Here is a 47,150-nt window from a genome sequence, read left to right on the forward strand (position 1 = left end):
GTCGATCTCCAGCTGGATCTGTCGAGGGTCGCGAGGCACGGGCGACAGCCTGCCAGACGGCGCCCAGGGCGGCGCGCCAGTCGACCGGGAGCCACCCGCACGGGGGCGTCCCCATACGCTGGGACCACGCGGGAGTGGTGTAACGGCAGCCACGCCAGACTTAGGATCTGGTGCCTCCGGGCGTGCGGGTTCGACTCCCGCCTCCCGCACACGTGGGTCTCCCCCGGTGGCGAGCCCGAACGGCTCGCCGGGGCGCCGTGCACACCGCTGCGGTCCAACGCTTCGGGCCGACGAGGGCGCTCGCCCCGCGGGAAGGGGGCGGCCCCGCTGCCCTCGGTTTCGAGCAGCGGGGCCTGGCCGCAGCGATCCCCCGGGAGATCACCGCGGCTGCTCATCGGGCGCCGGTCACCACGTCAGTGCGGGTCAGCGCTTCGGCGCTCGGAGCTCGCCGGTGTGGACCAGGTGGTCGGCGACGTCGCGGACCTTGGTGTTCGTGGTCATGGACGCGTGCGCCAGCAGCTGGAACGCCTGGTCAGCAGTGATCTTGTGGCGCTCCATGAGGATGCCCTTGGCCTGGTCGATCACGGCGCGGGAGTCCAGGGCGGCCTGCAGGTTCCCGACCATCTTCTGGGCGCCCTCGTACTCCTGCATGTTGCCGATCGCCACGGCGGCGTACGGCGCGAAGCCCGTCGCGGTGGAGCGGCTCTCGTCGTCGAAGGCGCGCGCCTCGCGGGCGTAGATGTTGAGCGCCCCGGTGGTGCCGTCGTCGATGACCAGCGGCACCGACAGCGAACTGAGGTTGCCTCTCCCGGCGGCTCGACGCGCGTAGTCCGCCCACCGGTCCTCGATCCTGGTGTCCAGGATCTCGGTCAGCTCGCCGCTCGCGGCCGCGTGCAGGCACGGCCCCTGCCCTTGGCCGTACTGGACCTCGTCGAGGTCTGTCGCGAGCTGCCCGGTCGAGACGACGGTGACCGATCGTCGCGAGGTCATGATCAAGATGGACGCCTCCGGGTTCCCGGGCATCACCGACTTGGCCGTGTCGGCCACCGCCTGCAGCAACGACTGCATCGACATCTCGCGCAGCGTCAGGCGGCCCAGGCGCTCCAGCGCCTCTCCAGCTCCACCAGCGGACGACTGGTCGTCACTCGACATGGGCGCACACTCCGGTCGGTAGTCGAACCGGGGCTCCCACCTCGGCGGCGTGGCCTCACGCTGGGGCCTCCGCGCTGCCCGCGCCGTCTCACCGGCGCGGCGTGGACGCGGCTTCTGCGCGTCTCGGTCGGACCCTACGCCTCGTGCGGCCGGACTGCTCCCTGTTCCGGCCCCTAGGCAGCGCGGGCCCCGGCCCAGGCGGATCCACCGACCTGGCCCGGGGGACGAGGGCCGCCACGGTCGGGCCGGCGGCTTCGGGACCGTCCTCCCTCTGTGACCCGGTCGGGTGCCCCGGCCGGGTCAGCCGAGCCCGACGCGCAGCTCCAGGGCGGTCGATGGGCGCGTGGGGTCGTCGTCGTCCACCACGGCCAGCAGGTGCACCTCGCCGTCCCGCGCCGCGCGCAGCGCCAGCCCCTCCACCTTGGGCACGTGCGCATCGACCTCGGGGACGGCGGCGACGTCGAGCACCGTGTCGCCGTCGAGGAGCACCAGCGCGGCGGCCACCACGGGACCGTCGTCCACGGCGTTGGGCGTGTCCTCCGCGGCGGCGCTCACCAGCAGCCGGCCGTCGGGCAGCGCGATCGCGTCGGTGACCGCGAGCCCCACGCCCGCCACCTCACCGAGGTCGTAGACCCGCGGCTGCTCGACCGGCACCGCCCCGGCGGACCCGCGGCCCCCGCGGCCGAGGACGGCGTCGACCAGCCCGGCCAGGGGGACGTCGACGCTGCCCGGGCGGACGCCGGCGGCCAGGTTGCCGCGGTTGAACCACCGCACGGTGCCGCCGTGCCGGCTGGCGCCCTCGAGGTTGAGCTGGCCCTCCGGGACGCCGAGCCGCTCGGCCACGAGCCCGTACAGCGGGGCCAGCTCGCCGGCCTGGACGACGGGGTGGCCGTCGACCAGCCGCACCAGCACGCCACGCGTACGCCGGTCCGTCGACCCCGAGCCGAGCAGCAGGACGGCCGGCTCGCCGTCCACCTCGGCCGGGCAGGCCACCTCGAGGTCGGGCTTGAGGCGCTTGGTCCCGGCCGCCTCGCTGAACCGGTCCAGACCCTCGACCGGGGGCAAGACGCGCACGGGGGTCACCGAGCCGTCCCGGAGCCAGGCGGCGGACGTCGCGTCGTCCTGCGCGACGAGCCAGCCCTCGCCCAGGGGCGCGATCGCCGAGGCCGCGGTGACCGGGGTCCCGTCGTCGAACCGGAGCGGACGCACGTCGCCCAGCGAGATCCGCACGGACCAACTCTGCCTGCACGCGCGGCGACCCGCGACCGGACTCGTCTTCGCTGGTCAGCGGCCGGAAACTGTCGTACCCCCGGCCTAGGTTGGGGGCATGTTCTTCGGCGGGGGGTTCGGGGTCGGGCTGACGGTGGCCGACCTGGCGCCGGCTGCCGTCGGTCCGCCGGTGGTCGGGTCGCCGGTGCTGGCCGAGGTGCTGCCGGTGTACGCCCGCACGGCGGCGGAGAAGGCCGCGGAGCTGGAGCGGGTGCAGCGGGTCAAGGCCGAGCTGGCCGCCTACGAGGTCGAGTTGGTCGCCGCGTTCGCCGCCGACCGCCCCGACACCCTCGACCGCCAACCCGGCCAGCGGGGTGCGGCCGCCGGCGCGGGGGACGGCTCGGTGCCCGGCCCCGGTGCGCCCGCCGGGGTGAGTGAGTTCTTCGCCGACGAGCTGGCGCTGGTACTCAACTGCTCCCGGACGGCGGCCAGCGTGCTGGCCGAGCACGCCTCCACCCTCACCGGCACGCTGCGCGCCACGCTGGCCGCGCTCGCGCAGGGCCGGCTGGACTGGTCCCGCGCCCGCACCATCGCCGAGGAACTCGGCGACAAGGTGCGCGGCACCCACCCGCAGGTGCTCGCCGCAGTCGAGGCCGCGGTGCTGCCCGAGGCGATGTCGCTGTCGGTGCGCCGGCTGCGGGACCGGCTGCGCGCCGAGCTGGCCGCCCGCGACGCCGCCGCGGTCGACCGGGCCCGGGCGCGCGCCCAACGCGCGGTCGACGTGCGCCGCCGCCCGGCCGCCGACGGGGTCAGCGAGCTGGTCGCCGGGATGACCGACGAGCTCGCCGCCGCCTGCCAGACGGTGATCGACGACCTCGCGCGGCGGGCCAAGACCGCCGGTGACGCCCGCCCGATCGGGATGCTGCGCTCCGGCGTGCTGGCCGACCTGATCCTGCGCCCCTGGGCCGCACCGGACCCGGTGGCCGCGCACCTGGAGGTGCAGGTGCCCCTCGGCGCCCTCACGCCCGACCGGTTCCTGGCCGCCGGCTCGCCCGTGCTCCCGGCCCTTGCGCGGCCCGGCGCGGTCGCGCAGCCCACCGGGGCGGTGGCCGGGGTGCCGATCACCGCCGCCCACGTCCGCGACCTGCTCGCCCAGCTCGACGCGATCGGCCTGCAGGCCCCGCCCGGCGGGACGCTGCAGTTCTCGTTCACCGACGACCGCGGCGCGCTGACCGCGGTGGCCACCCTGCGCGAGCTGCGCGCCGCCGCCCGCCGCGGCTGCCCCACCCACCCCGAAGCCGGCTGCGGCTGCCCGGTCATCGGCCGGCCACCGCCGACCGGCGCCTACCCCCCCACCCCCGCCCAGCAGCGGTTCCTCCGCACCCGGGACCGCACCTGCCGCCACCCCGGCTGCACCAACAAAGCGGTGTGGGCCGACGCCGACCACGTCATCCCCCACGCCCAGGGCGGCGCGACCGACTGCGCCAACCTGTGCTGCCTGTGCCGCCGCCACCACCGGCTCAAGACCTTCGCCCCCGGCTGGACCCACACCATCACCCCCGACGGGCTCCTCACCGTCACCACCCCGAGCGGGGTCACCCGCACCAGCCGGCCACCCGGCCTGCACCTCACCGGCCCCCGCGTGCTCACCCGCCCACCCGACCAGCCACCCGACCCCACCGACGACCCACCACCCTTCTAGGGCTCGCGACGCGAGGAGAATCACAGCACCGCGTCGTCGCTGTTCAGCGGCTTGCTGAGCGTGAGCAGGGCCGGACGCCCGCGACAGGACCCGTAGCCTGGGAGAGCAGGCCTGCCGCGCACCGCTGCCCCGGCCGGGCCGCCCCTTCCCCTGCACGTCATCGACCCCGCCGGAGCTCATGACCTCGCCACGCCCCGAGACGACCGATCGACCCGAACAGCCCGAGGAGAAGCCGCAGGGCGCCCAGCTGAGCGCCACCCAGGTGGCGGCCGGTGCCCTGGCCGCGGTGTCCTCCGCGGTGGTGGCCTCCTTCTTCGGCCTCGCCGGCACGCTCATCGGCGCCGCGCTGGCCAGCGTGATCAGCACCGTCAGCGCTGCCCTCTACAGCAACTCCCTGCAGAAGACCAACGAGCGATTGCGCCAGGCTCGCAGCCAGCTGACCGGGAAGCAGGCCAGGGTCGAGGAGACCCGGGTCCAGGAGGCCCCGGCCGCGACCCCGGTGACCCAGGTCCTGCCGGCCCACCTCGACCCGCGCCGCGCGCCGGCGCGGAAGGCCCGGCCGCGGTGGACCAGGGTGGCCGTCTACGCCGCCGCCGTCTTCGTCCTCGCCATGGGGATCGTGACCGGCATCGAGCTGATCGGGCAGCGGCCGGTGTCGGCACTCGTCGGCGACACCGAGACCGCCCGGACGACGACCATCGGCGCGATCACCAACACCTCGTCGTCCACCGAGGAGCAGGACGAGGGTGACCCCTCGACCCCGACGTCCCCCACCACCACCGCGCCGGCCACCGCGACCGACGCCCCGGCGCCCGAGGACGGGTCGACGTCGGAGGACGAGGACGCCGAGGAGACCGGCTCGGCGACGCCGACGCGGACCTCCGAGGCCGAGCCCACGACCGGGAGCGAGCCCACCGAGGCCCCGGACGAGTCGTCCGAGGAGGCGGTGGAGGACGAGCCGGCGCCCGCGGCCGAACCGACCGGCTGACCCCACCACGACGACGCCCGCGGCCCCGGTGAGAACCGGGGCCGCGGGCGTCGTGGCACGTGCCGGCTCAGATCCGGACGGCGACCCTCGCGTCGAACCAGGCCTCCAGCTGCTCGGCCGCCATCGGCCGGCCGATGTGGTGGCCCTGCGCCACGTCGCAGCCCATCTCACCGAGGCGCTGGCAGGTGGCCTCGTCCTCGACGCCCTCCGCCACGGTCGTCAGCCCGAGGTTGTGCCCCAGCTCGAGCACCGACCGCACGATCAGCGCGTCGCTCGGGTCCGCCGCCATCGACGCGACCAGGGAGCGGTCGATCTTCACCCGGTGCACCGGCAGGTCCTTGAGCTGGGCCAGCGAGGTGTAGCCGGCGCCGAAGTCGTCGATCGACAGCGTCACGCCGCGCTCGGCGAGCTCGCCGAGGATCCGCCGGGCCCGGTCCGGGTCGGCCGTGATCGCGCTCTCGGTGACCTCCAGCTCCAGGCAGGACGCGGGCAGCCGCCAGTGCGCGAGCAGTTCGGCCACCTCGGCGACGAAGTGCTCGTCGTGCAGGTTGCGGGCCGAGACGTTGACCGCCACACCGAGCAGCCGGCCGGCGTCCCGCCACCGGGCGCACTGCTCCAGCGCCGCGTCGATGACGTAACGGGTCAGCGGCTCGATGAGCGGCGTGCGCTCGGCGAGCGGGATGAACTCCCCCGGCGGGATCAGGCCGCGCTCCGGGTGTTGCCAGCGCACCAGCGCCTCCACACCGCACACGCGCGCGCCGGGCAGTGTGATTTTCGGCTGGAAGTGGAGGACCAGCTCACGGTTGTCGATCGCCCGGCGCAGCTGGCCGAGCAGACCCAGCCGCTCGGGGCTGTGGTCGTTGAGCGAGGGGTTGTAGACGCACACGCCCAGCCCCCGGTCCTTGGCCGAGTACATGGCGATGTCGGCGTTCTGCAGGAGCGACTCGAGGTCGTCCCCGTGCCTGCCCGACAGCGCGATGCCGATGCTCGCGTCGACGTCCAGGGAGATGCCCTCGACCGCGATGGGCGCCTCCATGGCGGCCAGCGCCCGGACCGCCAGCTGCTGGGCGGATTCCTCGTCGACCACGTGCGGCAGCAGGACGGCGAACTCGTCGCCGCCGAGCCGGGCCACCGTGTCGCTGCCGCGGACCGTGGCGCGCAGGCGGTCGGACACCGCCTGCAGGACGACGTCGCCGTAGGCGTGACCCAGGGTGTCGTTGATCTCCTTGAACCGGTCCAGGTCGATGAGCATCAGGGCCACCGTCCCGGTGCCGGCGTCCGCCAGTGCCGCCTCGCCCTGCTGGTGCAGCAGCGTGCGGTTGGGCAGGCCGGTCAGCGCGTCGTGCAGGGCCTGCTGCCGGTTGCGCTCGGCCTGTGCCACGGTCTCGCGGCGGCTGCGGCTGAGCACCGAGGTGAACCAGGCGACGAGGGCGAGTCCGGCCCCGAAGGCCACCGGCGTCGCCACGAGCAGGACCCGCTGGACCTCCTCCACGAAGGCCAGCGCCTCGCCGACCCGCTCCCAGTGCTGGGTGGCCTCGCCCCGGACCAACGTCGCGAGCGCGTCGTAGTGGGGATCGACGTACACCTCCTCGAACCGCTCGGCGGTCCGGGGGCTCTGCCCGGTGGCGACCACCAGCTGGTCGACGGCGAACTCGTACCGGGCGTGCAGCCGCAGCCACTCGCCGGTCCGGTCGGTGTGACCGGCCCCCGCGACGGTGCCCATCTCCTCGATCGCGTCGCGGGTGGCCGCGCCGGCCGCGTCGAACGCGGTGCGCGACCAGTTCTCCGGTTCGACCGTCAGCTGGTCGACGAGGGTCTCCTGGAGCAGCAGCGAACGCTCCACCTGCTCCGACCACTTCGACACCGCGGCGCTCTGCTGGGCCTCCGCCGAGGCCCGTGCGTTCGTCACCGCGGCGGTCACCGAGAAGGCCGTGAGCACGAGCAGGACCGCGACCAGACCGGCGCTCGCGGCGTGCGTGGACAGCCGGACGGGGGCGCCCCGCCGCACGCGGGTCACCGGCTCACGTGGTGAGCCGGGCGTGAGGAGCCAACGGCTGCGCTGCATCGTCCCTCGTCGTGGCCGCACCCGCACGACGCGGGTGACAGCAGGGGGATCGGGTGCCCGGGCACGTCGGTGCAGCCCGGAGCCGCGCCTGCCCCTCCAAGGGGTGAGGGAGGGCGGTCAGGACCGGCCGACGAGCTCCGCGACCAGCGGGACGAGCGCGGCGAAGGCCTGCCCGCGGTGGCTGCGGGCGTCCTTCTCCTCGGCGGTGAGCTCGGCCGCCGTGCGGTCCAGCCCGTCGGGCAGGAACACCGGGTCGTAGCCGAAGCCGTTGCCGCCCCGCGCCTCGCGGACCACCTGTCCCCGCCAGGACCGCTCGATCACCCGCTCGGCGCCGTCGGGCGTCACGACCGCGGCCGCGCAGACGAACGCGCCACCACGCCGCTCGTCGGGCACGTCGGCCAGCTGGCCGAGCAGCAGGGCCGTGTTCGCCGCGTCGTCCCCGTGCCGGCCCGACCACCGCGCGGACAGGACGCCGGGCATCCCGTTGAGCGCGTCGACGGTCAGTCCGGAGTCGTCGGCGACCGCGGGCAGCCCGGTGTGGCGGACCGCCTCACGCGCCTTGAGCAGCGCGTTCTCGGCGAACGTCGCCCCGGTCTCCGGTGCCTCCGGGTACTCCGGCACGTCGCGGAGGCCGACCACGGCGACCCCGGGGACGGCGCTGCGCAGCAGCCGCTGCAGCTCGGCCAGCTTGCCGGGGTTGCGGGTGGCCAGCAGCAGCCGCCGGTCGCTCATCGGGCGCCGGCCCGCTGCAGCGCCTCGGCCTGGATCCGGGTCAGCTCGGCGCAGCCGCCGACGGCGAGGTCGAGCAGCGCGTCGAGCGTGCCGCGGTCGAAGACGCCGTTCTCGGCGGTGCCCTGCACCTCGACGAAGCTGCCGTCGCCGGTGCAGACGACGTTCATGTCGGTGCCGGCGCGCACGTCCTCCTCGTAAGCCAGGTCCAGCCGCGGCTGTCCGTCGACCACGCCCACGCTGACCGCGGCCACCGACTGCAGCACCGCGCCGGGCCGGACCAGCTTCTTCCGCTCCCCCAGCCAGGAGACGGCGTCGGCCAGGGCCACGTAGGCGCCGGTGATCGCCGCGGTCCGGGTGCCGCCGTCGGCCTGCAGCACGTCGCAGTCGATGGCCACGCTGTTCTCCCCCAGCGCCGCGAGGTCGATCGACGCGCGCAGCGAGCGGCCGATGAGCCGGCTGATCTCGTGCGTGCGCCCGCCGATGCGGCCCTTGACCGACTCGCGGTCACCGCGGGTGTGCGTGGCGCGCGGCAGCATCGCGTACTCCGCGGTGACCCAACCCAGGCCCGAGCCCTTGCGCCACCGCGGGACCCCCTCGGTGACGCTGGCCGCGCACAGCACCCGGGTGCGGCCGAACTCGACCAGCACCGAGCCCTCGGCGTGGTCCAGCCAGTTGCGGGTGATCGTCACGGGACGGAGCTGGTCGGCCGCCCGGCCGTCGGGGCGCGGGCTCGCGGCTGCTGCGGTCACGTGCGCCGACAGTAGTGCGCGCTCCGAGTGCCGTCCGGTCCGCCTGGGCAGGACCCCGCCGTGCGATCGGAGCTGCGAGAGATCCGGACCGGCGGCGCGCCCACGGTGGTCGACCTGACCGACGAGTGCGCCGAGTTCGTGCGAGGCGAGGCCGACGGCCTGCTGCACGTCTTCGTGCCGCACGCGACGGCGGGCGTGGCGGTCATCGAGACCGGCGCGGGCAGCGACGAGGACCTGCTGGCCCAGCTCGACGTGCTGCTCCCCCGGGACGAGCGCTGGCGGCACCGGCACGGCAGCCCGGGCCACGGCCGCGACCACGTGCTGCCGGCGTTCGTGCCACCGCACGCCAGCATCCCGGTGGTCGAGGGCCGCCTGCAGCTGGGCACCTGGCAGCGGGTCTGCCTGGTCGACACCAACACCGACAACCCGGAGCGGCAGGTCCGGCTGTCGTTCCTGGCGGGGTGAACCGCCCGGCGCGCCGACCGCGCCCGCCGGCTGACCCGCCGGGGGGACCGCACGTGGAAGTGGACGGGTCGCGCACGGCAGGATGCCGGTCATGACCGACACCGACAGCGGCCTCGACACGGCCCCCGTCCGCCTGTCCCCGGGCGATCTCGCGCCGGAGTTCACGCTGCCCGACGCCGACGGCAACCCGGTGTCGCTCAGCGCGTACCGCGGCCGCCGGGTGATCGTCTACTGCTACCCCGCGGCGATGACCCCCGGGTGCACGACGCAGGCCGTCGACTTCACCTCCTCCGCCGGCGACCTGGCCGAGGCGGGGCTGGACATCATCGGCATCTCCCCCGACCCGCCGGAGAAGCTGCTGCGGTTCCGCGAGAAGGAGGGCCTGCGGATCACCCTGCTCTCCGACCCCGAGAAGCGGGTGCTCGCCGCCTACGGCGCGTACGGGACCAAGAAGCTGTACGGCAAGGAGGTCGTCGGCGTCATCCGGTCGACCTTCGTCGTCGACGCCGAGGGCCGCATCGAGAAGGCCGGCTACAACGTCAAGGCCACCGGGCACGTCGCGAAGCTGCGCCGCGACCTCGGCCTGGACTGAAAGAGGACCCCTGCAGGACGGCAGTTCCAGTACGTGACCGGTCACGCCCGCCAGGTGCCCGGCCGCGGCTGGCACCCCGGACCGCAGGACCAGCCCGGTTCCCAGGGGAAGGCGCCGTCCTCGTGCGTCCAGGTCAGCTGGAACGCCGGTACGGAGTGCTCCGGCGGCCGCCGGTAGAAGCGGTTGGCGCCGAGCAGAACCTCACCGGGGTTGGGTGAGGGCTCGACGAAGAGCTGCCCGGGGCGGCCGCCGTCCCAGCGGACGAGCTCGCCGGGCACCAGGTCCCGCCCGGCCGCGACGTCCTCGGCCACCCGCTGCAGCAGCGCGTGCGCGGTGTCCACCCCCAGGCCCACGACGACCAGCTCCGGGTGGCCGAGCCCGAACAGCCCGATGGTGTAGCCGAACGGGGGCTCCTCGTCGTCCTCGCAGCCGACGTACTGCACCGCCCAGCGGTGCCGGCGGATCACCCGGGCGAGGTGGGCGTCCTCCTGGTCGAGCCAGGCGGTGGTCTGCGGGTCGAGCGACATGGCCGGGAGCGTGCCCGGGTGGGACGACGGCGGGCCGGCAGCCTGTGGACGGCGCCGTGCCTGTGGAGACAGCCGCGGATCGTCACTCCCCCGCCTCCGCGCGGCGGGCGCGGGCGCGCCGGCGGCCCTCGTGCATCGCCTGCACCCGGGCGACGGGGATGGTGTGGCCCTCGGCGACCAGGTCCGCCGGCAGCTCCTGCGGCCCGGGCAGCAGCGCCGTCCACGGGTCGCCGTCCCCCAGCCGCTCCGGCGCAGTCCGCACGGTGACGTCCCCGGGGCGCACCGACGGCAGGTCCGCCCACGACACCGGCGCCGACACCGGCAGCTCGGGACGGATCCGCGGGCTGTACGCGGCCACGATCGTCGAGGAGCCCGAGCGGGTGGAGTCGAGGAACACCCGCCCGTGCCGGTCCTCCCGGATGTAGGCGGTCGTGGCCAGGTCCGGGTCCAGGGCGGCGGCGCGGGCGGCCAGCGCGCGCGTCGCGGCGGCGGCGTCCTCGAAGTCCGCGCCCCGCACCGGGACGACGACGTGCACGCCCTTGGACCCGCTCGTCTTCACCGCCCCGGCGAGCCCGGCGTCGGCCAGCGCGCGCCGCACCAGCTCCGCCGCCTGCACGACCACGCCGAACTCCGCCCCCTCCGGCGGGTCGAGGTCGAGCACGATCCCGGTCGGCTGCTCCTCACCGGCGCGGGAGAAGGGCACGTGGAACTCCACCGCCCGCTGGTTGGCCAGCCACAGCAGCGTGCGCCGGTCGTCGCACAGCACCTGGTGCACCTCGCGGTGCGCGCCGTAGGACCACACCGGGACGGTGCGCACCCACTCCGGCGCACCCTTGGCCACGTTGCGCTGCATGAACGGCTCCTGGCCGGGCCGCACCCGCTTCACGGAGAGCGGACGGCCGGCCAGCTGCGGCACCAGCCGGTCGGCGAACGCGTCCAGGTGGTCGACCAGCTCGCCCTTGGTGACCTCGAGCCCGTCGCCCAGCGGGGCGTCGAGGCTGGTCAGCCGGACGCCGTCCCGTTCGTCGTCGACCACCGGCCCACCGTGCCCGGCCGCGCCCGGCCGGGCAACCGCTCAGACGTCGTAGGTGGCGAGCGGGGCGACGAGCTCGGCCGCCGCGAAGACGGCCCGCGCGTCCGCCTGCTGCGCGGCGGCGTCGATCCAGGCCGGGACGTGGGTGAGCAGCAGCCGGCCGACGCCGGCCTCGGCAGCGTGCTCGCCGGCCTCTCGGCCGGTCAGGTGCAGGTCCGGCGGCAGGCCGGGGACGTCGGGGTGCGCGGCCTCGGCCAGCAGGACGTCGGCGCCGCGGGCCAGCTCGACGACGGCGGCGCTGGCCCCGGTGTCGCCGGTGTAGACCAGCGACCGGCCGCCCGCGGTCAGCCGTACCGCGTGGCACTCGACCGGGTGCGCGGTCCGCGCCGTCCGCACCGCGAAGGGCCCGAGCTCGAACGGTGCCCCGGTGAGGACGGTGAAGTCGAAGACGTCCTCCAGGGGGGCGCTGTCCCCGTAGTAGGCCGACGCCAGTCGCCGGTGGGCGCCCGGCGGGGCGTAGAGCGGCACCGGCCGACCGCGGGAGCGCCCCGAGTAGCGGTGCCACACGACGAACGGGGCGACGTCGAGGCAGTGGTCGGCGTGCAGGTGCGACAGGTACAGCGCGTCGACGCTCGCCGGGTCGGCGAGGGACTGCAGCGTCCCGAAGGCGCCGTTGCCCAGGTCGAGCAGCACCCGGAAGCCGTCGTGCTCCACCAGGTAGCACGACGCGGGGGACGCCGGTCCCGGGCCGCTGCCGGAACAGCCGACCACCGTCAGCCTCACGCGCTGCTCCCCCGCTCGCTTCCTCCTGGCGCCGGTCAGGCTAACGGCCGCGGTGCAGGTGCCCGCGCCGAGCCTGCGAGGCGTGGGGGGCAGCGAGGTCCTCCATCACGCCCAGAGCTGGCCCTCCAGCGCAGAGGTCGCCTCCTCCAGCGTCCCGGCGTAGGCACCGGTCGACAGGTACTTCCAGCCGCCGTCGCAGACGATGAAGACGATGTCGGCCCGGCGGCCGGCGGCGACCTCCTTGTCCGCGATGCCCAGCGCCGCGTGCAGGATCGCGCCGGTCGAGATGCCGGCGAAGATGCCCTCCTGCTCGACCAGCTGCCGCGTGCGGCGGACGGCGTCCTGCGGGCCGACGCTGAACCGGGAGTCCAGCAGCGTGGGGTCGTACAGCTCGGGCACGAAGCCCTCGTCGATGTTGCGCAACCCGTAGACGAGCTCGCCGTAGCGCGGCTCGGCGGCGATGACCCGGACCTCGGGCTTCTTCTCCCGCAGGAAGCGGGAGACGCCCATCAGCGTGCCCGTCGTCCCCAGCCCGGCGACGAAGTGGGTGATCGAGGGCAGGTCGGCCAGGATCTCCGGGCCGGTGCCGGTGTAGTGCGCCTCGGCGTTGGCCGGGTTGCCGTACTGGTAGAGCATCACCCAGTCGTCGTGCTCGGCGGCCAGCCCCTTGGCGACGGCGACGGCCTGGTTGGAGCCGCCGGCCGCCGGGGAGCTGATGATCTGCGCGCCGTACATCTCCAGCAGCTGCCGCCGCTCGATCGAGGTGTTCTCCGGCATCACGCAGATCAGCCGGTAGCCGCGCTGCCGGGCGACCATCGCCAGCGAGATCCCGGTGTTGCCGCTGGTCGGCTCCAGGATGGTGTCGCCCACCTTGAGCCGCCCCTCCTTCTCCGCCGCCTCGATCATCGAGATGGCGGCCCGGTCCTTGATCGACCCGGTGGGGTTGTGGTCCTCCAGCTTGGCCCACAGCCGGACGTCGGGGGTCGGCGACAGGCTCGGCAGCCCCACCAGCGGGGTGTTGCCGAGGGAGTCGACGAGGGAGGCGAAGCGGGCCATCAGGGTTCTTCCGTGTCGGGGAGGGCCGGGACGGCGGTCAGCCGCCGGCGACCGCCGGGAGGATCGTCACCGAGTCGCCGTCCTTGACCTGGGTGTCGAGCGCACCGGTGAAGCGCACGTCCTCGTCGTTGACGTAGACGTTGACGAAGCGGTGCAGCTTGCCCTCCTCGGTGACGAGGCGGTTCTTCAGGCCCGGGTGCTTGGCGTCGAGGTCGTCGACGAGCGCGGCCAGGGTGTCCCCGCTGCCCTCGACGGTCTTGTTGCCGCCGGTGTGGGTGCGCAGGATGGTCGGGATCCGGACCTCGATGGCCATGGCGGGTGCGTTCTCCTCGGGTGTCGGGGGCTGCTGGCGCGCTGCCGCGCAGCGGACGTGCGTCTGGTCGGGCAACGCCCGCCCGCCGCCGGCCATTCCGGCGGCCCCGTCCAGGGCCCCGCCCCGAGCGTGCGAGGGGTGGGGAGGACGGGGTCCTCCTACTTCTTCAGTCGTAGACGACGGTGGTCGGCGTGTGGCCGAACAGGTAGGAGTCGACGACCTCGACGTCCTCCTCGGTGACGACACCGTCGAGGATGCGGAAGCTGCGGAACTCGACCTCGTCGCCGGCCAGCCCGGTCTGCTCCCCGTGGAGCCGGGTGGAGACCAGCACGTAGTGCGCGTTGGGCTCCGACGCGTAGCTGATGTCGGTCCGGGAGGGGTAGGCCTCGGTCGCGGTGTGCGAGTGGTACACCACCACCGGCTCCTCGTCCCGGTCGTCCATCTCCCGGTAGAGCTTCAGCAGGTCACCGGAGTCGAACTCGTAGAACGTGGGCGACCGCGCGGCGTTGAGCATCGGGATGAAGCGCTCCGGGCGGTCGCTGCCCTCCGGGCCGGCGACGACGCCACAGGCCTCGTCCGGGTGGTCCTCCCGGGCGTGGGCCACGATGGCGTCGTAGGTCGCGCGGTCGATGCGCAGCACGCGCCCAGTCTAGGAGGCCCCTGCCACGGCCCCCTGCAGGGGCCCGCCGCGAGCCTGCGAGCGGTGGGGGCAGGGGGTCCTTGCTCCGCTACGGTGCCCGGTCGTGGTCCTCGAGCTGGTCATGGTCGCCGGTGTGCTGGCGCTGGCCGTGCCCGCGCTGGTGCTCGGGGTGCGCGGGCTGACCCGCCGTACCGGCCACTACAGCAGCGACGTGACCGCCGACCGGGTCTCGCTGGTCCTGCTGGTCACCGTGCGGCTGCTGGCCCTGCTGCTGCTGACCCTGCTCTCCCTCGTCGTGCTGGTCAGCGCGGTCGGCGCGGTCGTGCGGGACCTGGACATGCCCGGCCTGGTCTCGGTGTTCTTCGTCCTCGACCTGCTGTGCGCGGCGCTGGTGCTGCTCACCTTCGGCCGGCGCGACCCGTGGCGAGTGCGTCGACGAGCGACCCCTGCAGGCCGGTGAGCCAGTAGTAGACGGCCAGCTGCTGCCCCTCCTCGCTGCCGAGGTCCTCGGGCGGCTCGGTGTCCTCCCGGATGTCCAGCCGGGTGCCCAGCGCCAGCCGCAGGTCGTTGCTGGTGCGCAGCCACGCGGCCGCCTCCTCGGGGTCCAGCCGGACCGTCCCACCGTCCGGCGGCAGGCCCGCGCGGACCGTGGCCAGGTCGTCGGCCTTGCCCGAGCGCAGGGTGGACTCGGTCATCTCCCGGTAGTCGGCGGCGATCTCCGGGTCGCTGCGGTGGCCGGCGGGCAGCAGCCGGGCGATCACCGGGTCGCCGGTGACGTCGTCGACCTCGGCGGACAGCAGCTGCTCGAGCTGGTCGAGGAGCAGCGCGACGATGCGGGCCTCGGCCGGTTCCAGCCGGGCCACCAGCTCGTCCCCCCTGCGGCGGAACGGTCTCATGCGTCGCGCTGGTAGCTGGCCCACAGCCCGTAGGCGTGCAGCCGGCTGGTGTCGTGCTCCATCTTCTCCCGCGGACCCGAGCTCACGATCGCCTTGCCCTCCTCGTGCACCTGCAGCATCAGCGTGGTCGCCGTCGGCTCGTCGTAGCCGAAGAGCTCCTGCAGCACGTAGGTCACGTAGGTCATGAGGTTCACCGGGTCGTTCCAGACGATGGTGACCCAGGGCCGGTCGAGGTCGCCGTGCTCCTCGACGGTCTCCTCCGGCGTCCGTGTCGGCGCGAGTGGTCCGGCCACGGCTCCACTGTAGGAGACCCGCTCGGGGGGGTGGCCCTCCCCGGCCCCGCCTAGGCTCCGGGGCCATGCCGACGGGTCCCGCCCTGCTCACCGACCGGTACGAGCTCACCATGGTCGCCGCAGCCCTGGCCGACGGCACCGCCGACCGCGACTGCGTGTTCGAGGTCTTCGCCCGGCGGCTCCCCCACGGCCGCCGCTACGGCGTGGTCGCCGGCACCGGCCGGCTGCTGGAGGCGCTGCCGTCGTTCCGGTTCACCGACGAGGACCTCGCCGCGCTGCGCGAGCAGGGGCTCACCGACCCCCGGCTGCTGGACTGGCTGGCCGGGTTCCACTTCAGCGGGGACGTCGACGGGTACGCCGAGGGCGAGCTCTTCTTCCCCGGCTCCCCCGTGCTCACCGTCCGCGCGCCGTTCGCCGAGGCGGTGCTGCTGGAGACGCTGGTGCTCTCGGTGCTCAACCACGACAGCGCGATCGCCTCCGCCGCGGCCCGGATGGTGTCGGCCGCCTGCGAACGACCGTGCATCGAGATGGGGTCGCGGCGCACGCACGAGGAGGCTGCGGTCGCCGCCGCCCGCGCCGCGCACCTGGTCGGCTTCGCCGCCACCTCCAACCTCGAGGCCGGCCGCCGCTACGGGGTGCCGACGACCGGCACCAGCGCGCACGCCTTCACCTTGCTGCACGACGACGAGGCCGCCGCCTTCCGCGCCCAGGTCGCCGCCCTGGGCGTGGGGACCACGCTGCTGGTCGACACCTACGACGTCGACCAGGGCATCCGGACGGCGGTCGAGGTCGCCGGCCCCGAGCTCGGCGCGATCCGGCTGGACTCCGGCGACCTGCCCACGCTGGCCACGCACGCCCGCGAACTGCTGGACTCCCTCGGCGCCACGCGGACCCGGATCATCGTCACCAGCGACCTCGACGAGTTCGCGATCGCCGGGCTGATGGCCGCCCCCGTCGACGGCTACGGCGTCGGGACGGCTCTGGTCACCGGCTCCGGCGCACCGACCATGGGCATGGTCTACAAGCTGGTGGAGCGCGACGGCGTCCCGGTGGCCAAGCGGTCCCTGGGCAAGCCGTCCGTGGGCGGCCGGAAGTCCGCCGTCCGCCGGCACGACGCCGCCGGGACGGCGACCGCCGAGGTGGTGACCAGCGAGGCGGTCCTGCCCCGGGACGGCGACCGGTCGCTCGTCGTCGAGCTCGTCCGCGGCGGCGAGCCCTGCGTCGTCACCGCACCGCGCGAGGCGCTGGCGACCGCGCGCGCCCACCACGAGCGGGTCCGCGGGGCGATGCCCACCGAGGCGTTCGCGCTCTCCCGCGGGGACTGCGCGATCGAGACCCTGACGGCCTGAGGAGGAGACCGATGACCCGCGCCCTGGTGGTCGTGGACGTGCAGAACGACTTCTGCGAGGGCGGCAGCCTGGCCGTCGCCGGCGGGGCGGACGTCGCCGGTGCGATCAGCGCCCACGTCCGCGCGCACGCCGCCGACTACGCCCACGTGGTGGCCACCCGCGACCACCACGTCGACCCCGGCGGCCACTTCGCCGAGCAGCCGGACTACCTGGAGACCTGGCCGCCGCACTGCGTGGTCGGCACCGACGGCGTCGAGCTGCACCCCCGGCTGGAGCGGGAGCCGATCGAGGCGGTGTTCGACAAGGGCGAGCACGCCGCGGCCTACTCCGGCTTCGAGGGGCGCGCGGACGGCGTGCCGCTGGCCGACTGGCTGCGCGAGCACGGGGTGGACGCCGTGGACGTCGTCGGCATCGCGACCGACCACTGCGTGCGGGCCACCGCGCTGGACGCCGTCGGCGAGGGGTTCGCGACCCGGGTGCTGCTGCCGCTCACCGCCGGGGTCAGCGAGGCGACCACCGAGGCCGCCCTCGACCAGCTGCGCACCGCCGGCGTCCAGCTGCAGGGGGAGGTCCACCGGGCCTGACCCGCGGGCACCGAGTGCGGGGAAGTCGGGCTCCGATCTGGCCTGCAGACCCCGACTTCCCGGCAGTCGGGGGACGACGGTCAGCTCAGGTCACACGGCGTCGAGGACCTCGTCGCGGGTGAAGCCGAGCACCTGGAGCACGGCGTCCAGGTAGGGCTGGTTGAGCGCGGTGTGCGCCTGTTCCCTGACGTAGGGCTTGGCGTTGAAGGCGATGCCCAGCCCGGCGACGCCCAGCATGTCGAGGTCGTTGGCGCCGTCGCCCACGGCCACGGTCTGGTCCAGCGGGATGCCGTACTCGTCGGCGAAGCGGGCGAGCGCGCGGGCCTTGCCGGGACGGTCGACGATCTCACCGACCAGGCCGCCGGTGAGCCGGCCGTCGGCGACCTCGAGGGTGTTGGCGGCGGCGAAGTCGAGCCCGAGCTGCTCGGCGAGCGGGTCGGTGATCTGGGTGAAGCCACCGCTGACGATCCCGCAGCGGAAGCCGAGCCGCTTGAGGGTGCGGATGAGCGTGCGCGCGCCCGGGGTCAGCACCAGCGCCTCGCGGACCTCGTCGAGCACCTCGACGGGCAGCCCCTCGAGCGCGGCGACGCGGGCCCGGAGGGACTGGGCGAAGTCGAGCTCCCCGTTCATCGCTGCGGCGGTGATGCGGGCGACCTCGGCGGCGCGGCCGGCGCGGGCGGCGAGCTCGTCGATCACCTCGCCCCGCACCAGGGTGGAGTCGACGTCCAGCACGATGAGCCGCTTGCTCCGGCGGGCCAGGCCGACCTGCTCGACGGCGATGTCGGCACCGGTCCTCGAGGCGACCGACGCCAGCGCCGTGCGCAGCTCGGTGGCTTCCGCGCCGGAGACGGTGAGCTCGAAGCTGGTGACCGGGTAGTCCGACAGCCGCCGGATCGCCTCGATGTTGCCGCCGAGCCCGGCGACGGCCGACGCCGCGCCGGCGACGGCGTCGGGCGGGACCGGTCGGCCCAGCAGGATGACGTGGTGCGGGCGCCCCTCGGGAGCGGCGTCCAGTCCCGCGTCGGCCGCCGACTCGACCTCGACCCGCATGCCGGTCGCCGCGGCGACGTCCGCCGCCAGCCGACCGAGCGCGGCGAGGAACTGCTCCTCGTCGGTCACCGGCCCCTCCGCGGGCAGCGCGCCGACGACGACGCCGAGCACCAGCTGACCGTGGACGACGACCTGCTCGACGTCGACCACCTCGACCGGCGGGTGCGCCGCGGTGGGTGCCGCCAGAGCGGAGAACAGCCGCGCGGTCACCCCCGGCCGGTCGGCCCCGGAGACGGTGATCAGCGCCCGGGGCGGGCCGGCGGGCGCGGTCGGCGTCGTGCGGGGGGCGGGGTCCAGCGGCACGGCGCCATCGTGCCGCACCGCCGTCCCCATCCGGCTCACCGGGCCAGCACGCGACGGCGCCCCGTCGGCCGGGGCCGACGGGGCGTCGCGGGAGAGCATCCCCCTGCGGGGTCGCTCCTCAGGTGGGGTCGGGGTCGTTCGGGCCCTGCCGGCGACCGGCGGTGCCACCCAGCTCGCTCACGCCGCCGTAGGGCTCGTGCCGCTTGCCCGCGTGCGCCTCGCGCTGCAGACGCTCGATGAGGTGCGGGTAGTGCGCCTCGAACGCCGGCCGCTCGGAACGGATCTTCGGGATCTCGGTGAAGTTGTGCCGCGGCGGCGGGGACGACGTCGCCCACTCCAGGGAGTTCCCGTGGCCCCAGGGGTCGTCCCGCAGCGCGAGCCGGCCGTACCGCCAGGACTTGAACACGTTGTAGAAGAACGGGATCGTCGAGGCGCCGAGGATGAACGAGAAGATCGTCGACACGGTGTTCAGCGTGGTGAAGCCGTCGCTCTCGAGGTAGTTCGCGTAGCGACGCGGCATCCCCTCACCGCCCAGCCAGTGCTGGACCAGGAACGTGCCGTGGAAGCCGATGAACGTCAGCCAGAAGTGCAGCTTGCCCAGGCGCTCGTCCATCATCCGGCCGCACATCTTGGGGAACCAGAAGTACACCCCGGCGTAGGCGGCGAACACGACGGTCCCGAAGACCACGTAGTGGAAGTGCGCCACGACGAAGTAGCTGTCGTTGACGTGCCAGTCCAGCGGCGGGCTGGCCAGCAGGACGCCGGTCAGGCCTCCGAGGAGGAAGGTGACCATGAAGCCGACGGCGAACAGCATCGGCGTCTCGAAGGTCAGCTGCCCCCGCCACATGGTGCCGATCCAGTTGAAGAACTTGATGCCGGTCGGCACGGCGATCAGGTAGGTCAGGAACGCGAAGAACGGCAGCAGCACCGCGCCGGTCGCGTACATGTGGTGCGCCCACACGGTCAACGACAGAGCGCCGATGGCGACGGTCGCGAAGACCATGCCCTTGTAGCCGAACAGCGGCTTGCGGCTGAAGACCGGGATGACCTCGGTGATGATGCCGAAGAACGGCAGCGCGATGATGTAGACCTCGGGGTGCCCGAAGAACCAGAACAGGTGCTGCCACAGCATCGGCCCGCCGTTCTCCTCGGAGAACACGAGGGAACCCAGCTGCCGGTCCGCCAGCAGGGCGAACAGCGCGGCGGTGAGGATCGGGAAGGCGAAGAGCACCAGCAGGCTGGTGACCAGCGTGTTCCAGGTGAAGATCGGCATCCGGAACAGCGTCATGCCCGGCGCCCGCAGGCAGGCGATCGTGGTGATGAAGTTGACCGCGCCGAGGATCGTGCCCAGGCCGGAGACCGCGAGGCCGGCGATCCACAGGTCCGCGCCGGCGCCGGGGCTGTGCACCCCGTTCGACAGCGGCGTGTAGGCGTACCAGCCGAAGTCGGCGGCACCGCCCGGGGTGAAGAAGCCCGACACCGCCAGCGTGGACCCGAAGAGGAACAGCCAGTAGGAGAAGGAGTTCAGCCGCGGGAAGGCGACGTCCGGCGCACCGATCTGCAGCGGCATGATCAGGTTCGAGAACGCGAAGAACAGCGGCGTCGCGAAGAACAGCAGCATCACCGTGCCGTGCATGGTGACCAGCTGGTTGTACTGCTCCGGCGACAGGAACTGCAGGCCCGGCTGGGCCAGCTCCCCGCGCATCAGCATCGCCATCAGGCCGCCGATGACGAACCAGGCGAACGAGGTCACCAGGTACATCAGGCCGATGGTCTTGTGGTCGGTGGTCCGCAGCAGGTTGGAGAGCCGCGAGCCCTTCTCCGCCTCGTGAACCGGGCTCGGCCGGCTCACGATCGGCGCCGGTGCGATCGTCACGGGCGCAGCTTAGACGGTTCCTCCGACGCACTTCCTGCCGACGCCGGGGGCGCGCCGGTCTCCGCAGCTCAGCGGCTCCCGCGGCGGCCCGGACCGTCACCGGACCGTGACCTGGGAGGCCGGCCGGTCACCCCTGCCTGGCCCAGGTGGAGAGCTCGACCGACACCGTGACCGCCGTCCCCTCCGGCAGCCGGGCGACCGCTGCGGCCAGCCCCTCGGGCGTCAGGTGCCGGGCGTGCGGCCCCATCCCGACCAGGGTGGTGACCGCCGCGTGGTCCAGCTCGAGCTCCTCGCGGTGGGCGGCCGCGGCGACCGGGCGCAGGTGCGGGTCGAGCGTCGCGGACAGCCGCCGGGCCTTGTCCGGGTCGACCGAGAGCAGCCCCAGCGGACCGACCAGCTCGGCGAGGTGGTCGGCGGCGGGGGTGACCACCACCAGCCGCCCGCCGGGCCGGAGCACGCGCGCGGTCTCCGCGCCGTTGCGGGGGGCGAAGACCACCAGCACCCGGTCGACGGCGGCGTCCCGGACCGGCAGCCGGGCCCAGGTGTCACCGACCACCGCCAGGGCCCGTGGGTGGGCGCCGGCCGCCCGCCGCGCGGCGTAGCGGGAGGAGTCGAGGACCACGCCGACCGCGCCGGGCAGCCGGTCGAGGACTCCGGCCAGGTGCTGACCGGTGCCCCCGCCGAGGTCGAGCAGCGCGCCGGGCGGGCCGTCGTCCCCCGCGGTGACGGCGTCCCCGAGGGCGCGGGTCACGCCGGCGTAGTGGCCGGCGGCGAGGAAGGCGACCCGGTCGGCGACCATCGCCGCGGAGTCGCCGGAGGGCGGGACGTGCCCGGGCGGCAGCAGCGTCACGTGCCCCTGCCGGGCCCGGTCGAACGAGTGCCCGGCAGGGCAGCGCAGCCCGGCGTCGTCCGGCCGCGCGTCGAGCGGCCCGCCGCACACGGGGCAGGCCAGCAGCCGTACCGCGGCGGCGGGCCAGGGACGGCGGGCGCTCACCGGCCGGCGGCGGGCTCGACCGCCCGCGGGGCCCCGTGCGACGCCGCCTCCACGGCCCGCCCCGGGACGACGCCGACCGCCAGGGCCGCCGCGACCGCCGCGGCCGCGCAGGCCGCCGGGTAGCCGGCCCCGCCGTCGACGAGCAGCGCGGCCAGCGGCACGGTCAGGGTGGCGCCGAGGTTCTGCACGGTGTTGTGCACACCCAGGGCCCGCCCCGCCCACGCGCTGCCGGCCTGCTCGGCGACGGAGGTGAAGGCGATCCCGTTCGGGCTGACGGTGACGACCGCGGAGGCGACGACGGCCGCGGCCACCGCGGCCGGGGCGAGGACGTCGGGGGTCAGCGCGGCCACGACCGCCAGGGTGCCGACGACCGCGGCCACCGCCGCCGCGACCAGCCGCAGCGGCCCCACCCGGCTGCCGGCGCGGTCCGACCACACCCCGGCCCCGAGCCGCGCGGCCGCGCCGCCCAGCTGGGTGACCGCCAGCAGCGTGCCCGCTCCGCCCGCAGACCAGCCGGCCTCGCGCACGAGGACGTCGAAGCCGAAGGCCGCGACGACGAACTGCGGGACGACGAGCAGCGTGCTGGCCGCGTGCACCCGCCACAGCACCGGCGACCGGTAGGGCGCGGCGGCCCGCGGCGCACCCGGGGACCGCGCCGGCCGGGCCGGGTCGCGCACCAGCACCCCGATCAGCACGGCGGTGACCGCGCAGCCCGCGGCGAGCGCGGCGAACGCCGTCCCGGCACCGTCGCCGGCCAGCCGCGGCAGCGCGAGGGCCGCCACGCCCACCCCGATCGGCTGTCCCGCCTGGCGGACGCCCATCGCCAGGCCGCGCCGCGACGCCGGGAACCAGCCGAGCACCAGCCGGCCGCTCGCGGCGTGCACCGACGCGCTCCCGGCCCCGGCGAGCAGCAGCCACAGCCCCGTGGCCGGTGTCGTCCCGGCCAGCGCGGCGCCGGTCATGGCGACCGCGGCGATGCCGAGGCCGGCGCTGAGGACCAGCCGCTCGCCGTACCGGTCGGCCGCCGCGCCCCAGGCCAGCAGGCTGAGCACCAGGCCGGCGGTCGGGGCGCTGACCAGCAGGCCGATCGCGGTGAGCGAGAGCCCGTCGGCGCGCAGCGCGACGGTGAGGAAGGGCAGCCCGTTCTGGACCGCGCACGCAGCGACCAGCCCGACCAGGCTGACCCCGAGGTGGCGCCAGCGGGCGTCGCCTCCGGCGCCGTCGACCGGCGCCGTCACCTCCCGACCGGGTGGAGGACCAGGTCGCGCAGCACGCCGTCCTCGGCCACCGCGGTGACGTAGGTGCAGTACGGCTGCCGGCGCCGGTCGGTCGGCGAGCCGGGGTTGACCAGCCGCAGGCCGGTCTCCGCGGTGGTGTCCCAGGGGATGTGGCTGTGGCCGAACACCAGCAGGTCGGTGTCGGGGAAGCGGGCGGCGCAGCGGGCCTCGCGGCCCTTCCTGTCCCCGGTCTCGTGGACGACGGCGATCCGGATGCCCTCGATCTCGGCGCGGGCGATCTCCGGCAGCCGCTCGCGCAGCGCCCCGTGGTCGTTGTTGCCGTGGACGGCGACCAGCCGGCGGGACCGCTCCTCGAAGCGGTCCAGCAGCGCGACGTCCACCCAGTCGCCGGCGTGCACGACGACGTCGGCGGCGTCGATCGCGGCCCACAGCGCACCAGGCAGGTCACGCGCCCGCTTCGGGACGTGCGTGTCCGCCGTGAACACCAGGGAGACCGGCACGCGGACATGGTCGCAGGCGGCACGCCCCCCTCCCGGACACCGGGAGGGGGCGACGCCGTCTCAGCCTCCGGTGCCGCGCGCCGCCATGGCCCTGAGGCGCTCGTTGTAGGCGGCGAGCTCGGCGTCGTCGGTGCGGTCGGCGACGCGGTCGAGCCGGCGGGCCTTGCGCTGCTCGGAGCCCATCCAGCCGAAGAGCACCAGTGCCATGACGGCGACGGTCGGGACCTCGCCGAAGGACCAGGCGATGCTCCCGGCGGTCTTCTGGTCCGCCAGCGGGTCGACCCCCCAGCCGGCCGGCGGGGTCGCGAAGGTCTCCACGACCAGCGAGCCGGCCATCAGGATCGCGACGCCGAAGAAGGCGTGGAACGGCATCGGGAGCAGGAGCTCGATCATCCGGCCGCCGTGGCCCGCCGTCCGGGGCCAGGGGTCCTGCGCCAGGATCGGGCCGAAGAACAGCAACCCGGTCACGGTGAAGTGGGCCAGCATGAACTGGTGCCCGACCGGGTTGCCCATCAGCGCGTCGAAGACCGGCGTGAAGTAGACGGCGTAGAGGCTGGCCAGGAACAGCGGCAGCGTGAACGCCGGGTGGGACAGCACGCGGGCGACCCGGCTGTGCAGCGCGTCGAGCAGGAGTGCCCGCGGGACGCCGGCCAGCCGCTTGCCGCGGGGCAGCGTGCGCAGCGCCAGGGTGACCGGGGCGCCGAGCAGCAGCAGGATCGGCGAGACCATCGACAGCACCATGTGCTGGGCCATGTGCCAGCTGAACAGCACCATGCTGTAGCCGTTGAGCCAGGTGCCGGTCACCGCGAACAGCGAGGCGCAGCCGGCGATCCAGGACGCCGTCCGCCACCACGGCCAGGCCACGCCCGTGCGGCGCAGCACCACGACCCCGACCAGGTAGCCGGCCAGGCCGACCAGGCTCGCCACCGCCAGCCACGACCAGCCGTCGAGGTGGGGCAGGAACACCCGCCCCCAGGTCGGCGGCTCCGCGGGCACCCACATGCCCGAGTGGTGACCGTGGTCCACCGCTGCCTCCCGCCCTGCCGTACCGCCTGCCCCCACTGTCCCACCTGGTGACCGACTGGAACGGCCCCCTCGCAGGGCCCCGCCCCGAGCGAAGCGAGGGGTGGGGGGCGAGGGGGTCCTTCGTCAGTCGTGGACCGGCGCCTCGTGGCCGGCGTGCGCCTCGGCCTCTAGCTGGAAGGTGCAGTGCTCGACGTCGAAGTGGTCGCCCAGGCAGGCGCACAGCGCGTCGAGCACCCGGCCGCCGTGGCCGTCGGCCAGGGCCTCGTCGCTCACGACGACGTGCGCGGAGAGGACGGGCAGGCCCGAGGTGATCGTCCAGGCGTGCAGGTCGTGGACGCCGACGACGCCGTCGACCCCGAGGACGTGCGCCCGCACCCGGTCCAGGTCCACCCCGCGCGGCGCCGCCTCGAGCAGCACGTCGACCGCCTCGCGCAGCAGCGACCACGCCCGCGGCAGCACCAGCGCAGCGATGAGCAGGGAGGCGACGGTGTCGGCCGGCGTCCAGCCGGTGGTGGCGACGACGACGGCGGAGGCCAGGACGGCGACCGAGCCGAGGGCGTCGCCGAGCACCTCCAGGTGGGCGCCGCGCACGGCGAGGGACTCCCGCCGCCCGGAGTGCAGCAGCGCCAGGCCGGCGAGGTTGACCGCCAGGCCGGCCGCGGCCACGACGAGCACCACGCCGGAGTCGATCTCCGGCGGGTCGCCGATCCGGCGCACCGCCTCGACCACGACGTAGCCGGCGACGCCGACCAGCAGCAGGCCGTTGGCGACGGCGGCGAGGATCTCGGCCCGCTGCCAGCCGAAGGTCCGCCGTCCGCGGGCCGGTCGCTGGGCCAGCGACACCGCGCCGAGCGCCAGCCCGAGGCCGAGCGCGTCGGTGGCCATGTGCCCGGCGTCGGCGAGCAGCGCCAGCGACCCGGAGACCAGCGCGCCGGCGACCTCCGCGGCCATCACCGCGACGGTCAGCAGGAGGACGACGACCAGCCGGCGGCGGTAGCCGGCCGACGCGGTCGCCGGCGGGTGACCGTGGGCGTGTCCGTGCCCCATCAGCGCTCCCCCGCCGTCGCGTCTCCCACGGTCCGAGTGTCCCGCACCGGATGGCCACCCTTCAGGGGCCCGCGCCGAGCATGCGAGGCGTGGGGGGAAGGGTGGTCCTCCGTCAGATCTGGACGCCGCGCTCGCGCAGGTAGGGCACCGGGTCGACCTTCTCGCCGCCGAGGCCGCCGAGGCGCACCTCGAAGTGCAGGTGCGGGCCGGTGGACTGCCCGCGGTTGCCGAGCAGCGCGATGGTGTCGCCGGCGCGGACGACCTGCCCCGGGGTCACGAGGATCTCGTCCATGTGGCCGTAGACGGTGACGTCGCCGTTCTCGTGCTGGAGGTAGACCACGAGGCCGTAGCCGCTGGCGGGGCCGGCCTCGAGCACGACGCCGTCCATCGCGGCGCGCTCCGGGGCGCGCATCGGGGCGGCGAGGTCGATGCCGGCGTGCACGGTGCCCCAGCGCGAGCCGAAGCCGCTGGTCAGCCGTGCGCCCTCGACGGGCAGGACGGCCTCCGGGCGGGCCGCCTCCGCGATCGCCTCGGCGGCGAGCCGGTCGGCCTCGGCCTGCGCGTGGGCAGCGGCGGCCTGCTCGGCCTGCCGTGCGCTGCGGCTGGCGGCCAGCTCCCCGAGCCGGGCGGCGGCGTCGGCCTCCGGGATCGCCGGCTGCGACTCCACGTCCAGGCCCAGTTCCTCGGCGACGCTCACCGAGGACCGCTCGGCGACGTCGGTCGCGTCGGCCCGCGCGGTGGGGTCGCCGGCGACGAGCAGCCCGAAGCCGGTGGCCCCGACGAGCGCGGCGGCGAGGTAGGCAGCCGGACGGCGGGTCGGCAGCGGGACGCCGAGGGTCCGGTGGCGGCGACGCCGTCCGCCGGCGACCAGCGGGACGGCGGCGACCTCGGAGGCCTCCGCCAACCCGGCGCGGGCGGTGGCTTCGGCCTGCCCGGTGAGGTCGGCGAGGTCCCCCACCTCGGCCAGTCGCGGCTCCTCGGGAGCGGTGGTGTCCGACGGTCGCGCATCCCCGTGGCGCTGCGTCTGGACGGTCTTCGTCGCTGCCTGCTCCCGGTCGAGGGGACGGGCGTGGTGGAGCTCGGTCATACACCTGGCTTCCGGAGGGGACAGAGGTCGTCGTGCGTCGTCCGGGGGAGCGGACGGGGGCCATGTAAACACGACGTGACCGTTTCGTGACCTGAGAGGGCGGGTACCCGGCGCCGGTTTGGTGATCCCGGCCACTGAACTGCACCGGTGTGGTTCGACGCTCCGCTCAGTTGGTCTGACTCAACGTGACGGACACGCCGTGCGGGCCGGCATCCAGGGGCGATCAGGCTCACGACGGGGCAGAAGCCCCTTGTCCGAGCCCGTCGACGTCCTCCCGAGGAGCCCATCCCCATGCGCGCAGTGACCTGGCACGGCCGAGCCGACGTCCGGGTGGACACGGTCCCGGACCCCACGATCCAGGAGCCCACGGACGTCGTCGTCGAGGTGACCTCGAGCGGCATCTGCGGGTCGGACCTGCACCTGATCGAGGTCATGGCGCCGTTCATGACGGTCGGCGACGTGATGGGCCACGAGCCGATGGGGGTCGTCCGCGAGGTGGGCCGGGAGGTCACGGCGGTCAAGCCCGGCGACCGGGTCGTCGTCCCGTTCAACATCTCCTGCGGCACCTGCTGGATGTGCTCGCAGGGCCTGCAGTCGCAGTGCGAGACCACGCAGAACCGCGAGCAGGGCTACGGCGCCTCGCTGTTCGGCTACACGAAGCTCTACGGGCAGGTGCCGGGCGGCCAGGCCGAGTACCTGCGGGTGCCCTTCGGCAACACGCTGCCCATCAAGGTCCCCGACGGCCTGCCCGACGACCGCTTCGTCTACCTCTCCGACGTGCTGCCCACCGCGTGGCAGGCCGTCCAGTACGCGGCCGTCCCGCCCGGCGGCACGCTGCTGGTCCTGGGCCTGGGCCCGATCGGCGACATGTGCACCCGGATCGCCCACCACCTGGGCATCGAGAACGTGTGGGCCTCCGACGTCGTCCCGGAGCGGCTGGCCCGGGCGACCGCCCGGGGCACCCACGTCATCCGCTCGACCGACCAGGCCCAGGTCGTCAGCGAGATCCGCGACGCCACCGCCGGGCGCGGTCCGGACGCGGTCATCGACGCGGTCGGCATGGAGGCGCACGGCTCCCCCGTCGCGACGATCGCCCAGAAGGCCTCGGCGATCGTCCCGGACGCGATCATGGAGAAGGTCATGCAGGTGGCCGGCGTCGACCGGCTGGCCGCGCTGAACACCGCCATCGAGGCCGTCCGCCGCGGCGGGACCATCTCGCTGTCGGGCGTCTACGGCGGCGCCAGCGACCCGATGCCGCTGAACAAGATGTTCGACAAGCAGATCCAGCTGCGCATGGGCCAGGCCAACGTGTGGCGCTGGGTGCCCGACATCCTGCCCGTCCTCACCGAGGGCGACCCCCTGGGCGTCGACGACTTCGCCACCCACCACGTGCCGCTCGAGCAGGCACCGCAGGCGTACGCGGACTTCCGCGAGAAGAAGGACGGCGCGGTCAAGGTGCTGCTCACGCCCTGAGCCGCGCCGTGTGAGCAGACCCACGCGGCGTCCCGGGCATGCCGGCCCGGGACGCCGCCTTGCCCTCAGGGAGCCTCACCCCGACCGGACGACGCAGTCCGAGCCCTCTGCCCGGAACCGCACCGTCCTGGAGTCGCCCCCGTGCCCCGCGCCCTGCTCGCCCTCGCCATCGGCGCCTTCGGCATCGGCACCACCGAGTTCGTCGTCATGGGCATGCTCCCCGAGGTCGCCGAGGGCCTCGGCGTCTCGGTGCCCTCGGTGGGCCTGCTCATCTCCGCGTACGCCGTCGGCGTGGTCGTCGGCGCGCCGACCCTGACCGCGCTCGGCGTGCGCTTCCCGCCGCGCCGGACGCTGGTCGCCCTGATGGTCCTGTTCACCGTCGGCAACGCGTTGTCGGCGCTGGCCCCGACCTACGAGACGCTCGCCGCCGCCCGGGTGCTCACCGCGCTCGCGCACGGCTCCTTCTTCGGCGTGGGGGCGGTCGCCGCCCGCCGGCTGGTCGCCCCGGAGCGGGGCACCAGCGCCATCTCGCTGATGATCAGCGGGCTGACCCTCGCCAACGTCATCGGCGTCCCGCTGGGCACGTTCCTCGCCCAGCAGACCAGCTGGCGGCTGGTGTTCGGCGCGATCGCGGTCATCGGTCTGGGGACGATCGCCGGGCTGCTGGCCTGGATGCCCCGCGAGCTCGGCGAGCCCGGCGACCTGCGCTCGGAGCTGGCCGCCTTCCGCCGCGGCCGGGTGTGGCTCGTGCTCGGGCTGACGATGGTCGGCTTCTCCGCGCTGTTCGCCGTGTACAGCTACGTCAGCCCGATCCTCACCGAGCTGGGCGGCATCCCGGTGGAGTGGGTCACCCCGGTGCTGGCGCTGTTCGGCGTCGGCACCACCGTGGGCACCCTGGTCGGTGGCCGGCTGGGCGACCGCTACGGCTTCTCCTTCGTCGCGGCCGGGCTGCTCGCCACCGCCGTCGTCCTGGCCGCGTTCGCCGTCCTGGCGCGCACCCCGGCGGCCGCGGTCGTGCTGCTCGTGCTCTTCGGCACCGTGGCCTTCGCCCTGGGCCCGGTGGTGCAGAACGGCGTCATCGAGGCGGCGCGGGTGCCCGGCGGCAGCCTGGTGTCGGCGGCCAACCAGGGCGCCTTCAACGTGGCCAACGCGCTCGGGGCCGCGCTCGGCGCGGCGGTGCTGTCGGCGGGCCTGGGCTACACGGCGCCGATCTGGGTGGGCGCGGTGCTCGCGCTGGTCGGCACCGGCATCGCCGTCGTCGCCCGCGCCGCCGACCGGCGCGACCCGGTGCCGGCCGCGATCGGCGCCGTCCCCGAGGAGTACCGCGCCGCCGCCTGACCCGCCCCCTCGCGAGCGGGCGACCGTCGTCCACCGCTCAGTCGGCGACGTCCCCCGCCAGCGCGCGGGCAGCCGCGGCGTCGTCGTCGTCGAACCCGATCTCACCGGTGGTGCCGCGCTGGGCGACCTGGCCGTCGATCCACCGGCGGTGCGCCTCCCACGCCGACTGCCGGGACATCCCGAGGGACTGCCCGATCTCCGCCCAGGAGGCCCCGGCGGTGCGCGCGGTGCGCACCGTCAGCTGCCGGCCCTGTCCGGCCTTGCGGGCGATGACCTCGCCCAGCGCCAGCAGCTCGAGCGACTCCACCCTGCCCAGCGGCCGCGGCCCGTCCGGGTCGTCGGGATCGGCCAGGGAGTCCCGGCGGCGCAGCTCGTCGTGGCGCCGGACGGCGGTGGCCAGCGTGTGCTCGCGTTCCAGGGCGTCGAGGTCCATGACCCATGGTCCGTCAGGACCACCTGACTGTCAAGGTGGCCTGACGCGAGGGCTCACCGGATGCGCTGCACCCGCGTCTCGTCGAAGACGGGCTCGGCCGACTCGTAGACCCGGCCGTCGGCGCCGAAGACCAGGAAGCGGTCGAAGGAGCGGGCGAACCAGCGGTCGTGGGTGACGGCGAGGACCGTGCCCTCGAAGGCGGCCAGCGCCTCCTCGAGCGCCTCGGCCGAGAGCACGTCGAGGTTGTCGGTCGGCTCGTCGAGCAGCAGTAGCGTCGCCCCGGACAGCTCCAGCAGCAGCACCTGGAAGCGGGCCTGCTGCCCGCCGGACAGCGTCCTGAAGAGCTGGTCCCCCTGACCGGCGAGCCCGTACCGGCGCAGCGCGGCCATCGCCCGGCCGCGGTCGACGCCTTCTCGATGCCCAGGGCCGCCCTGCGGCTCGCCGTGCCACAGCAGGTCGACCAGCGTGCGGTCCAGCCACTCCGGATGGGCGTGGGTCTGCGCGAAGGAGCCGGGGACGACGCGGGCGCCGAGCCGCCACGCGCCGGTGTGCGCGACGTCCTGGCCGGCCAGCAGCCGGAGGAAGTGCGACTTCCCCGCCCCGTTGGCACCGAGGACGCCGACCCGGTCGCCGAACCAGACCTCCAGGTCGAACGGCCGCATCAGGCCGGTGAGCTCCAGCTGCTCGGCCATGACCGCGCGGACACCGGTGCGACCACCGCGCAGCCGCATCGCGACCTCCTGCTGCGGCGGCCGGTCCGGCGGCGGTCCGGCCGCCTCGAACTTCGCCAGCCGGGTCTGCATGGCCCGGTAGCGGGAGGCCATGTCGGGTGAGTTGGCCGCCTGCTGCTGCAGCGTGCGCACCAGCTCGACCAGCCGCGCGTGCTCCTCGTCCCAGCGCCGGCGCAGCTCGGCCATCCGCTCGTGCCGCGCCGACCGGGCCGCGGCGTACCCGGCGAACCCGCCGCCGTGCACCCACGCCGTCCCACCCTCGACGGTGACCACCCGGTCGGCGACCCGGGCCAGCAGCTCCCGGTCGTGGCTGACGAACAGCACCGTCTTGCGGGTCTCCAGCAGCCGCTCCTCCAGCCAGCGCTTGCCGGGGACGTCGAGGTAGTTGTCCGGCTCGTCGAGCAGCAGCACCTGGTCCGGGCCGCGCAGCAGCGCCTCCAGCGCCAGCCGCTTCTGCTCCCCGCCGGACAGCGTGGACAGCTCGCGGTACTTGCAGCGGTCGTGGGGCACGCCGAGCGCCGCCACCGTCACCGCGTCCCAGGTGACCTCGGCCTCGTAGCCACCGACGTCCCCCCACTCCCCCAGCGCGTCGGCGTAGGCCAGTTGCGCGGCGTCGTCGTCGGTCTCCATGAGGGTGAGCTCGGCGGCTTCCACCGCCTCCCAGGCGCGACGCACCGCCGGGGGCGCGAGCTCGACGAGGAAGCGCTGGACGGTCGTGTCGTCGCGGACCGACCCGATGAACTGGCGCATCACGCCGAGGCCGCCGCTGCGGGCGACCGACCCCTCCTCGGGCACCAGGTCTCCCGCGACGATCCGCAGCAGCGTCGTCTTCCCGGCCCCGTTCTCGCCCACCAGCGCGGCACGGGCACCCTCCCCGACCCGGAAGGAGACGCCGTCGAGCAGCACCCGGCCGTCGGGGAGGGTGTGCCGCACCCCGGTCACGTCGACGAAGCCCACCCCGCCATCGTCCGGACGTCGGCAACCGCATTGCCCGCCGGGCGCGACGGCGGGGACGTCTGGGGCGGCTGGGGACGGGACCCGCAGGCCGGGCGGCGGGTCGGCGCGCAGGTGCCGGGTGCGGGACGGCGGCGCCCTACGGTCCGCTCCGGACCACCCGCCTCCGAAGGAGCACCACCATGACCCCGCCCGTCCAGGCGCCGTACCAGCCGTACCCGCCGTTCCAGCCGGAGCCGCCCCGCAAGGGGTCGGGGCTCGCCATCGCCTCGATGGTGCTCGGCATCATCGCGCTGCTGCTCAGCTGGATCCCGATCGTGAACTACCTCGCCGCGGTCCTGGCCGTCGTCGCCCTCGGCCTGGGCATCCCGGCGCTGCTGCGCGCCCGCCGCGGCGTCGCCGGCGGCCGGGGTCTGGCCATCACCGGGCTGGTGACCTCGGTCGTCGCCCTCGTCCTGGTGGTCGTGACCCAGCTCCTCTTCTCGGCGGTCATCGACGAGGTGGAGCGCAGCCTGGACGAGGAGACCGGCAGCGCGGCGGCCCCCGAGCTGGCCCAGCCCGCGACCGAGGGTGAGGCGGCCCCGGCCGCCGAGGTCGTCCCCCTCGGCACCCCGGCCCGGGTCGGCGACTACGAGGTCACCGTCGACTCCGTCGAGCTCGACGCGAACGCCTCCGTGGCAGCCGCCAACGAGTTCAACGAGGCGCCGGCCGGCCAGTACGTCGTCACCCAGCTGACCGTCACCTACACCGGCACCGAGGAGGGCATGCCCGGCTGGGACCTGTCCGCGGTGTTCCACGGCAGCGACGCCCGCCAGTACAGCGACGCCGAGTGCATGGCCGTGCTCGCCGACGACGCGCTGGACGCCCCCACCCTCAACCCGGGCGGGACCGACACCTTCCAGTTCTGCATGGACGTCCCGGCCCAGGCCATCGCCGGCGGCCAGCTGTCCGTCGAGCCCACCGTGAGCTTCGACAGCGACGAGCGGGTCTTCTACGCCGTCCAGTGACCTCTGCACGGCAGCGCCGGCCGGTCGCCCTCCATCGGGCGGCCGGCCGGCGTCGTCGTGTCGGGCGAGCGTCGTGTCAGCCGACGATGACCCTGGTCGGCTTCCGCGTCGGCGTCCGCTCCTCGCTCGCCGGCGCTCGCTGCGATGCTCCCCCGGCTGTCAGCCGACGGAGAGCAGCCGCTCCCGGGCCAGCCGCTCCACCATCTCCGGCAGCGCCGTGGCCGGTACCCCGCTGAGGTCCTGACGGCAGGTGCGGACCACGGTGCCGATGACCTGGGGCCGCAGGCTCGCCCGGAACTCGTCGGCGAGTCGGGTCACCGCCTGCTCGACGGCGGGGTCGTCGGTCAGCGTCATGCGGGGGCGCCTCCGTGCGCTCGGGATCAGGGCACGCCGGCACCCTCGGCACCGGCCGTCCAACGGTGACCGGCGGAGGCCGGGCGCACCAGGGACGAAGGTCACTGGCGCAACCCCCTGTTGCGAATCGTGTCCTGACGGTACGAGGGTGAGCGTGGGACCGACGCGAGGAGGTACCCGTGCCGTTCCAGGACCGCAGGGACGCGGGCCGGCAGCTCGGCCGCCGCATGGCGTCGCTGGCCGGCCGCGGGATCGTGGTGCTCGGGCTCCCGCGCGGTGGGGTCCCGGTGGCCGCCGAGGTGGCCCGGGCGGTGGGCGCCCCGCTCGACGTCGTCCTGGTGCGCAAGCTCGGCCTGCCGTCCCGCCCGGAGCTGGCGATGGGCGCGGTCGGCGAGGACGGCGTGGTCGTCGTCAACGACGACGTCCTGCGGGCCGCCCGGGTCGACGCGGCGACGTTCGCCGACGTGGAGCGGCGGGAGCGCGCGGAGCTGGAGCGGCGGGCGCACGCGTTGCGCGGCGACCGGCCGCGGCTGACCCTCGAGGGCCGGACGGCGGTGGTCGTGGACGACGGCGTCGCGACCGGGGCGACTGCACGGGCCGCCTGCGCGGTGGTCCGGGCGCACGGTGCGGCGCGGGTGGTGCTCGCCGTCCCGGTCGCCTCGCCGCGGGCGCTGCACGAGATCGCCCCGGTCGTCGACGAGGTGGTCTGCCTGGAGAGCCCGCAGCGCTTCACCGCGGTCGGGCAGGCCTACGAGGACTTCCGGCCGACCGGGGACGACGAGGTGCTCGCGCTGCTGCAGCGTCCGGCCCCCGTGCCGCGGGACACCCCCGGCCCGCGGGACGACGACGTGGTCGCCGCGGCGGGCCCGGACGGGCTGCCCGGGCACCTCACCGTCCCCGGGCACGCCGGTGGGCTGGTCGTCTTCGCGCACGGCAGCGGCAGCGGCCGGCACAGCCCCCGCAACCGGGCGGTCGCCGAGGTGCTGCAGCGCGCGGGGCTGGCCACGCTGCTGGTCGACCTGCTCACCCCGGCCGAGGAGGCCGCGCGCGGCCCGGTGTTCGACGTCGCCCTGCTGGCCCGCCGGCTGACCTCGGTCGCCCGCTGGGCGGCGGGCGAGCCGGCCTGTGCCGACCTGCCGCTGGGCTACCTGGGCGCCAGCACCGGCGCCGCGGCGGCGCTGGCCGCCGCGGCCGGTGACCCCACCGTGCGCGCGGTGGTCTGCCGGGGCGGGCGGCCCGACCTGGCCGGTGCCGCGCTGGCCGACGTCCGCGCGCCGACGCTGCTCGTCGTCGGCGGCCACGACCAGCAGGTGCTCGAGCTCAACCGGGAGGCGCAGACCCGGCTGCGGTGCACCAACCGGCTGGCCGTCGTCCCCGGCGCCTCGCACCTGTTCGAGGAGCCGGGCACGCTGCAGGCGGTCGCGGAGCTCGCCCGCGACTGGTTCGCCACCCACCTGACCGCGGCCGCCGTTCCGGCGCCGCCGGCCCGGCGGCGGGTCGATCAACCGGCGGAGTAGACGTTGTCCCCGGCCCGTGTGGCGGCCACGGCGTCCTGCAGCAGGGCGGTGAGCGCCTCGTGGTCGACGCGGTCGAGGGAGGTGAACCGGATGCAGCTCTTCCCGCACGACACCCGCCCGAGCCGGTCGGCGCGCGCCTCGGCCAGGTGGGCGCCGTCGACCACCGCGCAGACGTAGAGCGACAGGTGCCGCTTCTGCGCGGCGAGCGCGATCAGCGGCCAGGTCGTCGTCTCCCTCGCCGACCGCGGCCGGTACGGCATGAGCCCGTACCCGAGCATCCGGCCGGAGCCGACGGGGACCACCTGCCGGTCGATGCCCGGCGCGGCCGCGGTGACCAGCGCGTCGACCCGGCGCAGCTCGGCCTCGCGCGGCCCGGCGGCGGCGAACCACTCCTCGACCTCCGCGGACACGGTCGCCTCAGCCCAGCGCGATCGACAGCACCGTCGCCGCGGCGGTGACCAGCAGCGCGACCACCAGCACCGTGGCGACCAGCCGCCGCCGTCGGGCCGCGTCGGGACCGCCGGCCCCGCCCATCCCCATCACGGTCGGCACGCTACCGCCGGGGGTCCGTCACGAGCAGCTGCGCCGCCCCCACAGCAGGGTGTCCAGCGCGGTCCCGACCGGCGTCTCGCGGCGGACCTGCTCCAGCCGGTCGACGTCGAGCAGCCCGGCCACCGGGGCCAGCCGCGCGACGCTGTGCAGGATGGCCGGGTCCTGCGGGCCGCCGACGCCGTGCGCCACGTTGTCGGCGTCGTGGCCGAGGACGAGCAGCCGCCCGCCGGGCCGCAGCCAGCCGACCGCGCGGCGCAGCAGGTCGGTGGCCTCGGCCCCCGGCAGGTGCAGGTAGGCGACGAGCACCAGGTCCAGCGACGCCGGCGGGGCGTCCCAGCCGCGGACGTCGGCGGTCACCCAGGTCACCCGGTCGGCCCCCGGCCGGGCCCGCCCGCGAGCCAGCCCGGCGGCGGAGAAGTCGACCGCCGTCACCCGCCAGCCGCGCCCGGCCAGCCACAGCGCGTGCCGCCCCTCCCCTGCCGCCAGGTCGACCGCGTCGCCGGGCGGGACGTCCCCGAGCAGCTCGGCCACCAGCGCGTTCGGGTCGCCCGACCACTGCTGCTGCGCGGCGTAGCGCGCGTCCCAGTCCGCTGCCTGCACGCACCGCAGTCTTCCATCGCTGGACCGCCGCGGCGCTGAGCTGCGCTCCTCACGCCGGGTCACGGGCGCCGGGCGGGATCCACCCGGACGGGCGACCCGTTCCGGGATGCCGCCCCGGCCCGGCCGCGGCGGTGGGCGTGCGCCCGTCGTCGTCCGGCGGCGCCGCTCCGGTGGCCGCTGCGGCCGGCCTGCTGGTCCTCGCGGCGGGCGCGCTGGTGGCCGCCGGACGGTCCCGGGCCGGCCGGCTCTGACCGCACGGGGCCGGGCACTCCGCTGCGGGGTGCCCGGCCCCCGGCTGCGCCGCCCACCGTTCGTCACACCGCGCTGGCAGGCTCCCGCGCATGACCACGGCCCGCGACCTCGCGCTGCTCCGGCTGGTGGCCCAGCGGGTCGCCGGCCCGCCGCCGGCCTCCCCCGCCGAGGCGGTCCGCCTGCTCACCTGCGTGCAGGGGCAGGACCTGCCCGGCGCGCTGACCTCGGTGGCGCTGCGGACGGCGCAGCGCACGCGGGCCGGGGTGGAGGCGGCACTGGACGCCGGGGAGGTGGTCCGCTCCTGGCCGATGCGCAGCACGCTGCACCTGGTGCCCGCCGAGGACCTGCACTGGCTGCTGGAGCTGTGCGGCCCGCGGGTGCTGGCGGGTGCGGCCCGGCGGCGGGCGGTGCTCGGCCTCACCGAGGACGACACGGAGCGGGCGCGCGAGCTGGTCACCGCGGCGCTGACCGGGGGCCGGCGCTGCAGCCGCACGGAGCTGCTCGCCGCCCTGGCCGACGGCGGGGTCGCCACCACCGGCCAGCGCGGCTACCACCTGCTCTGGTTCCTCTCGCAGACCGGCACCCTCTGCCTCGGGCCGATGGACGGCGGGGAGCAGGCGTTCGTGCTGCTCGACGAGTGGGTGCCCGCGCCGCGGCGGCTCGACCGGGACGCCGCGCTGGCCGAGCTCGCGCTGCGCTACTTCCGCGGGCACGGGCCGGCCACCGTCGCCGACCTCGCGCGGTGGGCCGGGCTGCCGATGGGCGACGTCCGCGCCGGGGTGGCGGCGGTCCGCGACCGGCTGGCCGCGGTCGAGGTCGAGGGCCGCGAGCACCTCGTGGCGCCGGAGACCGCCGACCTGCTCGCCGAGCACCGCGCGCAGGCCGCCGGGCTGTTCCTGCTCCCCGGCTTCGACGAGTTCGTCCTCGGCTACGCCGACCGCAGCTGCGCCGTCCCGCCCGAGTTCGCCGACCGGATCGTGCCCGGCGGCAACGGCGTCTTCCGGCCGACCGTCGTCCACCGGGGGCGGGTGCTCGGCACCTGGGGCTGGCAGGGGCGCGGGGCGAAGCGGACTGTCGCCGCGACCCCGTTCACCACGTTCCCCGACGAGGTCGCGGCCGCCATCCCCGAGGCGGCCGCCGGGCTGCCCTGATGCGGGGGACGCACCGCCGGTCGGACCCGCGCAGGGCCGGTCCCGCAGGACCGGCAGTGCACGAGGAACCCCGGCACTGCCGCCGGCCGACCGCGCTCAGCCCGGCAGCTGCTGTGCGAACCCCTCGAGGTCGTCGAGCACCAGCCCGGCGCCGAGCGGGCCGATCGCCAGGAACCAGCGGTCGTCGCTGACCTCGAACGCGCGGCCCTGCTGCACCGCCGAGAGGCCCTGCCACAGCCCGCCGGAGGTGATCTGCCCGGCAGCGGTCCGTCCCTCGTCGCCGTAGGAGGCGGAGAAGACCAGGTCGCCGTCGGCCTGGCCGATCAGCTCCGGGCTGACCTCGACGAAGGTCTCGGTGGTGCGCTGCACCTCGGGCCGCGCGAACCCGACGTCGCCGAGGACGTCGCCGATGAACGAGCCCTCCCCGTAGAGCCGGACGGCCGAGCCGTCGAGGAAGCGGACCATGCTCACCTCGGTGGCCGCCGGGTCGCCGTACAGCGCCCCCACCTCGGCGGCGCGCGCCTCGTACTCGGTGAGCAGCTGCTCGGCCTCGTCCGTGCGGCCCAGTGCCTCGCCGGCGAGCCGCAGGTTGTCCTCCCAGGTCTCCCCGATGGCCTCGGCGAAGACGGTGGGCGCGATCGCCGACAGCCGGTCGTAGATGTCGGCGTGCCGGACGGAGTTGGACAGGATGAGGTCGGGCTCGAGGGCGGCGATCTCCTCGAGGGCCGGCTCGGCGATCGTGCCGACGTTCTCGATCGCGGCCGGGTCGACGCCGGCGTCCTCGATGTAGGCCGGCAGCTCGTCGCTGACCCCGGTGCGCACCGCGCCGACGGGGGTGACGCCCAGGGCCAGCACGGCGTCGAGCTCCCCGGTGTCCAGGACGACCACCCGCTCCGGGGTGCCGGTGACCTCCGTGGTGCCGGCGGCGTGCTCCACGGTGCGCACCTGCTCGGCGGCGGAGGTCTCCGCCGACGCCGTCGTCGCCCCGTCCCCCGACCCGCAGCCGGCCAGGACCAGCCCCGACGCCACTGCCAGCGTTCCCCACGTCGTCCGCACCGCCGCCTCCTCCCGGAGCCGGCACCTCCGACTCCGGGGAGAACTTAGGGCAGCCTTGCCTATGCCGGGTTGGCGGGGTCGGCCCGCTCGACGACGAAGACCGGGATCTCCCGGTCGGTCCGCTGCTGGTACTCCGCGTAGGCGGGGTAGGCGGCCACGGCGCGCTCCCACCAGTGCCGCTTCTCCTCGCCGGTCACCTCGCGGGCCACGCCGTCCCACGGGTCGGGCCCGTCCTGCACGGAGACCTGGTCAGGGTGGGCCCGCAGGTTGGCCACCCAGGCCGGGTCCTTCGGCGCACCGCCCTGGGAGCCGACCATCGCGTAGGCGCCCTCGTGCTCCACCCGCATGAGCGCCTGCTTGCGCACCTTGCCGCTCCTGGCGCCCCGGGTGCTGAAGACCGCCACCGGGAGCCCGGTGTCGCGCAGCGTGTTGGCCTCCCGGCCCCCGGTCGCCTCGTAGCGCTCGACCTGCTCGCGCACCCAGGCCTCGGGGCTCGGCTCGTACTCACCTTCCAGCGGCATGCCCCGACCGTAAGCGGGCTACCGGCGCCCGGCCTGCGGAGCGGTGAAGTCGATGGTGTGCGGCACGAAGAAGCTCAGGTTGTCGGTGATGAGCCCGTCGCTCTCCCGGATGCCCAACCCCGCCGGCTCCCCGTCGACCACCCAGGCGCCCAGCACCGGATGGTGCGGCCCGTCGACCCCGGCGAAGTCCGGCAGCGGCGCGAACTCCTGCACGACCCAGCCCTCGGTGCCGTAGCGGCCGGGCAGCTCGAGGTCCACCACGCCGTCGCGCACCACCTGCACGTTCGCGCCCTCCCGGCCCCACAGCGGCTTGCGCACGAAGGTCCGCCAGGAGGAGGGCACCTCGTCGGCGAAGTAGGCCGGCAGCAGCAGCGGGGACAGCGCCGGGTCGCTGCCGAACAGCTGCCACAGCACCGGGAGCAGCGCCTTGGTGCTCCACAGCATCTTGTAGGCGGGCTCCACCCACGTCGTCCCCCCGGGGCGCGCGGCGTCGGCGAGGACGGCGGCGCCGAACTCGTCCTCGATCAGCCACTCCCAGGGGTAGAGCTTGAAGACGACGTCGAGGTGGCGGCCCTGCGGGTCGTAGAAGCGCCCGTCGCCGTCGTCGAGCGCGATGTCCTCGACGACCAGCTCGATCGCCTCGTAGCCGGCCTGGACGACGGTGTCCATGAGGTAGGCGACCGTCATCCGGTCCTCGCCTGAGCGCTCCTCCGACGTCCAGGCCAGGTGCACCCGCGGGCGGACGCCGCTGCGCCGCTCCCAGCGCAGCAGGTTGCGCTGCCAGGCCGCCACCAGCCGGTCGTGCAGGGCGTTCCACTGGTCGGCGCCCTGGCCGGTGAACAGGTGCCAGTTCCACTGGGTGACGGCGGACTCCACCAGGCCGGTCGGGGTGTCGGCGTTGAACTCCAGCAGCTTCGGCGGGCCCTGCCCGTCGTAGCGCAGGTCGAAGCGGCCGTAGACGCTGGGCGGCTCGAGCTCCCAGGTGCGGCGGATCTCCGGCCGGGCGATCGGCGGGATGCCCATCCGCTCGAACAGGTCGTGCTCGACGACGTGGTCGCCGGCGGCCACGCACATCTCGAACAGCTGGGCGACCCAGCCCTCCAGCCGCTGCACCTCGGCCATCGTGAAGTCGTAGAACGGCCCCTCGCGCCAGTAGCTGCGCACCTCGCCGCCGGGGGTCGTCGTCCGGTTGTAGACCAGGCCCTGCGCCTCGATCTCGGCCTCCCACCCCGGGCGGACCACCCCCGCCTCGACGCGCCTCACTCTCCAGTCCTCTCCTCGCCCGGGTCCAGCGGCCCCGTCCCGGGTCCCGCCCCGGGCCTGCGAAGGGTGGGGAGGACGGGGTCCTCCTTCAGCTGCCCGCGCCGACGCCCGTGCGGGTGTTCGAGCCGCCGCCCACGCCCGAGCCGATCCCGCCGGTGACCCGGGTGCCCGGAGCGACCCGGCCGGTCGAGGGCAGCCCGGCGCGCTGGCGGGCCTGGGTGTCGGTCGGGTTGATCCGGGTGCCGCCGCTGGGCAGCACCGTGCCGACCGGCAGCCCGGGGCGGAAGCCGCCGAGGTAGAGGAAGAACAGCCCCGCGCCGGGGCCGCGGTAGTCGTCGTCGCAGAACTCCTCGTCGACGATCTCGCCCTCCTCGTTGGTGCAGTAGGCGACCTGCTCCTGGTCCTGCTCGTCCTCCTCCGTGCCGCAGGCGGCCAGGAAGCCGGTGGCCGCGGTCGCCAGCACCGTCGTCGTCAGTGCGCTGCGGACGCGGTTGGAGACCGCCATGTGCCCTCCCGGGGTCGCAGGGGTGTGGACCGACCCTAGATCGCTCCGGTCGTCAGGTGGCCGCCGCCGCACCCGGGTGCCGGATCCGGATCGGGGTCGTACGGTCCACTGGCCAGAGTCCGCACGTCCCCGTGGAGGTGGCGGTGTCCGATCGGCAACCCCCCGAGATGGCCCAGGTGGCCGGCGAGACCGGGGCCAAGAAGATCCACCGGACGTGGGACCGCGTGCTGGTCAGCGCCTTCCTCGGTGGGGCCTACATCGCCTTCGGCGCCCTCGTGGCGATCACCGTCTCCTCCGGCCTGGACCCCGCCACCTGGGGCACCCTGCCGACGCTCTTCATGGGCGCCGCCTTCACCCTGGGTCTGGTCCTCGTGCTCGTCGCGGGGTCCGACCTCGCCACCGGCAACATGATGCTGGTCCCGCTCGGCGCCATGCAGGGGCGACTGACCACGGGCGACGTCGCCAAGAACCTCACGCTGGTGCTGCTCGGCAACCTGATCGGCGCGGTGTTCGTGGCGTACTTCCTCGCGGTCTCCACCGGCGTGATCGGCGACCCCGACAGCAGCGGCAGCGCCCTGCTGACCCACGAGCGGCTGGCCCAGATCGCGGAGGGCAAGGCGTCCGGGCACACCGCCTGGGAGACCTTCCTCCGCGGCGTCGGCTGCAACTGGCTGGTCTGCCTGGCGGTCTGGATGTCCCTGGCCGCGACCACGGTCTCGGGCAAGGTCCTCGCGATCTTCCTGCCCGTGATGGCCTTCGTGGCGATGGGCTTCGACCACGTCGTGGCCAACATGTTCTTCCTGCCGGCCGCGGTCTTCGCCGGCGTCCCGGACCTGGGCTGGGGCGACGTGCTGCTCAACTGGCTGCTCGCCGGCGTGGGCAACCTCGTCGGCGCGGTCGTCTTCGTCGCGACGTCCTACTGGTACCTGTTCCTCCGCGACGAGCCGGCCGAACAGCCGAGCCGGACGCCGGTCGGCGGAGAGGCCGCCGAACGCGCATGAGCCGGCCCGGCGCGGGGCACCGCCGCCCGGGATGGCACCGCTCCCGCGTGCCACGCGCGAGGGAGGCTGCCCGGTCATGAGGTACAGCGAGGGAGCCGACCTCGACCCGTCGGGCGTGCGGGACCGGCGGCGCGGTGGTGGCATGCGCGGCGGCCGCGGGGTGGCCGTCGGCGGCGGCGGGCTGGGGCTGGTCGGCGTCCTGGTCCTCGTGCTCTTCCAGGTCCTCGGCGGTGGTGGGGACGGCGGGACCGGCGCGGCGCTGGGCCAGCTGAGCGGGCTCGCGCAGGGCGAGACCGCCGACAACGGCCAGCTGGAGCAGCAGTGCCGGACCGGCGCCGACGCCAACGAGTCGGTGGACTGCGCGGTCGTGGCCGACATCGAGTCGATCCAGGACTACTGGGCCGGTGTGCTCGGCGCGGACTACCGGCCGACCCAGACCGTCTTCTTCAACGGCTCGGTGCAGACCGCCTGCGGTGGGGCGACCAGCGGCTCGGGGCCCTTCTACTGCCCGGCCGACCAGCTGGTCTACATCGACCTGTCCTTCTTCGACACGCTGCAGCAGCAGTTCGGCGCGCAGGGCGGGCTGTTCGTCAACGCCTACGTCATCGCGCACGAGTACGCCCACCACGTGCAGAACCTGCTCGGGATCAACCAGCAGGTGACCCCGGGCGCGACCGGGCCGCTCAGTGGCACCGTGCGGCTGGAGCTGCAGGCCGACTGCTTCGCCGGGGCGTGGGCGAACCACGCCGAGACGGTGCCCGACGAGTCCGGCCAGCCGCTGATCGCCGAGATCACCCAGGACGACGTCGACCGGGCGCTGGACGCCGCGGCCCGCATCGGCGACGACTTCATCCAGGCGAACCTGGGCAGCGGCACCGTCGACCAGGACGCCTTCAGCCACGGCACCTCCGAGCAGCGCCAGCGCTGGTTCCTCACCGGCTACGAGACCGGTGACCCCGCGCAGTGCGACACCTTCGCCACCGACGACCTCGGCTAGAGGCCCCCCTGCAGGGCCCCGGCGCGAGCCTGCGAGCGGTGGGGGGCAGGGGGGTCCTTCTGCTCGTCGGCCTCGACCGCGGCGTTCCAGGCGGCCTTCTCCGCGCGCCAGCCCTCGTCGGTGCGGCCCAGCCGCCAGTAGCCCGACGCGGAGAGCTGCTCGCGGGGCACCGCGTGCTCGGCGCGCAGGAACCGGCGCAGCTCGCGGACGAAGCCGGCCTCGCCGTGCACGAAGGCGTGCACCGACCCGGCGGGCAGCGCGGCCCCGCGGACGGCCGCGACCAGCGCGTCGCCGGGCGCCCCGGCGCGGTGCACCCAGGTCAGCTCCACGCCGTGGGGCACCGGCAGCGGCTGCTCCTCGGCGGCGTCGGCGACCTCGACGAAGACCCGCGCCGTCGCCCCCGCGGGCAGCCGCTCGACCGAGGCGGCGATCGCCGGGAGCGCCGTCTCGTCACCGGCCAGCAGGTGCCAGTCGACGTCCCCGCTGGGCTCGTACGCGCCGCCGGGTCCCAGCAGCTGCACCCGGTCACCCGGCTGGGCCGCCTGGGCCCACGGACCGGCCAGCCCCTCGTCCCCGTGGACGACGACGTCGAGGACCAGCTCGCCGGCGGCGGGGTCCCAGGCGCGCACGGTGTAGGTGCGCAGGCACGGCCACAGCTCACGGGGGTGCTCGGCCTGGACGGCGTCCACGTCGAACGGCGCGGCGTACGGGGCGCCGGCCGGCGGGAGCACCAGCTTCACGTAGGCGTCGGTGGACGTGGGCGCGAAGCCGGCGAGGCCGTCGCCCCCGAGCACGACCCGGACCAGGTGCGGGGTCGGGCGGGAGGTCCGCAGCACGGTCGCCAGCCGGGGCGTGCGCGGGCGGCGCGGGGCCTGGTCGGCCATGTCGGGGGCTCCCTCCGGTCGGACGAACACAGGTGAGGCTCACCTTAGTAGGCCTCCCTGGGAGGGGCTGTCCCGAGTGGCCTGCCAGGCGTCACCGGGCCCGCCAGGGGTGCCGGTGGGCCACACCCGGGCCGCGCGGCGTCCCGGGCGCCGGTGCTGTTCCGTGCAGCACGTTCCGGGGCCACCGCCGCCAGGCGATGTGTGGGTGATCGTTTGGCGGGTATCGCCTCGCCGACCCTGACATCGCCGAGGAGGAACGATGACTCACTCGATCGACACCCCGTTCCCGCCGCCGCCCTCCACCGGCGCGGGAGCGACCAGCGGAAGTGCGACCACCAGTACGACCTCGAGCTCCCCCTCGACCAGCGACGTGGCCCGGGACGAGGCGCGCAACGTGGGCCAGACCGCCGCACAGGCCGGCAGCCAGGTCGCCTCGACCGCGGCCGACCAGGCCAAGGAGGTCGTCGGCGAGGCCAGGCACCAGGCTCAGGACCTGCTCCAGCAGGGCCGCCAGCAGCTGCGGCAGCAGACCGTCTCCCAGCAGCAGAAGGCCGCCCAGGGCCTGCAGGGCCTGGCCCAGCAGCTGCGCGGCATGGCCCAGGGCGAGGCCCCGGCCCCCGGCCCCGCCCGCGACCTGGTCGAGCAGGCGACGGATTACGTGGAGCGGTTCGCGGACCGGTTGCAGAACCGCGAGCCGGCCGACCTGCTCGACGACGTCCGCGCCTTCGCCCGCCGCCGGCCCGGCTCCTTCCTCCTGGGCGCCGCGCTCGCCGGTGTCCTCGCCGGCCGGCTCACCAGCGGCGTGAAGGCCGCCCACAGCGACAGCTCGTCGAGCAGCAGTGGGCAGCAGTACCGCACCGGCTACGCGCAGACCAACTACGTCGACCCGGCGCCGGCCTACTCCGGCTACACCGAGACGACGAGCTACGAGACCACGGGCTACGAGACGCCCACGACCGGCACCCCGGTCCCGCCGCCGCCGTACGGCACGGTGCCGCCCGCCGGTGCCGCCGTCCCGCCCACCACGCCGGCCGGCTGGGACGACCCGGCCCGCCGCCCCGGCCAGGGGGTCTGACCGATGAGCTCTCCCTACTCCGGCGCGACGCCGGTCGGCTCGTCGGGCCAGGACCCGTACGCCCAGGGCACCCAGGACCCGTACGGCCAGGCGAACTACACCGTCTCCCCCGACGAGGCCTACGGCTCGCACAGCGGCACCGTGGGTACGCCCACGACCGCCGAGGGGCGCCCGGACGTCGAGGGCACCTCGGTCGGGCAGCTGTTCGGTGAGCTGGCCAAGGACCTCTCCACGCTGATGCGCCAGGAGGTCGCCCTCGCCAAGGCCGAGGTCCAGGCCGAGGCCAAGAAGGCCGGCAAGGGCGTCGGTCTCATGGTGTACGCCGGCCTGGCCGGGTTCCTCACGCTGCTCTTCCTGTCCCACTCGCTGATGTGGTTCCTGGAGAACCTCATGGACGCCGGCCTGGCTGCGCTCATCGTGGCCGTGCTGTGGGGCATCGCCGCCGCCGTGGGGCTGAGCATGGGGCGCAAGGCGCTCAAGCAGGTGAACCCGAAGCCGGAACGCACCATGGACACCCTCTCGGACGTCCCCGGCGCCCTGAAGCCCAACTGACCCTCGGCCCCAGGCCCCCATCAGACATCGGAGTACGTGACATGACCACGAGCAACGACCCCGACGCCATCCGCCGGCAGATCGAGCAGACCCAGCGCGAGCTGAGCTACGACGTCGACGCCCTCAACGAGAAGGTGAACCCCTCCCGCGTCATGGACCGTCGGGTCAGCGCGGCCAAGGGCCGGTTCAGCACCATCAAGGACCGGGTCATGGGCAGCGCCCACGACACCCGCTCCTCGGCCCAGTACCGCACGCAGAGCGCCGCCGGCACGGTGCAGGGCCGGGCGCAGGATGCCGCGGGCACCGTGCAGGACAAGGCGCAGAACGCCGCCGAGTCCGTGCAGGGGGCCGCGCAGCAGGCCGCGCACGCGGTGCAGCAGGCGCCGGACACCATAGTCCGGCAGGCCCAGGGCAACCCGCTGGCCGCGGGCCTCATCGCCTTCGGCGTCGGCTGGCTGGTCTCCAGCCTCCTGCCGGCCTCGGAGAAGGAGCGCCAGCTGGCCCAGCAGGCCGAGAGCGCCGTCCGCGAGCACAAGGACGAGCTCCTCGCCCCCGCCAAGCAGGCTGCGCAGGAAGTGGGCGAGCAGCTGAAGCCGGCCGCGCAGCAGGCGGTCGACGAGGTCAAGTCCACCGCGCAGGGCGCCGCCCAGACCGTCAAGGACGAGGGTCAGTCCGCCGCGCAGGACGTCAAGGGCCAGGCGCAGGACTCCCGCCAGTCGGTGCAGAGCCAGGCGCGCAGCTGAAGAAGGACCCCGTCCTCCTCACCGCTCGCAAGCTCGCGGTGAGCCTCTGGACGGGGCCGCTGCACCACGGCGCCCCGCCGGGTCTCCCCGGCGGGGCGCTGTGCTGTCGCCTGTTCGGGTGAGCCCGGATCAGCCCGGCTGCAGCTCGCCAGCCGAGGTGCCGAGGTGGACGGGGACGACACCGCCCGACCCAGGGAGCCCCGACCGTGCCGACCGCCCCGCCGCGCGTCCTGGTCGCCGACGACGAGGACGACATCCGCGCCCTGGTGGCCCTCGCCGTCCGCCGTGCCGGGTGCACGGTCGCCACCGAGGTGGCCGACGGGCCCCGGGCGCTCGCCGCGGCGCGCACCGACCCGCCCGACCTCGCCGTCCTGGACGTCTCCATGCCGGGCGCGACGGGGCTGGAGGTCTGCGCCGCCCTCCGCCGCGACCCGGCCACGGCCGGTGTGCCGGTGCTGCTGCTGTCGGCCGGTGCCTCCCCCGACGACGTCGCCCGCGGCCTGGCCGCCGGCGCCGACGCCTACCTGGCCAAGCCGTTCTCGGTCGCCGGGCTGGTCGCCCGGGTGCGCGAGCTCACCACGGCGGTGACCGCGTGACCGCCGTCGACGACCCGCACACCACGACCGGCCTGGCCGCCGAGGTCGCCCGGCTGCGGGCGGCGAACGCAGCCCTGCTGGCGCAGATGCAGCACCGGGACGACGAGCTCGAGGTCGCGACGCGGATGCTGCAGGCCCGGGCGCAGACGATGACCAGCGTCATCGACGCGGTCACCGAGCAGTCGATCATCGGCACCGACGTCGACGGCGTCGTCCGCGTGTGGAACCCCGGCGCCGAGCGGATGCTGGGCCTGCCCCGCGCCGACGTCGTCCGCAGGCGGTCGATCACCGAGTTCCACCTGCCCGAGGAGCTCGAGGAGGCCGGCGGCGGGCTGGCCGCCCTGGTGCGGACCGCGCAGGAGCAGGGCAGCGACGTCCGGGACTGGACCTACGTCGCCGCGGACGGCGGAGAGCTCACCGTCTCGGTCGCGGTGACCCCGCGTACCGACGACAGCGGCGGGCACGCCGGCTGGAACTTCGTCGGCACCGACATGACCGAGGCCCGCGCGACCGAGCGGATGAAGGACCAGTTCGTGAGCCTCATCAGCCACGAGCTGCGCACCCCGCTGACCTCGATCCTGGGCTACCTGGAACTCGTCCTCGACGACCCGGAGCTCGGCGAGGAGGCCCGCGGCTACCTGGGCACGGTCGACCGCAACGCCCAGCGGCTGCTGCGGCTGGTCGGCGACCTGCTGTTCACCGCGCAGGTGGACGCCGGCCGGTTCAGTCTCCAGCCCGAGGACGTCGACCTGGCCGCCGTCGTCCGCGCCGCGGAGGAGTCCGCCCGGGTGACCGCGGCGGCGACCGGGGTCGAGGTCGTGCTCGACGTGCCGGACGAGGGCGTCGTGGTGCCCGGCGACGCCGTCCGGCTCGGGCAGGCCTGCGACAACCTGGTCTCCAACGCGGTGAAGTTCACCCCGCACGGCGGCCGGGTGACCCTCGGCCTGCGGGCGGCCTGGCGCACCGCCGACGGCACGGTCGTCGACGTCCCGCAGGACGGCGCCTCGCCCGTGGCCCGGCTGAAGGTCGACGACACCGGCGTCGGGATCCCCGCCGGGGAGCAGGGCCAGCTGTTCGCCCGGTTCTTCCGCGCATCGACCGCCCGGCGCCACGCCGTGCCGGGGGTCGGGCTCGGCCTGGCCATCACCCGGGCCATCACCACCGCGCACGGGGGGACCCTCGAGGTCAGCAGCGTCGAGGGACGCGGCACCACGTTCACCCTGACCCTGCCGCGCTGAGCTCCGCGGAGGGCTTGCGGATCTCTTGCGGTTGGTGGGCGGGTGGCCTGCGGAAGGGCCCGCAGAGTCGTTCCTGACGCCGGATCACCCCGACCCCGGCCCCGAGGC

The 47,150-nt window shown here is 75.1% G+C and carries 52 protein-coding genes and 1 tRNA gene (1 of these 53 running past the window's edge); 20 read left to right on the forward strand and 33 right to left on the reverse strand.

Annotated elements, in window-relative coordinates; genetic code table 11:
- Positions 1-39, reverse strand: partial view of a DUF3618 domain-containing protein gene (locus BLR12_RS23530; protein WP_091383068.1) — the 5' portion only. The gene continues 192 nt to the left of window position 1, outside the view; only the first 39 of its 231 coding nucleotides appear in the window; its start codon is at positions 37-39; the stop codon falls past the left edge of the window.
- An 89-nt stretch (positions 40-128) separates the two neighbouring features.
- Here BLR12_RS23530 and BLR12_RS23535 point away from each other — a divergent pair.
- Positions 129-209, forward strand: a tRNA-Leu gene (locus BLR12_RS23535).
- 214 nt (positions 210-423) lie between these two features.
- Here the strand turns inward: BLR12_RS23535 and BLR12_RS23540 are convergent.
- Together BLR12_RS23540 and BLR12_RS23545 are read right to left on the reverse strand one after the other, a co-directional pair.
- A complete protein-coding gene (locus tag BLR12_RS23540) occupies positions 424-1,152 on the reverse strand; it encodes a GAF and ANTAR domain-containing protein (protein ID WP_091383070.1) in 729 nt (242 codons plus the stop codon).
- 300 nt (positions 1,153-1,452) lie between these two features.
- Positions 1,453-2,382, reverse strand: a complete 930-nt coding sequence (locus BLR12_RS23545) for a DUF6910 family protein (protein WP_091383072.1) — start codon at positions 2,380-2,382, stop codon at positions 1,453-1,455.
- Between the two features lie 97 nt (positions 2,383-2,479).
- On the opposite strand from BLR12_RS23545, the gene BLR12_RS23550 reads away from it, so the two are divergent.
- Both BLR12_RS23550 and BLR12_RS23555 read left to right on the forward strand, forming a co-directional pair.
- Positions 2,480-4,063, forward strand: a complete 1,584-nt coding sequence (locus BLR12_RS23550; RefSeq protein ID WP_091383074.1) for an HNH endonuclease signature motif containing protein — start codon at positions 2,480-2,482, stop codon at positions 4,061-4,063.
- Positions 4,064-4,241: 178 nt separating this feature from the next.
- Positions 4,242-5,051, forward strand: a complete 810-nt coding sequence (locus BLR12_RS23555; protein ID WP_091383075.1) for a hypothetical protein — start codon at positions 4,242-4,244, stop codon at positions 5,049-5,051.
- Between the two features lie 67 nt (positions 5,052-5,118).
- On the opposite strand, the gene BLR12_RS23560 is transcribed toward BLR12_RS23555, so the two are convergent.
- The 3 genes from BLR12_RS23560 to rph form a co-directional block, all read right to left on the reverse strand.
- The gene (locus BLR12_RS23560; protein ID WP_143018843.1) at positions 5,119-7,068 is read right to left on the reverse strand and encodes a putative bifunctional diguanylate cyclase/phosphodiesterase; all 1,950 of its coding nucleotides are present in this window, start codon (positions 7,066-7,068) and stop codon (positions 5,119-5,121) included.
- Positions 7,069-7,233: 165 nt separating this feature from the next.
- Complete coding sequence (gene rdgB / locus BLR12_RS23565) at positions 7,234-7,848, reverse strand: RdgB/HAM1 family non-canonical purine NTP pyrophosphatase (RefSeq protein WP_091383080.1); 615 nt, start codon at positions 7,846-7,848, stop codon at positions 7,234-7,236.
- The gene (gene rph / locus BLR12_RS23570) at positions 7,845-8,597 is read right to left on the reverse strand and encodes a ribonuclease PH (protein WP_091383082.1); all 753 of its coding nucleotides are present in this window, start codon (positions 8,595-8,597) and stop codon (positions 7,845-7,847) included. The genes rdgB and rph overlap by 4 nt, the downstream gene beginning before the upstream one ends.
- Positions 8,598-8,657: 60 nt before the next feature.
- On the opposite strand from rph, the gene BLR12_RS23575 reads away from it, so the two are divergent.
- On the forward strand, positions 8,658-9,062 hold the full coding sequence (locus BLR12_RS23575) for a YjbQ family protein (protein WP_091383084.1): 405 nt from the start codon (positions 8,658-8,660) through the stop codon (positions 9,060-9,062).
- A 91-nt stretch (positions 9,063-9,153) separates the two neighbouring features.
- A complete protein-coding gene (gene bcp, locus BLR12_RS23580; RefSeq protein WP_091383086.1) occupies positions 9,154-9,654 on the forward strand; it encodes a thioredoxin-dependent thiol peroxidase in 501 nt (166 codons plus the stop codon).
- A 41-nt stretch (positions 9,655-9,695) separates the two neighbouring features.
- Here the strand turns inward: bcp and BLR12_RS23585 are convergent, their stop codons facing one another.
- The 6 genes from BLR12_RS23585 to BLR12_RS23610 form a co-directional block, all read right to left on the reverse strand.
- Positions 9,696-10,181 (reverse strand): DUF4262 domain-containing protein, encoded by a 486-nt coding sequence (locus BLR12_RS23585; RefSeq protein ID WP_091383087.1) that lies wholly within the window; start codon positions 10,179-10,181, stop codon positions 9,696-9,698.
- Positions 10,182-10,263: 82 nt separating this feature from the next.
- Positions 10,264-11,217, reverse strand: a complete 954-nt coding sequence (locus tag BLR12_RS23590) for a DNA polymerase domain-containing protein (protein ID WP_091383089.1) — start codon at positions 11,215-11,217, stop codon at positions 10,264-10,266.
- Between the two features lie 39 nt (positions 11,218-11,256).
- Positions 11,257-11,997, reverse strand: coding sequence for an MBL fold metallo-hydrolase (locus tag BLR12_RS23595; RefSeq protein ID WP_091383091.1), 741 nt, complete (start codon positions 11,995-11,997; stop codon positions 11,257-11,259).
- A gap of 105 nt (positions 11,998-12,102) precedes the next feature.
- Positions 12,103-13,053, reverse strand: a complete 951-nt coding sequence (locus BLR12_RS23600) for a PLP-dependent cysteine synthase family protein (protein ID WP_091383093.1) — start codon at positions 13,051-13,053, stop codon at positions 12,103-12,105.
- A gap of 37 nt (positions 13,054-13,090) precedes the next feature.
- On the reverse strand, positions 13,091-13,366 hold the full coding sequence (locus BLR12_RS23605; RefSeq protein WP_091383095.1) for a ubiquitin-like small modifier protein 1: 276 nt from the start codon (positions 13,364-13,366) through the stop codon (positions 13,091-13,093).
- A 166-nt stretch (positions 13,367-13,532) separates the two neighbouring features.
- Entirely contained in the window at positions 13,533-14,006 is a 474-nt protein-coding gene (locus BLR12_RS23610; protein WP_091383096.1) for a M67 family metallopeptidase, read from the reverse strand.
- A gap of 103 nt (positions 14,007-14,109) precedes the next feature.
- On the opposite strand from BLR12_RS23610, the gene BLR12_RS23615 reads away from it, so the two are divergent.
- Positions 14,110-14,466: a hypothetical protein gene (locus BLR12_RS23615; protein ID WP_091383098.1), complete on the forward strand. Its 357-nt coding sequence runs from the start codon at positions 14,110-14,112 to the stop codon at positions 14,464-14,466.
- Here BLR12_RS23615 and BLR12_RS23620 read toward each other — a convergent pair.
- Positions 14,405-14,902 carry a DUF2017 family protein gene (locus BLR12_RS23620; RefSeq protein ID WP_091383100.1) on the reverse strand — a complete coding sequence of 166 codons (498 nt, stop codon included), beginning with the start codon at positions 14,900-14,902 and terminating at the stop codon, positions 14,405-14,407. The two genes, BLR12_RS23615 and BLR12_RS23620, sit on opposite strands and share 62 nt — an antisense overlap.
- Entirely contained in the window at positions 14,899-15,195 is a 297-nt protein-coding gene (clpS, locus tag BLR12_RS23625) for an ATP-dependent Clp protease adapter ClpS (RefSeq protein WP_091383102.1), read from the reverse strand. The genes BLR12_RS23620 and clpS overlap by 4 nt, the downstream gene beginning before the upstream one ends.
- A 65-nt stretch (positions 15,196-15,260) precedes the next feature.
- Here clpS and BLR12_RS23630 point away from each other — a divergent pair, with 65 nt between their 5' ends.
- Both BLR12_RS23630 and BLR12_RS23635 read left to right on the forward strand, forming a co-directional pair.
- Positions 15,261-16,544 carry a nicotinate phosphoribosyltransferase gene (locus BLR12_RS23630; RefSeq protein WP_091383104.1) on the forward strand — a complete coding sequence of 428 codons (1,284 nt, stop codon included), beginning with the start codon at positions 15,261-15,263 and terminating at the stop codon, positions 16,542-16,544.
- A gap of 11 nt (positions 16,545-16,555) precedes the next feature.
- Positions 16,556-17,128: a nicotinamidase gene (locus tag BLR12_RS23635; protein ID WP_176832660.1), complete on the forward strand. Its 573-nt coding sequence runs from the start codon at positions 16,556-16,558 to the stop codon at positions 17,126-17,128.
- Positions 17,129-17,218: 90 nt separating this feature from the next.
- On the opposite strand, the gene serB is transcribed toward BLR12_RS23635, so the two are convergent.
- From serB to BLR12_RS23675, 8 genes are all read right to left on the reverse strand, one after another.
- On the reverse strand, positions 17,219-18,481 hold the full coding sequence (serB, locus tag BLR12_RS23640) for a phosphoserine phosphatase SerB (RefSeq protein WP_091383161.1): 1,263 nt from the start codon (positions 18,479-18,481) through the stop codon (positions 17,219-17,221).
- 118 nt (positions 18,482-18,599) lie between these two features.
- On the reverse strand, positions 18,600-20,357 hold the full coding sequence (gene ctaD, locus BLR12_RS23645) for an aa3-type cytochrome oxidase subunit I (RefSeq protein ID WP_091383106.1): 1,758 nt from the start codon (positions 20,355-20,357) through the stop codon (positions 18,600-18,602).
- 127 nt (positions 20,358-20,484) lie between these two features.
- Positions 20,485-21,351, reverse strand: coding sequence for a putative RNA methyltransferase (locus BLR12_RS23650; protein ID WP_091383108.1), 867 nt, complete (start codon positions 21,349-21,351; stop codon positions 20,485-20,487).
- Positions 21,348-22,589, reverse strand: coding sequence for an MFS transporter (locus tag BLR12_RS23655; RefSeq protein WP_091383110.1), 1,242 nt, complete (start codon positions 22,587-22,589; stop codon positions 21,348-21,350). Before BLR12_RS23655 ends, BLR12_RS23650 begins: the two co-directional genes overlap by 4 nt.
- Positions 22,586-23,089 (reverse strand): metallophosphoesterase family protein, encoded by a 504-nt coding sequence (locus tag BLR12_RS23660; protein WP_091383111.1) that lies wholly within the window; start codon positions 23,087-23,089, stop codon positions 22,586-22,588. The genes BLR12_RS23655 and BLR12_RS23660 overlap by 4 nt, the downstream gene beginning before the upstream one ends.
- Positions 23,090-23,149: 60 nt before the next feature.
- Positions 23,150-24,091 (reverse strand): cytochrome c oxidase assembly protein, encoded by a 942-nt coding sequence (locus tag BLR12_RS23665; protein ID WP_255363736.1) that lies wholly within the window; start codon positions 24,089-24,091, stop codon positions 23,150-23,152.
- Positions 24,092-24,238: 147 nt separating this feature from the next.
- Complete coding sequence (locus BLR12_RS23670) at positions 24,239-25,162, reverse strand: cation diffusion facilitator family transporter (RefSeq protein ID WP_091383115.1); 924 nt, start codon at positions 25,160-25,162, stop codon at positions 24,239-24,241.
- Between the two features lie 112 nt (positions 25,163-25,274).
- A complete protein-coding gene (locus BLR12_RS23675) occupies positions 25,275-26,249 on the reverse strand; it encodes a M23 family metallopeptidase (protein ID WP_091383117.1) in 975 nt (324 codons plus the stop codon).
- A 291-nt stretch (positions 26,250-26,540) separates the two neighbouring features.
- Here BLR12_RS23675 and BLR12_RS23680 point away from each other — a divergent pair, with 291 nt between their 5' ends.
- Together BLR12_RS23680 and BLR12_RS23685 are read left to right on the forward strand one after the other, a co-directional pair.
- The gene (locus BLR12_RS23680) at positions 26,541-27,722 is read left to right on the forward strand and encodes an alcohol dehydrogenase catalytic domain-containing protein (RefSeq protein WP_091383119.1); all 1,182 of its coding nucleotides are present in this window, start codon (positions 26,541-26,543) and stop codon (positions 27,720-27,722) included.
- Positions 27,723-27,863: 141 nt separating this feature from the next.
- Positions 27,864-29,060, forward strand: a complete 1,197-nt coding sequence (locus BLR12_RS23685) for an MFS transporter (protein WP_091383121.1) — start codon at positions 27,864-27,866, stop codon at positions 29,058-29,060.
- A gap of 37 nt (positions 29,061-29,097) precedes the next feature.
- Here BLR12_RS23685 and BLR12_RS23690 read toward each other — a convergent pair whose 3' ends face one another.
- Positions 29,098-29,493 carry a hypothetical protein gene (locus BLR12_RS23690; protein ID WP_091383122.1) on the reverse strand — a complete coding sequence of 132 codons (396 nt, stop codon included), beginning with the start codon at positions 29,491-29,493 and terminating at the stop codon, positions 29,098-29,100.
- Positions 29,494-29,546: 53 nt separating this feature from the next.
- The gene (locus tag BLR12_RS23695) at positions 29,547-31,181 is read right to left on the reverse strand and encodes an ABC-F family ATP-binding cassette domain-containing protein (RefSeq protein ID WP_091383124.1); all 1,635 of its coding nucleotides are present in this window, start codon (positions 31,179-31,181) and stop codon (positions 29,547-29,549) included.
- Between the two features lie 179 nt (positions 31,182-31,360).
- Here BLR12_RS23695 and BLR12_RS23700 point away from each other — a divergent pair, with 179 nt between their 5' ends.
- On the forward strand, positions 31,361-32,185 hold the full coding sequence (locus tag BLR12_RS23700) for a DUF4190 domain-containing protein (protein WP_091383126.1): 825 nt from the start codon (positions 31,361-31,363) through the stop codon (positions 32,183-32,185).
- Positions 32,186-32,344: 159 nt separating this feature from the next.
- On the opposite strand, the gene BLR12_RS23705 is transcribed toward BLR12_RS23700, so the two are convergent.
- Positions 32,345-32,539 carry a three-helix bundle dimerization domain-containing protein gene (locus BLR12_RS23705; protein ID WP_091383128.1) on the reverse strand — a complete coding sequence of 65 codons (195 nt, stop codon included), beginning with the start codon at positions 32,537-32,539 and terminating at the stop codon, positions 32,345-32,347.
- A 179-nt stretch (positions 32,540-32,718) separates the two neighbouring features.
- On the opposite strand from BLR12_RS23705, the gene BLR12_RS23710 reads away from it, so the two are divergent.
- On the forward strand, positions 32,719-34,056 hold the full coding sequence (locus BLR12_RS23710) for a phosphoribosyltransferase family protein (protein WP_091383130.1): 1,338 nt from the start codon (positions 32,719-32,721) through the stop codon (positions 34,054-34,056).
- Here the strand turns inward: BLR12_RS23710 and BLR12_RS23715 are convergent.
- From BLR12_RS23715 to BLR12_RS23720, 3 genes are read right to left on the reverse strand one after another with little or no spacing between them, the layout of a single operon-like run.
- A complete protein-coding gene (locus BLR12_RS23715; protein ID WP_091383133.1) occupies positions 34,041-34,466 on the reverse strand; it encodes a DUF1801 domain-containing protein in 426 nt (141 codons plus the stop codon). The two genes, BLR12_RS23710 and BLR12_RS23715, sit on opposite strands and share 16 nt — an antisense overlap.
- Before the next feature lie 7 nt (positions 34,467-34,473).
- Positions 34,474-34,599: a hypothetical protein gene (locus tag BLR12_RS25445; RefSeq protein WP_255363737.1), complete on the reverse strand. Its 126-nt coding sequence runs from the start codon at positions 34,597-34,599 to the stop codon at positions 34,474-34,476.
- Between the two features lie 27 nt (positions 34,600-34,626).
- Positions 34,627-35,208 carry a class I SAM-dependent methyltransferase gene (locus tag BLR12_RS23720; RefSeq protein WP_091383135.1) on the reverse strand — a complete coding sequence of 194 codons (582 nt, stop codon included), beginning with the start codon at positions 35,206-35,208 and terminating at the stop codon, positions 34,627-34,629.
- Positions 35,209-35,549: 341 nt separating this feature from the next.
- On the opposite strand from BLR12_RS23720, the gene BLR12_RS23725 reads away from it, so the two are divergent.
- Positions 35,550-36,611 (forward strand): winged helix DNA-binding domain-containing protein, encoded by a 1,062-nt coding sequence (locus tag BLR12_RS23725; RefSeq protein WP_091383137.1) that lies wholly within the window; start codon positions 35,550-35,552, stop codon positions 36,609-36,611.
- 96 nt (positions 36,612-36,707) lie between these two features.
- Here BLR12_RS23725 and BLR12_RS23730 read toward each other — a convergent pair whose 3' ends face one another.
- From BLR12_RS23730 to BLR12_RS23745, 4 genes are all read right to left on the reverse strand, one after another.
- On the reverse strand, positions 36,708-37,667 hold the full coding sequence (locus BLR12_RS23730) for an ABC transporter substrate-binding protein (protein WP_091383138.1): 960 nt from the start codon (positions 37,665-37,667) through the stop codon (positions 36,708-36,710).
- 59 nt (positions 37,668-37,726) lie between these two features.
- Positions 37,727-38,188 (reverse strand): nitroreductase family deazaflavin-dependent oxidoreductase, encoded by a 462-nt coding sequence (locus BLR12_RS23735; RefSeq protein WP_091383140.1) that lies wholly within the window; start codon positions 38,186-38,188, stop codon positions 37,727-37,729.
- 18 nt (positions 38,189-38,206) lie between these two features.
- Positions 38,207-39,451, reverse strand: a complete 1,245-nt coding sequence (locus BLR12_RS23740) for a glutathionylspermidine synthase family protein (protein ID WP_255363738.1) — start codon at positions 39,449-39,451, stop codon at positions 38,207-38,209.
- An 88-nt stretch (positions 39,452-39,539) separates the two neighbouring features.
- Positions 39,540-39,956 (reverse strand): hypothetical protein, encoded by a 417-nt coding sequence (locus BLR12_RS23745; RefSeq protein ID WP_091383142.1) that lies wholly within the window; start codon positions 39,954-39,956, stop codon positions 39,540-39,542.
- Between the two features lie 143 nt (positions 39,957-40,099).
- Here BLR12_RS23745 and BLR12_RS23750 point away from each other — a divergent pair, with 143 nt between their 5' ends.
- Together BLR12_RS23750 and BLR12_RS23755 are read left to right on the forward strand one after the other, a co-directional pair.
- On the forward strand, positions 40,100-40,957 hold the full coding sequence (locus BLR12_RS23750) for a formate/nitrite transporter family protein (RefSeq protein WP_091383165.1): 858 nt from the start codon (positions 40,100-40,102) through the stop codon (positions 40,955-40,957).
- 76 nt (positions 40,958-41,033) lie between these two features.
- A complete protein-coding gene (locus tag BLR12_RS23755) occupies positions 41,034-41,954 on the forward strand; it encodes a KPN_02809 family neutral zinc metallopeptidase (protein ID WP_091383143.1) in 921 nt (306 codons plus the stop codon).
- On the opposite strand, the gene BLR12_RS23760 is transcribed toward BLR12_RS23755, so the two are convergent.
- The gene (locus BLR12_RS23760) at positions 41,951-42,838 is read right to left on the reverse strand and encodes a siderophore-interacting protein (RefSeq protein ID WP_091383166.1); all 888 of its coding nucleotides are present in this window, start codon (positions 42,836-42,838) and stop codon (positions 41,951-41,953) included. The two genes, BLR12_RS23755 and BLR12_RS23760, sit on opposite strands and share 4 nt — an antisense overlap.
- A 259-nt stretch (positions 42,839-43,097) precedes the next feature.
- Here BLR12_RS23760 and BLR12_RS23765 point away from each other — a divergent pair, with 259 nt between their 5' ends.
- The 5 genes from BLR12_RS23765 (at position 43,098) to BLR12_RS23785 (ending at position 47,042) form a co-directional block, all read left to right on the forward strand.
- Positions 43,098-43,913, forward strand: a complete 816-nt coding sequence (locus tag BLR12_RS23765; RefSeq protein ID WP_091383145.1) for a hypothetical protein — start codon at positions 43,098-43,100, stop codon at positions 43,911-43,913.
- A 3-nt stretch (positions 43,914-43,916) separates the two neighbouring features.
- The gene (locus tag BLR12_RS23770; RefSeq protein WP_091383147.1) at positions 43,917-44,465 is read left to right on the forward strand and encodes a phage holin family protein; all 549 of its coding nucleotides are present in this window, start codon (positions 43,917-43,919) and stop codon (positions 44,463-44,465) included.
- Positions 44,466-44,506: 41 nt separating this feature from the next.
- On the forward strand, positions 44,507-45,208 hold the full coding sequence (locus BLR12_RS23775) for a DUF3618 domain-containing protein (protein WP_091383149.1): 702 nt from the start codon (positions 44,507-44,509) through the stop codon (positions 45,206-45,208).
- Positions 45,209-45,414: 206 nt separating this feature from the next.
- Positions 45,415-45,804 (forward strand): response regulator transcription factor, encoded by a 390-nt coding sequence (locus BLR12_RS23780; RefSeq protein WP_091383151.1) that lies wholly within the window; start codon positions 45,415-45,417, stop codon positions 45,802-45,804.
- Positions 45,801-47,042 carry a PAS domain-containing sensor histidine kinase gene (locus BLR12_RS23785; RefSeq protein WP_218120805.1) on the forward strand — a complete coding sequence of 414 codons (1,242 nt, stop codon included), beginning with the start codon at positions 45,801-45,803 and terminating at the stop codon, positions 47,040-47,042. The genes BLR12_RS23780 and BLR12_RS23785 overlap by 4 nt, the downstream gene beginning before the upstream one ends.
- Positions 47,043-47,150 lie beyond the last annotated feature (108 nt).

The organism is Geodermatophilus sp. DSM 45219, from assembly GCF_900104025.1.
In the GTDB taxonomy this organism is placed as follows: Bacteria; Actinomycetota; Actinomycetes; order Mycobacteriales; family Geodermatophilaceae; genus Geodermatophilus.

What these genes read in the sequence shown, in the direction of transcription:
- BLR12_RS23635 (WP_176832660.1), top strand. Translation starts at nt 16,556, where the DNA reads ATGACCCGCGCCCTGGTGGTCGTGGACGTGCAGAACGACTTCTGCGAG.
- BLR12_RS23555 (WP_091383075.1), top strand. Translation starts at nt 4,242, where the DNA reads ATGACCTCGCCACGCCCCGAGACGACCGATCGACCCGAACAGCCCGAG.
- BLR12_RS23770 (WP_091383147.1), top strand. Translation starts at nt 43,917, where the DNA reads ATGAGCTCTCCCTACTCCGGCGCGACGCCGGTCGGCTCGTCGGGCCAG.
- BLR12_RS23600 (WP_091383093.1), bottom strand. Translation starts at nt 13,053, where the DNA reads ATGGCCCGCTTCGCCTCCCTCGTCGACTCCCTCGGCAACACCCCGCTG.
- bcp (WP_091383086.1), top strand. Translation starts at nt 9,154, where the DNA reads ATGACCGACACCGACAGCGGCCTCGACACGGCCCCCGTCCGCCTGTCC.
- BLR12_RS23585 (WP_091383087.1), bottom strand. Translation starts at nt 10,181, where the DNA reads ATGTCGCTCGACCCGCAGACCACCGCCTGGCTCGACCAGGAGGACGCC.
- BLR12_RS23760 (WP_091383166.1), bottom strand. Translation starts at nt 42,838, where the DNA reads ATGGCCGACCAGGCCCCGCGCCGCCCGCGCACGCCCCGGCTGGCGACC.
- BLR12_RS23550 (WP_091383074.1), top strand. Translation starts at nt 2,480, where the DNA reads ATGTTCTTCGGCGGGGGGTTCGGGGTCGGGCTGACGGTGGCCGACCTG.
- BLR12_RS23630 (WP_091383104.1), top strand. Translation starts at nt 15,261, where the DNA reads ATGCCGACGGGTCCCGCCCTGCTCACCGACCGGTACGAGCTCACCATG.
- BLR12_RS23745 (WP_091383142.1), bottom strand. Translation starts at nt 39,956, where the DNA reads ATGGCGGTCTCCAACCGCGTCCGCAGCGCACTGACGACGACGGTGCTG.
- BLR12_RS23620 (WP_091383100.1), bottom strand. Translation starts at nt 14,902, where the DNA reads ATGAGACCGTTCCGCCGCAGGGGGGACGAGCTGGTGGCCCGGCTGGAA.
- BLR12_RS23705 (WP_091383128.1), bottom strand. Translation starts at nt 32,539, where the DNA reads ATGACGCTGACCGACGACCCCGCCGTCGAGCAGGCGGTGACCCGACTC.
- BLR12_RS23725 (WP_091383137.1), top strand. Translation starts at nt 35,550, where the DNA reads ATGACCACGGCCCGCGACCTCGCGCTGCTCCGGCTGGTGGCCCAGCGG.
- BLR12_RS23700 (WP_091383126.1), top strand. Translation starts at nt 31,361, where the DNA reads ATGACCCCGCCCGTCCAGGCGCCGTACCAGCCGTACCCGCCGTTCCAG.
- BLR12_RS23605 (WP_091383095.1), bottom strand. Translation starts at nt 13,366, where the DNA reads ATGGCCATCGAGGTCCGGATCCCGACCATCCTGCGCACCCACACCGGC.
- BLR12_RS23765 (WP_091383145.1), top strand. Translation starts at nt 43,098, where the DNA reads ATGACTCACTCGATCGACACCCCGTTCCCGCCGCCGCCCTCCACCGGC.
- BLR12_RS23675 (WP_091383117.1), bottom strand. Translation starts at nt 26,249, where the DNA reads ATGACCGAGCTCCACCACGCCCGTCCCCTCGACCGGGAGCAGGCAGCG.
- BLR12_RS23540 (WP_091383070.1), bottom strand. Translation starts at nt 1,152, where the DNA reads ATGTCGAGTGACGACCAGTCGTCCGCTGGTGGAGCTGGAGAGGCGCTG.
- BLR12_RS23690 (WP_091383122.1), bottom strand. Translation starts at nt 29,493, where the DNA reads ATGGACCTCGACGCCCTGGAACGCGAGCACACGCTGGCCACCGCCGTC.
- BLR12_RS23775 (WP_091383149.1), top strand. Translation starts at nt 44,507, where the DNA reads ATGACCACGAGCAACGACCCCGACGCCATCCGCCGGCAGATCGAGCAG.
- BLR12_RS23680 (WP_091383119.1), top strand. Translation starts at nt 26,541, where the DNA reads ATGCGCGCAGTGACCTGGCACGGCCGAGCCGACGTCCGGGTGGACACG.
- BLR12_RS23665 (WP_255363736.1), bottom strand. Translation starts at nt 24,091, where the DNA reads ATGTGGGTGCCCGCGGAGCCGCCGACCTGGGGGCGGGTGTTCCTGCCC.
- BLR12_RS23755 (WP_091383143.1), top strand. Translation starts at nt 41,034, where the DNA reads ATGAGGTACAGCGAGGGAGCCGACCTCGACCCGTCGGGCGTGCGGGAC.
- BLR12_RS23670 (WP_091383115.1), bottom strand. Translation starts at nt 25,162, where the DNA reads ATGGGGCACGGACACGCCCACGGTCACCCGCCGGCGACCGCGTCGGCC.
- rdgB (WP_091383080.1), bottom strand. Translation starts at nt 7,848, where the DNA reads ATGAGCGACCGGCGGCTGCTGCTGGCCACCCGCAACCCCGGCAAGCTG.
- BLR12_RS23735 (WP_091383140.1), bottom strand. Translation starts at nt 38,188, where the DNA reads ATGCCGCTGGAAGGTGAGTACGAGCCGAGCCCCGAGGCCTGGGTGCGC.